Source organism: Salmonella sp. 2020_1395, assembly GCF_043848115.1.
Taxonomy (GTDB): domain Bacteria; phylum Pseudomonadota; class Gammaproteobacteria; order Enterobacterales; family Enterobacteriaceae; genus Salmonella; species Salmonella enterica.
In genome coordinates this window covers 455,685-503,610 of the sequence record NZ_JBCMFH010000001.1, presented here as the reverse complement: position 1 = coordinate 503,610, position 47,926 = coordinate 455,685, and the positions used below count along the sequence as shown (strand labels likewise).

The window sequence follows — 47,926 nt, the reverse complement described above, 5'->3', positions numbered from 1 at the left end:
TCTGAGGCAGCACCTGGCACGGCTGGGACGGAAGTCGCTGTCGTTCTCAAAATCGGTGGAGCTGCATGACAAAGTCATCGGGCATTATCTGAACATAAAACACTATCAGTAAGTTGGAGTCATTACCGGCTGTTAACTTATTTACCTTCCCATAGTAACCTATAACAGGCCTCCCTGAGGCATTGGCTAGCATCTGTGCATTGGAAAAACAGGCTCCATTTGCACTATAGCAACTTATAAATTTTATTTCCTCATGAGAGTTGCTAATATGGCGGATTGATTTTGAAAGTGATGATGACTGACTTGCACCGGAACCGTACCGATTTTCATGTTGAACAACAAAAGGAGCACCATGTTTACAAATCGAAATAGGCATGGATTATTACCTGAGATTGATTTCAAATTAACAATAATGATGACGCTTTTGGGTATTAAAAATCTTTCAAATAACGCTCATTTGATTTTTTGTCCACATTGACTAAGCCTGGAAAGACACAGGGTTGAGATATTTTCGCTACCCGTCGGCGGTGTATCGCAGTTGTGATGTTACGTTCTTACAAGACTGACATCTTCATATCATAACCTTTATTCATTACCACCTGGTGAGTAAATAAAAACTATTAAGCAAATATTTACTTCTGGGTAATGGGACTGGATTTACCGGCATTACCTCTGTGCCCCAGTCGGGCAGAACATTGCAGCTTAGAAAGAAAGCTTTGGTGTTTATTGTCTGTGGCCTGAAAAAGTTCCCATGAGCTGAATATGCTGAATGTGAACTGATTCTTGATGGTCTATGCCGGAAATCTATAAGCTATTGATTTTTATATTGTGTGTAATTTTACAATTACATAAACATAAAATTCTGATAGTATACCCCCCTATAGTATATGGAGGTCGAATGCCGCATTCACCTGAAGATAAAAAACGTATCCTTACCCGTGTTCGTCGCATACGCGGGCAGGTAGAAGCGCTGGAGCGGGCGCTTGAGTCTGGCGAACCTTGTCTGGCGATTCTGCAACAGATTGCCGCCGTGCGCGGCGCGTCTAATGGCCTGATGAGTGAAATGGTTGAAATCCATCTGAAAGATGAGCTGGTCAGCGGGGAGACTACGCCAGATCAGCGCGCGGTTCGGATGGCGGAAATCGGCCATCTTCTTCGCGCTTATCTAAAATAACAATTTCCCTCACCGTAACAGGAAGAGATATATGAAATCACGTGCAGCAGTTGCTTTTGGTCCCGGTCAGCCGTTAAAAATTGTCGAGATTGACGTTGCGCCGCCGAAAAAAGGCGAAGTTCTGGTCAAAATCACTCATACCGGCGTTTGCCACACCGATGCTTTTACCCTTTCCGGCGATGATCCGGAAGGCGTATTCCCGGCAGTCCTGGGTCACGAAGGCGGCGGCGTGGTAGTCGAGGTCGGCGAGGGGGTCACCAGCCTGAAACCCGGCGATCATGTTATTCCACTGTATACGGCGGAATGCGGCGAGTGTAAGTTCTGTAAGTCCGGTAAAACTAACCTTTGTCAGGCCGTACGCGCCACTCAGGGAAAAGGGCTGATGCCGGATGGCACTACCCGCTTTTCTTATAACGGCGAACCCGTTTATCACTATATGGGAACCAGCACGTTCAGCGAATATACCGTTTGCGCGGAAATTTCTCTGGCGAAAGTGAACCCGCAGGCGCCGCTGGATAAAGTGTGTCTGTTGGGCTGCGGCGTGACGACGGGTATTGGCGCCGTCCATAACACCGCTAAAGTGAAAGCGGGCGACACCGTTGCCGTTTTTGGTTTAGGCGGTATTGGGCTGGCGGTTATTCAGGGCGCGGTTCAGGCTAAAGCCGGGCGTATTTTAGCTGTCGACACGAATCCGGAAAAATTTACGCTGGCGGGCGAAATGGGGGCCACGGACTTTATTAATCCGAATGATTACGACAAACCGATCCAGGACGTTATTGTTGAGCTTACTGATGGCGGCGTAGATTTCAGTTTTGAATGTATCGGCAACGTTAACGTGATGCGAGCAGCGCTGGAATGTTGTCATAAAGGCTGGGGCGAAAGCATTATTATTGGCGTAGCGGGGGCAGGGCAGGAAATCAAAACCCGTCCCTTCCAGCTAGTGACCGGTCGCGTCTGGCGTGGCTCCGCTTTTGGCGGCGTGAAAGGGCGCACGCAGCTGCCAGGGATGGTAGAAGATGCGATGAACGGTAAAATCCGTTTAGATCCTTTTATTACTCACCGCCTGCCGCTGGAGCAGATTAACGATGCCTTTGAACTGATGCATCAGGGTAAATCCATCCGTACTGTTATCCATTTTGGCGATAACTGATTCATCCGCCAGCGGATTTTCCGCTGGCGCTTTTCTGAATTTTCTGGAATGAATGTTGTGAAAATGTGACGAAGGCGATGCTTTTCGCGGTAAGCAAACGTCACGAAGTGCCGATGACTATCTAACGGGCGTGTTTTACGCATAAAACTTACAAGAGAGTCGACGGTCATGGGCAACACATTCTCGATGCAAGCCTCGCATAAACTGGGCTTCCTGCATCATATTCGGCTGGTTCCGCTGTTTTCCTCCATTCTCGGTGGCATCCTTCTTCTTTTTGCTTTGAGCGCCGGGCTGGCAGGCTATTTTCTATTACAGGCCGATCGCGATCAGCGTGATGTCACGGACGAGATTCAGGTACGGATGGGATTATCCAACAGCGCTAACCACTTACGTACCGCACGTATCAATATGATCCACGCTGGCGCGGCGAGCCGGATTGCTGAAATGGATGAAATGAAAGCCAATATTGCCGCTGCGGAAACGCGGATCAAGCAGTCTCAGGACGGCTTTAACGCTTATATGTCCAGAGCGGTGAAAACACCCGCCGATGACGCATTGGATAACGAGTTAAACGCCCGCTACACCGCCTATATCAACGGCCTGCAACCGATGCTGAAATTTGCCAAAAATGGCATGTTCGAAGCGATCATTAATCATGAAAACGAGCAGGCAAAACAACTGGATGCCGCATATAACCATGTCCTGTTGAAAGCGATTGAACTGCGCACCGAGCGGGCGAGACTACTTAGCGAGCAGGCTTACCAACGTACCCGGCTCGGTATGATGTTTATGATTGGCGCATTTACGTTGGCACTGGTATTGACGTTAATGACCTTCATGGTGCTGCGTCGCACGGTGATACAACCCTTGCAGCAGTCTGCGTCACGTATCGAACGCATTGCGGCGGGCGATCTGACCATGGCTGACGAGCCCACAGGACGCAGTGAAATAGGTCGCCTGAGTCATCATCTTCAGCAGATGCAGCATGCGTTGCAACAAACGGTAGGGGCGGTTCGTCAGGGGGCGGAGGAAATTTATCGAGGCACCAGCGAAATTACCGCCGGTAATACGGATTTATCTTCTCGTACTGAACAGCAGGCTGCCGCCATTGAACAGACCGCAGCCAGTATGGAACAGTTGACGGCAACCGTTAAACAGAATGCGGATAATGCACATCACGCCAGCAAACTAGCGGAAGATGCTTCCGGTAAAGCCAGTCGCGGAGGCCAGATGGTTTCCGGGGTCGTACAAACGATGGGGAATATTTCCACCAGCTCGAAAAAAATCTCGGAAATTACCGCCGTCATTAACAGTATCGCTTTCCAGACCAACATCCTGGCGCTAAACGCGGCGGTCGAGGCGGCACGCGCCGGGGAACAAGGACGCGGTTTTGCGGTGGTCGCCAGTGAGGTTCGTACCCTCGCCAGTCGCAGCGCGCAGGCGGCAAAAGAGATTGAAGGCTTGATCGGCGCATCGGTCAGCCTGATTGAACAAGGATCTGAAGAGGTTATCGCTGCGGGGAGCACCATGAATGAGATTGTGGATGCCGTCAAACGCGTCACCGATATTATGCTCGATATCGCGGCAGCCTCTGATGAGCAAAGTCGCGGTATTGTTCAGGTCAGTCAGGCGATTTCTGAGATGGACAAGGTTACGCAACAAAACGCGTCGCTGGTCGAAGAGGCGTCCGCGGCGGCGGCTTCGCTTGAAGAACAGGCCGCCCGCTTGACGCAAGCCGTTGATGCGTTTCATTTACAGGATACTGGCGCGACGATGCGATCATCCTTCCTTTAGTAAGCGTCGCGCCAGCGGGCTATTTTAGCCGCGGGCGCGGTTAATGTCCGACAGCCGCTATCACAGCGGCATCGATTTACGGATCGCCGCAATCAGCATTTGTGCCCCGGTTGAGAGCGGGATATCAACTCGCGTAAGAATACCTATCGGTTCGCCTGCGCTCTGGGTCGGCACGGGTAATGAGACCAGCGTCGCCTGGCGAAGATCTTCTTTAACCGCGCCAGAGGGGACGAACCAGACGTAATCGTAATCTACGGTCAGTTGTCGTGATAACGATGCGGATAGCGTTTCGATACATCCGGCAGGCATTTTACACCCCTGGCTTTGCAACAGGGCTTCCGCATTCTGGCGTGGTACCGTGCCTTTTGGCGAAACGACTACCGGCCACTCCATAACCCGACTGAGCGTGATCGTCTCCTGTAACAGGGGATGACCGGGGCGTACCACTAATTTAAGCGATTCTAAAAACAGCAGTTCGTAATTTAAACCGCCCATTAATTCCGGGTCTGACATGCGGCCAATACCCAGATCGATCTCGCCTGATTTCAGACCCGCAAGCAACATCGTATTGTTCATGGTCGCGACCTGTAACGAGGTCGATTTTTGCTGTTGATGGAACCGCCCAATAGCCGCCGGGAGTATACCCAGCGCAGCGGTGGGGAGCGCGCCAACACGCACCACATCGGCGCTGGCGTCCTCTTTGCGATTCAGCGCCTGCCCGGCGGTATTCAATGCATCTAATACTTTTACCGCATGAGTCAAAAATTGTTCGCCAGGAACCGTTAATTGCGCGCCCAGTCGCCCGCGTTCAAACAGCCGGGTTCCGGTGAGTTGTTCCAGTTCGTTCAGCGTTTTAGAAAGCGCTGGCTGGCTCAGGTTAAGGGTTTCAGCCGCGCGCCCCAGAGTTCCCTGTTGCGCAACGGCGACAAATGTATGAAGGTGGCGCAACCGAATGCGCTGACTAAACAGACCATTTTTTTCCATAAGCGATGTTAAAAACAGAGCCGTGCGGGTGACAAGTAAAGTTGTTTGTTTTTGATAACCTGATAGCAAAATATTATTAACATTTTACCATTTCAAGTTACAACTGTTTTATTTTACTGATGATTCAACTGCCGTTAAGCGTGTTAAGCCGCGATCTGGTCGGGGATATGCCAGCTCATGTCAATCCGTTCTGCATAATGAATTCAGACCGGATCACACTTTATAAATTCTTCTCCCCGGAATGGATGAGGTTTTCTACACTCCAGGTAACATTCACTGGAGGCATGACATTATGGCGAACACCATCACGGCAGATGAGATTCGGGAACACTTTTCGCAGGCAATGTCGGCAATGTACCAGCAGGAAGTTCCGCAGTACGGTACGTTACTGGAACTTGTGGCTGACGTGAATCTGGCGGTGCTGGAAAATAATCCCAAACTGCATGAGCAGTTGGCTAATGCCGATGAACTGGCGCGATTGAACGTGGAACGGCATGGCGCCATTCGTGTTGGCACCGCAGAAGAACTTTCTACCTTGCGTCGGATATTCGCCATCATGGGGATGTACCCAGTAAGTTATTACGATCTCTCTCAGGCGGGCGTGCCTGTGCACTCCACGGCATTTCGTCCCATTGACGAGGCTTCGCTCTCGCGTAATCCCTTTCGCATGTTCACTTCGTTATTACGCCTGGAGCTCATTGAAAACGCGGCATTACGCCAGCGGGCGGCGGAAATCTTATCGCAGCGGGATATTTTTACATCGCGCTGCCGACAATTGCTGGATGAGTACGACGAGCAGGGCGGTTTTAGTGCTGCTCAGGCCGAAGAGTTCGTCCGTGAAACGCTGGAGACTTTTCGCTGGCATCGTCAGGCTACCGTTGATGAAGAAACGTACCGCAGCCTGCATCGTGAGCATCGTTTAATTGCCGACGTGGTCTGTTTCCCGGGATGTCACATTAACCATCTGACGCCGCGTACTCTGGATATCGACCGGGTACAGGCCATGATGCCGGAGTGCGGCATTACGCCTAAAACTCTTATCGAAGGTCCGCCTCGCCGCGAAGTGCCTATTCTGTTGCGGCAAACCAGTTTCAAAGCCCTGGAAGAGCAGGTGCTCTTCGTTGATGAAAAGCAGGGTACGCACACGGCGCGCTTCGGCGAAATTGAGCAACGTGGCGTCGCGCTGACGCCAAAAGGTCGTCGATTATATGACGAACTGTTGCACAAGGCGGGAACGGGTAAGGATAACTTCACGCATCAACTCCATTTGCGGGAGGTCTTTAACGCCTTTCCGGATAGCGAATTTCTGCTTCGCCAGCAGGGGCTTGCCTGGTTCCGCTATCGCTTAACGCCATCCGGCGAGGCGCATCGTCAGGCGATCCATCCTGGCGACGATCCGCAGCCGCTTATTGAGCGCGGTTGGGTGATCGCGCAGCCGATTACCTATGAAGATTTTCTTCCGGTCAGCGCAGCCGGCATTTTTCAGTCGAATTTGGGAAATGAAATGCTGGCCAGAAGCCACGGCAATGCCAGCCGCGACGCCTTTGAACAGGCGCTGGGATGTGCTGTACGGGATGAATTTTCGTTATATCAGGAAGCGGAAGAACGCAGTAAACGCCGTTGCGGTCTGCTTTAAAAGCGGTAAGCTTCACAGGCTGTGAGGATACTGTAAAAGGAAGGCGTTATGTTGAATCCCTCCATCCCGCTGGTGGCGACGCGTCACGGTAAAATCGTGGGCGTCGTACAGGAAGAAATCCATATCTGGCGCGGTATACCTTATGCCGCGCCGCCAACAGGGGAGCTACGCTGGCGTGCGCCGCAGCCTGTTACGCCCTGGCAGGATGTGCGCCAGGCGGATTGTTTCTCCTGCGCCAGTTGGCAGGATATTACCTGGTGTCGCGAACTCGGCGGCGGCGATCCGGGAAATTTTTCCGAAGACTGTCTCTATCTGAACGTCTGGGCTCCCGCCGTACGTCATGAACCGTTGCCGGTCATGGTCTGGCTACACGGCGGCGGTTACACCATTGGCGCGGGGAGTTTGCCGCCCTATGACGGTCATGCGCTGGCGAAACGCGGCGCGATCGTGGTGACGGTCAATTATCGGCTTGGCCATCTGGGCTTTTTCGCGCATCCGGCGCTGGAAGGCGAAGAGGCGGAGTGTATTCATAATTTCGCTTTACTCGATCAAATCGCTGCGCTGCGTTGGGTGCAGGACAATATTGCCGCGTTTGGCGGCGATACGCAGAATGTGACGTTATTTGGCGAATCCGCCGGCGCCCGCAGCGTGCTGTCGTTGATGGCTTCGCCGTTGGCGAAGGGGCTTTTTCATAAAGCGATTATTCAGAGTGGTTATACGCTGCCGGATACGCCCCGCGAGGTGGCGCTAAAAAAAGGCGTTGCGCTGGCAGAACATCTTGGCTTAGCCCATGCCACTGCCGAACAGCTACGCGCTTTACCGGCAGAGACGTTTTGGCCGTTGGACGCGCCTTTTAAAATTGCGCCGACGCCGATTTCCGGCGACGTCGTGCTGCCGCATCCGATGCTGGAAACCTTCTTTGCGGCGAAACAGCATCCCATACCGGTGATGATTGGCTCGAATAGCGATGAAGCCAGCGTATTGGCAGTTTTTGGCGTCGATATTGCCGGTCAAATTCAAAAAATGCGCCGTGAGCGGCGTGTTGGCCTGGGGTTAATCCGACTGCTTTATCCTCGAGTGAAAGGCGACGAAGCGCTAGGGCGGCAGGTCTGTCGGGATATGGTATTTACCACGTTGGGTTATGTCGTCATGCAAGCGCAGCAGCGGATCGGCGAACCGTGCTGGCGTTACTGGTTTGATTATGTCGCCGAAGCGGAGCATAACACTTACGCGAATGGTGCCTGTCATGGCAATGAAATACCGTATGTATTCGATACGTTAACGCGGGCTGAGCCCACATGCCATTATGTGAATGAGAATGACCTGGCCTTTGCCTCGCAGGTGGCGGATTACTGGGTGAATTTCGCTCGTCATGCCAGCCGCACGCGCGACGTGCTGCACGGCCCGGTTCGCTGGCCCGCCAGCATTCGGGGGCGAGATCGTCTGTTGCGGATTGGGCTGAACAAACTTGCCGGTTTTAAAGTGGAAAACCGCTTTATGCGTGCGCGTCTGGCGCTGTTTAAACGAGTCATGAAACATCACGTTAGTCTGGAATAAACTTTTCATAACCTGAAGAATGCTGCGTGAGGTTTACATCCGATTAGGTCGGTTCTTATCGACATAAAATATTTACGCTTTTGCACAGTTTCCAGGCGACCAACAATTGGATTATTAATGAATTTTGTCTAGAGTGAGCGGTCAGAAACGGGCACATTCTTGCTGCTGAAAAAACCAGCGCGGGACCATTCACAAGACCAGAAGGACTCATTTTCAGGTATGAATCGTAGACGATTTATTAAAGGTTCAATGGCAATGGCCGCCGTGTGCGGTTCCAGCGGTATTGCTTCCCTCTTTTCTCAGGCGGCGTTTGCCGCGGAATCCGATATTGCGGATGGTAAAATTGTCCGTTTTGATTTTGCTGGTCTGCAATCAATGGCCCAGGCGTTAGCGAAAAAGCCCTGGGGCGGCGCGCCGGGACCCTTGCCGGATACGCTCGCCAATCTGACGCCGCAGGCCTATAACAGCATTCAGTATGACGCGGCGCATTCACTCTGGAACGGTGTTGCCAACCGGCAGCTCGATATTCAGTTTTTCCACGTAGGGATGGGCTTTCGTCGTCGCGTACGCATGTTTTCCGTTGATACGACGACGCATCTTGCTCGCGAGATCCATTTTCGCCCGGAACTGTTTAAATACAACGATGCCGGCGTCGACACGACGCAACTGGAAGGGCAGAGCGATCTCGGTTTCGCCGGTTTCCGTGTCTTTAAAGCGCCGGAACTGGCGCGGCGCGATGTTGTCTCCTTCCTGGGCGCCAGTTATTTCCGGGCGGTAGATGATACTTATCAGTATGGCCTGTCGGCTCGCGGGCTGGCGATAGATACCTATACTGACGGTCAGGAAGAGTTCCCTGACTTCACCGCCTTCTGGTTTGACACCGCGAAGCCGGGCGATACTACGTTTACCGTTTACGCTCTGCTGGACAGCGCTAGCGTGACGGGTGCGTATAAGTTTGTGATCCATTGCGAAAAAACGCAGGTGATCATGGATGTAGAAAACCATCTCTACGCCCGTAAAGATATAAAGCAACTTGGCATTGCGCCGATGACCAGTATGTTTAGCTGTGGGAATAATGAACGTCGGGTATGCGACACCATTCATCCGCAAATTCACGATTCCGATCGGCTGGCGATGTGGCGGGGTAACGGCGAGTGGATTTGCCGCCCGCTGAATAATCCGCAGAAATTGCAGTTCAATGCATATATGGACGATAACCCAAAAGGGTTCGGCCTGCTGCAACTCGATCGCGATTTCTCGCATTATCAGGATGTGATGGGCTGGTACAACAAACGTCCGAGCCTGTGGGTGGAGCCGCGCAGTAAGTGGGGGAAAGGTGCAGTTAGCCTGATGGAGATCCCAACCACTGGCGAAACTCTGGATAATGTGGTCTGTTTCTGGCAGCCGGAAAAAGCGATCAAAGCCGGGGATACGCTGGCGTTTAATTATCGTTTGTACTGGAGCGCGCAGCCGCCGGTACAATCTCCGCTTGCGCGGGTCATGGCGACCCGTACAGGGATGGGCGGCTTTCCCGAAGGTTGGGCGCCGGGCGAACATTACCCGGATAAATGGGCGCGCCGTTTTGCTATTGATTTTGTCGGCGGCGATCTGAAAGCGGCCGCGCCAAAAGGCATTGAGCCGGTGATTACGCTTTCCAGTGGCGAGGCGAAGCAGATTGAGATCCTCTACGTTGAGCCTTTCGACGGTTATCGTATCCAGTTTGACTGGTATCCGACCTCGGATTCTACGGCACCGGTGGATATGCGTATGTTCCTGCGCTGCCAGGGGGAAGCTATCAGCGAAACCTGGCTGTATCAGTATTTCCCGCCCGCGCCGGATAAGCGCCGTTATGTCGACGATCGTATCATGCGTTAGTCAGTTTGCCTTCTGTACCGCCACAAAGGCGGTACAGGTTCCGGAAATAGCCCTGACATAAACTCATTCGTGAGCCGCTGTTTTTGTGACACGGCCTTTCCATCGTTCTATTTTTGCAACAGTCCTTCCTGTTTATCCCTCTCGATCCTGCGGACAGGGAACATTAAGATAACTTCACCTTATTTAAGATATAAAGTGAATATAATGAAAAAGAGTTTTCTTGGTGCTGTCCTGTCTCTGGGTTTATTAAGTGCTGCTCATGCAGATGTATATAAATTTGATAATACGCATACCAATGCGGTATTTAATATCGATCATTTCCAGACCTCAACCAATCATGGCGGGTTTTATGCTATTAGCGGCGAACTGGAATATCAGCCGGAAAAGCAAGTCGCAGAGATGCGTGTGACGATTCCCGTAAGCGCCTTAAATACCGGGGTAGATGCGTTTGATAACCATATCCGCAGTAGCGATATTCTGGATGCGGAAAAATATCCAGAAATGGTATTTAAATCAACAAAATGGCATTTTGAAGATAATAAACCGGTTTCTATTGACGGTTTGCTAACAATGAAGGGAGTAACGAAGCCCGTCACCTTAACCACCACCAAGTTTGGCTGTTATATGAGCCCGATATTCAAGGCGCAGGTTTGCGGTGGTGATTTTGTCACGCAAATAGATCGCACCCAGTGGGGTGTAGATTATCTGGTCGATATGGGGATGACGAAAGTTGTCGATATAAAAATCCAGGCAGAAGCGGTTAAGCAATAAAGGGAATAATGATGAAAATTATTGTATGTTAAGGGTACTTGGCTATTTGAAGCTTCGCTGATTTCAGGCCGCACTGCCACGATTTTAAAGTGGGACTATGTCACTAAATAGTTGATGGCAACTATTTCGGATTCAGATATGTTAAATTGTCCTACTACTTGAGCTTGTAACCAACGGTTATTTTGTCCCTGATGTCTCTGTAGATTTGATTTTTTCGATCGCAATAATATTGCCTGACATCGCTTCATTGAGCACTTCGACGGCCGTGCTGGCATCGCGATTCTTTATCGACATGTAGACCTTGATATGGGCTTCCACACTTTCAAGGGTAATACCCAGCGCACGGTTAAGCTCTTCAAGATAGTAGTAATAGATGTCTTTAATCGAGCTCATCACGTTGTAGAACACGCTGTTGTGCGATGCCCTGACAATCGCCAGATGGAACTCGTAGTCCGCTTCCGAGTATTTTTTATAATCACCTTTGTGGATCAGCATGTTGTTCAATGCTTCCTCGAGCTGGCGAATGTCATCATCGGTGGCGTGTGTGACGGCGAGCTCCACGCATTTGAACTCCACGGTCTGACGAAAAATCATCATATCGTGAAACTCTTCGCGGCTAAGGTGCATGATTGGGCGGGGATCGTTACTCAACATCTGCGGGGTGAAGTTTTCGCTCACGTAGCTGCCGCTGCCCTGACGCGTCACCACAATCCCCAGGTCACGAAAACGCTGTACTGCGCTGCGAACGCTGACCCGGCTGACGTTAAATGAGGCGGTCAGTTCCGCTTCTGAGGGCAAACGGCTACCCGGCGCCCAACTGCCGTCCAGCAGTTTGCTACTTATCTGATCATAAATTTCATTTACAACATTCTGTTTTTGAATGGATTTTATGCTCAAGATGGGTATCCGTTAAGATGTCGCTGAAGTGCTTTATTATATAACAATTCTCTTTTAAGAACAAAGCGCCCGGCCGGGCGCTTTTCACCGTTAATCGAAACGAATGAGTACCTTAGCAGAGACATTTTTGTCTGTGGCGGTAATCAGCGCGTCTTCAATTTGCTGGGGCGGGAACTCGGCGCTGATAAGCGGGCGAGGATCGATGCGCCCATCTTCCAGCCAGCGTACCGCGGTGATGAACTCACCGATAAAACGGAATGAGCCGACCCAGTTGAGTTCTTTAACCAGCATCGTTGACACCGGCCAGCTTACCGGGCTGGCGCCCATCCCCACCTGAACGATAGTGCCGGCAGGGCGGGTGAAGTCGACGCTGGATGCCACGGCAATCGGCGCGCCGGAGGCCTCAAACACGACATCAAAGTAGCCTTTATGCTGCTGATAATGGGCAACCTGTTCTTCATCGCGCGGATCCATCACTGCTGTGGCCCCCATTTGGCGTGCCAGTTCCAGACAGCGTGGGCTGAGATCTGATGCTACCAGTTCAGATGCTCCGGCACTGCGCGCCGCCGCGAGGATCAGACAACCAATGGGGCCTGCGCCAATCACCAGTACGCGTTTGCCGGTCAACTGGCCTGCCTTTTTTACTGCATGAATGGCGACCGCTAGCGGTTCCGAAAAGGCCATTACGTTTGCGGGCACGCGCCTGTCATAAGGAATGCATTGCTCCGGTTTTACCACCACGTATTCAGAAAAACCGCCATTCACATGCGGATTGAACTGCGCGCTGCCCATAAAGCGCATGGAGCCGCACAGATTTTGATGGCCGGAAAGGCACATCTCGCACTGATTGCAGGGGCTGGACGGGTTCACCGCAACCGTCTGGCCCACTTTCAGGTCGCTGCCTGCTGGCACTTTGCTGATCACGCCAACAAACTCATGGCCAATCACCATCGGATGCTTGAGGACAGACATCCCCGCGCGGCCATGCTGATAGTAGTGAATATCAGAGCCACAGATGCCGCCGCAGGCGACCTTCACGACGACGTCATGTTCACTGTGCTCGATTTCACGTGATTCAAAGCGTACGTCTTTTTCCGCATGGGCCAGACAAGCGTTACAGGTTATTTTTTCCATTTTGATAATGACCTCATTATTTGTTGGCAGTTGCCGGGTTAATGGCATTCTTATCCACAGTGTCGGCATTCTTTTTTTCAGGCAGGATCACTTCAATTTTGCCCACCAGGAATATGTAGGCTAATAAGCCCAGTCCGGCGACGCCTGCGATATACCACATGGCATACTGGAAGTTTTGCGTGCGCTGGAGAATAACCCCAATAACAATTGGGCTAACGATCCCCGAAAGGTTGCCGCAAATATTTAAAAAGCCACCCATAGTCCCGAGAAAATTACGGGGAATTACATCGCTCCAGACCACCCAGCCCAGGTTTGAAAAGGCGTTGGCAAAGAACGCAACAGACAGAATGACAATCGCAATAACCGGCTGGTTTTCAAAGAAATTGACCAGGCCAATAATCATGGTGACGCACAGGCCAGCCATAACGGGTAATTTTCGTGCCAGCGTTCGGGATTTTCCTTTTTTCAGCAGCATGTCGCTTAGCGTACCGCCACAGAGCACCCCAAGCATCGCCATAATATAGGGCAGCATGGCGCCTATCCCGGCTTTGGAAATAGAGAGATGCAGTCCTTTTTCCAGGTAAACAATAAACCAGGTCAGGAAAAAATAGAGCGTAGACGAGCAGGCAAACTGGGTGATGAACAAACCCCAAATCGTTTTTTTGCTGAGGAAGAATTTAATATTTTGCCAGCTGATTTTTGCACTCACGGAGGATTGGTTCTCCGAGCCATAGCCGCCGCCTGCTTTGATATAATCCAGTTCGGCCTGGTTCACAGCAGTGCTGTGCTGTGGATCGCGGTAATACATAAGCCAGTAGATGCCAAACAGAATACCGGCGCCACCGGACAGATAAAACGACATTTCCCAACCGTAGTTAGCCACAATAAAGGCGAGGGCAGGCGTCAGCAGCGCGAGACCGATATATTGTGCACTGGAATAAATCGCGGTCGCACGGGCACGTTCATGGTCCGGGAACCAGGTGGCGATTATTTTTGTGTTAGACGGGAAGGATGGCGCTTCGGCAACACCAATTAATGCGCGGCAGGCCAGAAGCATTGCAAATGAAGCGGTTGCCGTCGCGAATAAATGGTGTGAGGCGAACCCCATCATAAAGGTAAAAATACTCCACAGAATAATCGCACCACCATAAAGAATACGTGAGCCAATGCGATCAAGAACATAGCCGACAGGAATTTGACTGGCAGCGTAGGCCCAGGTAAACATGGAGAAAAGCAAACCCAGTTGTGTTGGCGTCAGACTGAAATCATTCTGGATATTCGAACCAGCAACGGCAAGATTGGCGCGATCCATATAATTAATTGCAGTCACAATAAACAGCAATGTGAGAATAAAGAGTCGTTGTCTTGAAGCCTTCATAATAATACCTGTGTTATATCGGCATGCATCGGGGTAAACACATGCCATCAATTTTAAAGGCGAGTAGGTAGAGTGCGGGCGACTTATAAAACTGCGAGCCAGCCACCATCGACGTAAATAATCTGCCCGTTGATATAATCTGATGCTCTGGATGATAAGAAGATGGCGGTGCCGATGAGCTCTTCCGGACGACCCCAACGTTGAGAAGGGGTGCTGCTTTTCACCCAGCTATCGAACTGCTTGTCTTCAATAAGCGCGGTGTTCATGTCGGTCAGAATGTAGCCAGGTCCAATGGCGTTGGTCTGGATATTAAACTGCGCCCATTCAGCAGCCATCGAGCAGGTGAGCATTTTGATGCCGCCTTTTGCTGCCGTGTACGGGGCAACAGTCGGGCGGGCCGCCTGGCTGGTGAGCGAGCCGATATTAATAATTTTGCCGCCGCTGTTGCGGGCGATCATCCGTTTTGCCGCCGAGCGGGAGACTAAAAATGCGCTGGTCAGGTTAGTGTCGATCACCTTCTGCCAGTTTTCCAGCTCCAGCTCGACCATTGGTTTGCGGTACTGAATACCGGCGTTATTGATCAGGATATCAATATGGATCCCTTCTGCATCAAGTTTGCTAAAAGCTGCCTCAATCGCCAGTTCATCGGTGACGTCAAAAGCCACGCCATGCGCGTCGTAGCCTTTTCTGGTCAGCGTATCCACTGATTCGGCCAACAGCGTGGCGCGAATATCATTCAGCATAACCCGTGCACCCGCAGCGGCAAGACCCTCTGCGTAGGCAAAGCCCAGTCCTCGTGCAGAACCCGTTACCAGCGCCGTTTTCCCAGTTAAATCAAATAAAGCGGTCATGTTGTTTCCTCACTTGTTTAATTTGTATGACGACTATCCTTTTTTAGGTTGAATTTTCGCCCTGATAAAATCAACAGTTCACCCATGAATTTGCAACAAGGATCACAAACAGCTCCACATAGCGACCGCGTAATTAATATTAATTAATTGAATTATATGTATATATTTGATTTGAATTTAACGCAGTTTGATCGCTGTCACAGAATGGCACTCGCAGCGATCCGCTGTAAAAGAAGCGTGATATAACAGCGTAAAGTTGTAGGACAACTTACGTATATCTGTTGTATCATCCACAACGGTATGACATGCGGTAAATTCGCTGAGTTAAGGAGTGAAAGTGAGTAACCTGAAAATTACCAACGTGAAAACGATTCTGACGGCGCCGGGCGGCATTGATTTGGCAGTCGTTAAGATAGAAACCAACGAGCCAGGGCTGTATGGGCTAGGATGCGCGACATTTACCCAGCGTATCTTCGCGGTAAAAAGCGCGATCGATGAGTACATGGCGCCTTTTCTGGTTGGCAAAGATCCGACCCGTATTGAGGACATCTGGCAGTCAGGCGTGGTGAGCGGCTACTGGCGCAATGGCCCGATCATGAACAATGCATTGTCCGGCGTGGACATGGCACTGTGGGATATCAAAGGTAAGCTAGCGGGGATGCCGGTTTATGATCTGCTGGGCGGCAAATGTCGTGATGGGATCCCACTGTACTGCCACACCGATGGTGGTGATGAAGTTGAAGTGGAAGATAACATCCGAGCCAGAATGGAAGAGGGTTACCAGTACGTTCGCTGCCAGATGGGAATGTATGGCGGTGCGGGGACCGATGACCTTAAACTGATCGCCACGCAGCTAGCTCGTGCGAAGAACATTCAGCCGAAACGTTCACCGCGCAGCAAAACGCCCGGCATCTACTTTGACCCGGATGCCTACGCCAAAAGCGTTCCGCGTCTGTTCGACCACCTGCGTAATAAGCTCGGTTTTGGCATCGAATTTATTCATGATGTACATGAGCGCGTGACCCCGGTGGCTGCCATTAATCTGGCCAAAACGCTTGAACAGTATCAACTATTTTATCTTGAGGATCCGGTGGCACCGGAAAACATCGACTGGCTGAAAATGCTGCGCCAGCAGTCTTCCACTCCGATATCCATGGGTGAGCTGTTTGTGAATGTGAATGAGTGGAAGCCGCTCATCGACAACAGGCTCATCGACTACATTCGCTGCCACGTGAGTACCATCGGCGGCATTACGCCGGCAAAGAAACTTGCTGTCTACAGCGAACTGAACGGTGTGCGCACCGCATGGCACGGGCCGGGCGACATTTCTCCAGTCGGGGTTTGCGCCAATATGCATTTGGATTTGAGTTCACCGAACTTTGGCATTCAGGAATACACGCCAATGAACGACGCGCTGCGTGATGTCTTCCCGGGCTGCCCTGAGATTGACCACGGTTATGCCTATCTGAACGATAAGCCGGGTCTGGGTATTGACATTGATGAAGCCAAAGCGGCGAAATATCCGTGCGAGGGAGGAATCCCATCCTGGACAATGGCGCGCACACCAGACGGTACGGCCTCAAGACCGTAAGCAATGAAGGCCCGGCTTGCATCTGCCGGGTCTTATTCCCGACGTCCTGATGGACTCCGTTTTAGAAACAGGAATTATTGTATATTGAGGCTGCTTTTTAATCAGTGACCACTTCTCTATAAGGAGCCTGAATATTTCCCTCAACAACGCTTCCGGTAGAAAATGACGCGCTCTGTTTCCTCAAATCCTAACGCCTGGTGAACTTTCTGGGAAATTGTATTTTCCGGCGAGGTATCGGAAGCCATTTCCCGACACCCTTTATTCGTTCCCCATCGTTGCACTGCTGCAATCAATTGTTTCGCTACGCCGCGTTGACGGAACGAGGGGAGAACAAAAATACCTTCAAGGAAAGCCACGGGCGAACTGTCACAGCCATTGACATAATCGTGGCGGATTGAGGCATCCGCAAAGCCAATCGCCACCCCGTCTGCCATCGCAATAAATGATGCCAGATGATCGGCTTGCAGAATTTCTTCGCCGTCCGCCAGATGGGCGTCATCCGGGTGACCGGGCCAGAGCTGTTTTCGCAATCCGCGCCAGTGCTCCAGATGGGTTTTGTTCATTTGCCTGATGTCCATTAACGCGCTCCTGATGATGGGGCTGGCATGATGAGACGGCAGCCCGCCTGCTGATAACGTCGGGCGATAGCAGACGGGAGCGCACTGTCGCTAAGAATGGTAGTAATACAGGACAACGTCGCCACCGCATGGGGTTCTACAGTATCAAACTTTGAGTGATCGGCCATCAATATGACTTCGCGTGAGCGCTGAATAATGCGCGTTTTGACGCCTACTTCAAACATGGTAGCGTTGGTGATGCCCGTTTCAATCGACAGCGCATCGCAGGAGATAAAGGCGCGTTCAACGGCAAAGGCGTTAATCATCTCCAGCGCCAGACTCTCGCCCACCGAAAAGTAACCGGGGCGGATCAGTCCGCCGATAATGTAACTCTCTACGTGTGGGAAGCCACCCAGTTCATTAGCGATTTTGATGTCATTGCAAATGACTTTTACTTTGGCGTCGACCAGACATTTTGCCAGTTCCAGACAGGTGGAACCGGAGTCTAGAAAAAAGCAGTCTCCATCCTTGATGAACGTGCGGGCGAGGGCGGCGATTTCGCGTTTCGCCTCACTTTGTAACGTTCGCTTAACGTCGAAAACATATTCTTTATCTTCCGTACTGTCGTCGAAGTCAATACAACCATGGCCGCGAACCATACCGGGATAACGGCTGGCAATATAGTGAAAATCCCGGCGCACGGTTGCCTCTGCATAGCCAAAAAGCTCAATAGCTTGTTGTGTTGAGAGGTGCCTGTGTTGCCAAAGGTAATGCAACATCTGTTTGATACGGTCAGGGCGCTGTTGGCTCATCAGCATATGACTCCTTTATAGCGCGGTGAATTGTGACAACGTCACATCATAGTTCGCCGTCGTGAATAACGCCCGGCCAATCACCAGATGCTGTGCGCCTGCGGCGGCAAGCAGCCGTGCGGCGCGAAGTGTAATACCGCCGTCCGCCCAGCATTCCGCAGCAGGGAAATGCTCTCTGCTTTGGCTCACTTTTTCACACATCGCGGCGATAAATTGCTGCCCGCGCCCGTCGGGTTCGCTGGTCATGATCATCAGCGCATCCAGTTGCAATGCCAGATAACGATAAGGCAATAGCGGCGTTGCCGGGTTAAGCGCCAGTCCTGCTTTCGCCCCGATAGCGCGAATATCCGCCAGAATCTCCGGGGGGTTTTGCACGCTTTCGGCATGAATGAAAATCCAGCCGGGGCGGATAGCTGCAAGCCAGGGTAACCAGCGTTGCGGTGATGAGACCATCAGGTGAAATGAGAGCGGATGGCGAGTGTGTTGTGCGACTGCCTGAATGGTTTTCATACCGAAGGTAATATTGTTGATGAAACTGGTATCTTCGATATCCAGATGCAGCGAGCCGAGAGGCGCATCGTGTAAAGCGGTCAACGCCTCGGCATAGCGCAGCGGATCGGCGGAGGCCAGTGAAGGGTGCAGGATCATCGGAACCTCCATCAGCGCAATGCGGTTAATTGCGCGAAAAGCGCGGCGTCATTTGGCGCATCTTGCAGCATCGCGACGCTTTCCGGCGAGTCGAGCCACTGGCTGATGCGTTGAATGGTGCGAATATGTGCTTCGGCATCCGTGGCGCTGGCGCAAAGCAACAGCCAGATGGGATCGCAATCCGCATTGCCGAAAGCGACCGGCGTTGCTAACGTAGTGACGCTGATTTGATTATGGTTAGCGCCTTGCTCCGGTCTGGCATGGGGCAGCGCAATCCCCGGCGCGATAAGATAATATGGCCCCCATTTAAGGGTGTTCTCAATAATACCGTCCAGGTAGCAGGGGGCCGCCGCGCCGAAGGTAATCAGCGGACGAACGGCGATATCCAGCGCGTGTCGCCAGTCGCTGGCATGGCGTTGCGCCTGAACCCACTTAACATCATTAATCATCGATCGTTGACTCCTTGCCGGTTCGGGTTACTCTGAAACCGATCCCCGGCGTGTCTTTTGGCGAAGGCGACGGAGATCGGCAGAAGAGTTATCGCTCTCTGCAGGGGATAAGCGTTTTGCTTATCCCCATTTTATTGTCGGATATGGCGTACTTTCTCCATAAACTTCGCCACGCGCGCCTGGTCGACAAAGTTGGCGAAGACGCCGTCTTTTTTAAACGTGGTTGCCGTTACGCATCCGTCGGCAATGCAGAGCTGCTCCTCGACGTTTTCCAGACACACCCCGGTATTCGCCAGCACGACCGTGTCGGGAACGGTCTCTTTTACCCGCTTCAGTATGGCGCTATCCGTGCGGGCGCCCGCCGTCAGCCCCGAGACGCACAGGGCATCGGGGTTATTGTTAAATACGGTCGATTTCGCAATTGAACAGACATCCCGGTTTCCCAGATACACCGCCGCTTCCGGTACGATGTTAAACAGCGTTTTCACGTGACTTGCGCCGATGCGATGCTGATGGCGAATGGTTTCGCCGACATTCGTATCCCAGACGCCAAAATCGCTGGCGTAAGCGCCGGTGAAAATTTCGCGAATAAATTTTGCGTCGGTCGCCATTGCCAAATCAAACGAGGCCACAGGGTCCCACAACACGTTTACCCCAAACGGTACGCGAATTTCACTCATTAACTGACCGATGATTCTTGCCATCGCGGTGGTCGTTTCCGGTCTGACTTTCGTTAAATAAGGCAGACTAAATTCGTTGGAGAACATCACCGCATCCACGCCGCCATTTTGTAGCGCCATTAAATCGTCATGGGCGCGGTCAATTACCCAGTTCATGCCTTTCCTGGTATCGAACCCGGGATCGCCCGGCAACGCCCGTAAATGGCACATGGCGATAACGGCTTTTTCTGTTCCTATTACCTCTTTTAGCCAACTCATTCTGGGTTGCTCCTTATTCCGGTAGTTCACGTTTACGTAAGACAAGTATGATGCTGGCGACAATGCCGACCACAATAACCACGCCAATCATGCCCAGCGACATCAATTCAGATATTGACCAGCCAAACATATTTCCCACCGACAGCGCGGTAATTTGCGCGTTTTCAGCGGCGAAGCTAAAGCCGCCTTTGAGCGCCATATCGGTAAAGTACGGCGCGAACTGGGTGGCGATCAGCAAAACGGTAATCATGACAATGATGCCGCTGAGCAGAGTACGAATCAGATCGCCGCGATGAATAACTGTGGCCATGCAGATAAAAAATGGCGCGACCGGTAAATCAGCCAGCGGCAGGACTTTATTGCCCGGCAGTATGCTCGCCAGAATTAACATGATGGGAATTAACAGCAGTCCAACCGCGATGGTGGTCGGGTGGCCTAACGTCACTGCGGTATCCAGACCGATAAAGACTTCGCGCCCTTTAAAGTGTTTCTGAAAGAACTTACGCGCGCCGTCGGAAATGGGCATTAATCCCTCAACGATAAGGCGAATCATGCGCGGAAACAGCACCATAATCGCCGCCACGGTAATCATTAAGGTTGCGCACCCTTTAAAGCCTTCGCCTGCGGCAAGTCCGAAGATCAGCCCGAGAACAACGCCAATGATCACCGGGTCGCCGACCATCCCATACCGTTTTTGGATCTCCTGAGCGTCTATATTGCGTCCTTTCATAAACGGTATTTTTTCGTATATCGCATCCAGCAATACGAACAACGGCACGGAACTGGAGCCATACCCTTGCGGAATAGAAATCCCTTCCAGACCCACAATGTTCTGTACCCGTTTCGCCGTCCAGTCGGCCATTTTCAACGACAAGGCGGCGTGGCAAATCGCGCCCAGTACGCCATAAATCAGACTGCCGGTCATCAACTGGACGACCGTTCCGGTAATGGCGTAGTGCCAGTAGTTATAAATATCAACGTTCATGGTTTTGGTCAGACGAGTCACCAGCATACCGACGTTGAGCAGAAAGATAACGGGAATGATCATCGCGCCGATGGCCGTCGCATAGCCGACGCCGGATGCGGGCCCGGCGCCGACGTCAAACACATGCAGCGTCAGGCCAAAACGCTCAATCATCACTTTAATCGGCGGACTGAGACTGTCGATCGCCATGACGATCACCAACCCCATGCCGACAAAACCGATGCCGACCGTCACCCCGGCTTTCACTGCCTGCAGCCAGGGAATACGAAAGATTAAGCCGATGATAATCATAATGATGGGCACAAAAACGGTGCCGCCGAGAGACAGGATGTAATCAAACATAATGCCCCCTTTATTGTGTTAACAGCGCCTTGATTTCTTGTTTTAATGCGTCGTCGTTGATGCCTGTCAGCAGGGCGGCGCCGTTGAGCGTCGGGATGCCATAGTCACTGTGCGTACGCATGGACGTTACGATGAGATCCATACCGTTACAGTTCAACGGGATCTCATTCAGACAACATTGCGCCGTGGTTGCCGCAATGCCTTGCTCCGCAAGAAAGTCCTGCAGTTTTTGTGCAATCATGGTTGATGTCGACATGCCGGTACCACATGCCACAAGGATCTTCTTCATCATGGTCGTGCCTCTTGTGTAGCGCCTGTTTCAGGCTCAATGGGAAACTGCTCTGGCGACATATTGGCCAGCGCAGTCAGTAAACGGATACAATCAGCCAGGTCGCGCAGGCTGGCGACTTCGGCTGGCGAGTGGGTATAGCGGCAGGGAATAGAAAGACTGGCGCAGGGAATACCGTCCAGTTCAACCTGAATGTAGCCGGTTTCGGTGATGACGCCTGGCGCGACTTCTCGCTGTACGGGAATATTATTTTCGTGCGCGGTGGTCTCCAGCATCCGCAGCAAACGCGGCGGCGTAATCAGTCCCGCCAACGTACCGCGTCCGTGATAGTTCAGACAGGTGATGCCGACGCCGTGGTTGACCCGCACATCCGAGTAATCCTGCAGGTCAGGCGTGTCGCAGGAGGGGGTGATATCAATACCAATCGCCAGGTCGGGGCGCACGCGTCGTAAAACGGGAATAATACCGCGAATATTGAACTCTTCCTGTACCGACGCGACCAGGAATACCGCGATATCAAGCGGTGTGGAGGCGATAGCCTCGGCGACGCCCAGTAGCGCCGTACACCCCAGCCTGTCATCCAGCGCCTTACTGCACACCAGGTCGTTGCCCAGACAGTGCGGCGGGTTGTAAAGGGTTACTGGCGTCCCCACCTGAATACCCATTCGTTCGGCATCCGCTTTATCTTTTGCGCCGATATCAATCCAGAGTTTATCGAGAGCGGGTGGCTGGGTGCGCTCGTCACCCTTCGCGAAGTGATATGCTTTAATACCGATACAGCCCATGATATCGCCTGAACGTCCGGCAAGCGTCACAATCGAACCGGGCATAGTAATTTGCGCCGGGCCGCCCACGCGTTCAAAACGTAAAAAACCGGAGGGTTCGATCTTGCGTACCATAAAACCCACTTCATCCATATGCGCAAAAATCATCAGGCGAAGCGCGTCGGGTTTATCGCTGCCATAACGGGCGACGACATTGCCTAAGCGATCCCGCCAGACGTCTTTGGCCTGCTGTTCAAACGCGTGCTGCATAACGTTTGCAATACTGCTTTCATGTCCTGAAATCCCGTTTAGCCGCAGTAAAGAAAAAAGCGTTTCCTGCACAGAAAAGGTCATTGGCGTCTCCGTGGTGATAAAACAATCAGTCGTTGAGCGTTTTATAGGCGGAGAATGGTTGGATAAGTGTGAAATGTGTCACGCGGAAATACGCTAAATATGGCCAATAAAAAATAATGTGATGGCGATACAATAAAAACGCTCATATCACCTGCGGGTTATCGGTAAACCAGGCTATTTATGTGATTACGACCAACAACGAAGAAGGGCAACGCGATGGTGGAAATTATTCCTGTTAGCACGACGCTGGAACTACAAGCGGCAGATGAAAGTCATGTTCCGGCGCTGCACCAACTGGTACTCAAAAACAAAGCGTGGCTACAACAGTCGCTCGACTGGCCGCAATATGTCACGTCGCAGGAGGAAACGCGTAAGCATGTGCAGGGTAATATGCTGTTGCACCAGCGTGGTTACGCCAAAATGTACCTGATTTTCTGCCAGAATGAGATGGCGGGCGTACTCTCATTTAATGCCATCGAACCGGTAAACAAAGCCGCCTATATCGGTTACTGGCTGGATGAGTCCCTCCAGGGACAAGGGATAATGTCGCAATCATTACAGGCGCTGATGACACATTATGCCCGGCGCGGCGATATTCGGCGCTTCGTCATTAAATGCCGCGTTGATAATCAGGCCAGTAACGCAGTCGCACGGCGCAACCATTTTACGCTGGAAGGCTGTATGAAGCAGGCGGAGTATCTTAACGGCGACTATCACGACGTTAATATGTATGCCCGCATTATTGATGCGGATTAAAGGGAACCGACTAAGGGGGTACGCGTAATACGATCCTCGCCATTGATCACTTTTGGGCCGCGCAGGTGAATAGTATTGCCGTCAAAGGCTATCACCGCCGCCCGTCCGCTAATCTCGACCTGGTGCTCAATCAGAATTTCGCCCTGTATACAGGCATGGCCTTCAATCAGCACGCGGTCGTCCAGTAAAATCGGGCCTCCGCGTACCTCAGCATGTCCGCCTACCAGCACATGATGTTTTAACACACAGTTGCCTTCGATTAACGCATGTTCCGCTACCTGCGAGCTGTAGCGAAGGGTAGGGATCGCATCTTCCTCTGTGCCAGCGATAACCCGCGCATGGCCATAGACTTTGGCGCAGTCACAGATCCAGACATTATTGTCTTTGTTGCCTTCGATGAGCGCGAAATCAAAGACCTCCGCCCGGTGCTCAATAAAAGCGTGTGTGATAGTGGCGTCGCCATAAAGCTGTACCTGATGGACAATCCGCGAATGGTTCACGGTGGCGCGATCGTAAATTTGTAAAATCTGCGCATGTTCATGCGTTAGTCCCTGAACGGCGAGAATTTCTGACTGGTTTAACACGCGGGCATCGCCATAAATCGCACACTCTCCGCGCACGGAAGAGGACTGAATGGTGACGTTGTCACTTATCCGCGCGCCATCGCTGATATCAGCGCGATCAATCCAGACGTTATCGCCTATTCGCACGTTATTGTAGAGCGTGCACGGCTGCGTGATACGCGCGTTACCCGTAATTTCCGTGCCCGCAAAGGCCATCGCGTTTTCATCATAAATCCAGCAATCCCCCTGTTGTGACAGCACATTATCGGCATCAACCCAGCCGCCGGAGGTTCCGGCTTTAACATCGTTAAAATCCGTTACGGCAATAACTTGTCGTAATAAGACGCTTTTCTTCTCACCGTCTACCTGATAAGTAAAAGCACGAGGTTCTTCACTCAGTCGATATTTGATCATAGGGAAATTCCGTGTGAACGATTAAGATAACCGTAGCAAAGGTACTGGCGAAACAACCAGAAATTCCATAAAATGCATTTCAAATATACTTTATAAATTAAACAAAATGCGTAATCACAAGCAGAGCGATCGCGTGCTCAATCTGCCTGCGGGCTATTTTGGCATCGTCCTTGGCACTATCGGTATGGGATTCGCCTGGCGTTATGCCAGCCAGATTTGGGCAATAAGCCACTGGCCCGGCGACATCATGGTGATCCTGGCGATGATTATTTGGGCACTCTTGACCCTGGCGTTCCTTAGCCGTCTGGTGCGCTTTCCCCATAGCGTGATGGCTGAAGTGCGACATCCGGTAATGAGCAGTTTTGTCAGCCTGTTTCCCGCCACCACGATGCTGGTCGCGATCGGTTTCGTTCCCTGGTATCGCCCGTTGGCCGTTGCGCTATTCAGCGTGGGGGTCGTCATACAACTGGCGTATGCCGCCTGGCAGACGGCGGGACTTTGGCGCGGAGCGCATCCGGAAGAAGCGACAACCCCAGGACTTTATCTGCCCACGGTAGCGAATAATTTTATCAGCGCTATGGCCTGTGGAGCGCTCGGTTACAATGATGCCGGACTGGTGTTTTTAGGCGCAGGCGTCTTTTCGTGGTTAAGTCTGGAGCCGGTTATTTTGCAGCGACTGCGTAGCTGCGGCGAATTACCGGCGGTGCTGCGTACGTCGCTGGGTATCCAACTGGCGCCTGCGCTGGTCGCCTGTAGCGCCTGGCTGAGCGTCAATGGCGGGGAGGGCGACACGCTGGCGAAAATGCTATTCGGCTACGGTCTGTTACAACTTTTATTTATGCTGCGATTAATGTCCTGGTATTTATCACAACCGTTTAATGCTTCCTTCTGGAGTTTTTCGTTCGGCGTTTCCGCGCTGGCGACCACGGGGTTACATCTTGGTCACGGTAGTGAATCAGGGCTTTTCCATATTCTGGCCGTCCCGCTGTTTATTTTCACTAACGCTATTATCGCCTTATTGCTGGTTCGTACATTTCTATTACTGGTGCAGGGGACGTTGCTTATTCGCACTGAGCGCGCTGCACTGTTGAAAACGGAGGAAAAAAATGACCGTTCGTGACGAAAATTATTTTACTGAGAAATACGGATTAACCCGCACGCATTCGGATGTGCTGGCGGCGGCAAAGGTTGTCGCGCCGGGCCGAACGCTGGATTTGGGATGTGGCAATGGCCGCAATAGTCTGTATCTGGCCGCGAACGGTTATGACGTTACCGCGTGGGATAAAAATCCGGCCAGTATGGCTAACCTTGAGCGTATTAAAGCGGCAGAGGGGCTGGATAATCTGCAAACCGACATTGTCGATCTGAATACACTGACCTTTGACGGCGAGTACGATTTTATTCTCTCGACGGTGGTTATGATGTTTCTTGAGGCGCAAACCATTCCCGGTTTAATTGCCAATATGCAACGCTGCACAAAAACCGGCGGGTATAATTTGATTGTTGCGGCAATGGATACGCCGGACTTTCCCTGTACGGTGGGATTCCCGTTCGCTTTTAAAGAAGGCGAATTACGCCGCTATTACGAAGGATGGGACATGCTGAAATACAACGAAGATGTCGGCGAGCTTCACCGCACGGACGAAAACGGCAACCGTATCAAACTGCGCTTTGCTACGATGCTGGCGAGAAAAACGGCCTGAGCGATGCAAGTTCTGTAAGTCTCGCAGCGTTCGGCATTTTTTTGTCGGGCGCCGCGTTCAAATTGTGCTGTCGTTACCATTTTTAGTGCATCCAGAATGATTTCGTTTTGCTATTATTTCCTTTGCATCATTGCGAAGACTAAAGGGATCGTTTCATGCGTACTCATACTTTATTTAAAGTTGCAGTGCTTACTGGCTTGCTGGCGTTATCCGGCTGTGCGTCTAAAGTCACACAGCCGGATAAGTATTCTGGATTCTTAAAAAATTATTCGGACCTGCAGGAAACTACCTCCGCCACGGGGAAACCGGTGTTGCGCTGGGTAGATCCACATTTCAATGACTCTAACTATGACAGTATTGTTTACAATCCGATAACATACTATCCCGTCCCCAAACCAACGACCCAGGTCGGGCAGCAAGTTCTTGATAAACTGCTGGCTTATACGAACACTAAAGTAAAATCAGCAATTGAACAGCGCAAACCGCTGGTCACGACGCCAGGGCCGCGCAGTTTGATTTTCCGCGGGGCGATTACGGGCGTGGATACCAGCAAAGAAGGGCTGCAATTCTATGAGGTGATCCCTGTAGCGCTGATTGTGGCGGGCACGCAAATGGCGACAGGCCACCGGACCATGGATACCCACCTCTATTTTGAGGGTGAGCTGATAGATGCCGCGACCAACAAGCCGGTCGTCAAGGTAGTACGTCAGGGTGAAGGTAAAGACCTGAGTAACTCCAGTACGCCAATGGCGTTCGAGACGTTGAAACAGGTCGTGGATGATATGGCGACGGATACCTCTATGTTTGACGTTAACAAAAAATAATTCTGCGGCGCCATCGCAAGATGGCGCAAACCCCGGCAGATTAGCGGTCACCATCAGCCAGACAACGATGGGCGGCGCGTTCTCGTTAATACTGTGTAGCCTATTCCGCCAGCGATCAACCCCCAGAATGCCGATCCGATGCCCATCAGCGTTAGCCCGCTGGCGGTGACGAGAAATGCGATAACTGCCGCGTCACGTTCGCTTTCGTGAGTAAGCGCCTGATACAGGCTACCGCTAATCGTACTTAACAGTGCCAGACCAGCCAGCATTTGCACCCAGCTAACCGGCAGGGCGACCATCAGCGCGGTTATCGAACCGCCAAACCACCCGGCAAGTAAATAAAAAACGCCTGCGGCGGCGGCCGCTAACCAGCGACGCGTTGGATCGGGGTGCGCATCCGGGCTTTGACAAATGGCGGCTGTAATGGCGGCAATGCAGATAGAATAAACGCCAAATGGCGAAAGTAGCAGCGCTAGCAATCCGGTAAAAATCATTAACGGAGAGACAGGAAGCTGATAGCCAGACGCCTTCATTGTGGCGACGCCGGGGGCGTTTTGCGATGCCATCGTCACCAGGAAGAGCGGTACCGCGACGCTCAGGCTTTGAGCGAATGAAAAGTGGGGGGGAACGAAGGTGGGCCACACCGGCGCGAAATGAATACCGCTCATCGCCACCTTACCCTGGATGAGCGCCACCGTTATTCCCATCACCATGGCAGCAATAACGGCATAGCGGGGCGCGAATACTTTAAAGAGTAGCCACGCCAATAGCATAGCGCCGCACATGACAAACTCTCCGTTGAGCGTCCCGAACGCCTGCAGGCCGAAGCGTAGCAGTATTCCCGCCAGCATTGCAGCGGCAAGAGAATGGGGGATTATCCGCATCAAACGCGCAAACAATCCCGTGACGCCGCACAGCACAATCAGGGCATTGGCGACAATGAATATGCCCACGGCATCTGGCAACGATAATCCCTGAAGCCCTGTCACCAACAGGGCGGCGCCAGGCGTTGACCAGGCGGTTAAAACCGGCGCACGATACCACAAGGTTAACGTTAGTGTGCTTATGCCCATGGCTATACCGAGGGCGGTCATCCAGCCGGCGATCTCTGCGGGTGTTGCGCCAGCAGCAAGCGCCGCCTGCCAGATAATGGCGGCGGAACTCGCATAGCCGACCAGAACGGCGACCAGACCAGATAATACAGTAGGTAACGGCAGTGATAACAGACGCATGATCGCCTCTTGTGCGTTATAACGGTCAGTCAATGTAGCATTGTGCGTTATAGCGTACAAGTGATACGCTATGGTCTTACAGGGGGGGAAAATGGATAACCTGACACACTATCTGGCGACCACGTTAAGAACGTTACGCCATCAGCGAGGCTGGAGTTTATCGCGTCTGGCGGAGATCTCCGGCGTCTCAAAAGCCATGTTGGGGCAGATAGAGCGTAATGAATCCAGTCCGACAGTCGCAACGCTGTGGAAAATTGCGACGGGCCTGAACGTTCCATTCTCAATGTTTATTTCGCCTCCGCAGGCCGAATTTCCGCCAACCTTCGATCCCCAGCAGCAAGCGATGGTAATTACACCGCTGTTTCCGTGGGACCCAGAACTCTGTTTTGACTATTTTTCCCTATTGCTGGCGCCTGGCGCGTGCAGCGAATCAGCGCCGCATAAAGCCGGCGTTATCGAACATGTGGTGGTGATTCAGGGTCGGCTGGACATGTGTACTGGTGGGGTATGGCAAACCATAGACGCCGGTAAAGGTTTGCGTTTTGCCGGCGATACGGCGCATACCTATCGCAACAGCAGTGACCAGACGGTTCATTTTCACTCGCTGATCCATTACCCGCGTGATTAAGCGGGAAAACTATTTCGTTAGTTTGCGCTTCTGACTACAATAGCCGCCATTTCGCTGCTATTGGATAAGAAAGACTGTATGCGCCAGCAACCTCACTATCTCGAATTGTTAAGTCCGGCCCGTGACGCCGCAATTGCTCGCGAAGCGATTTTGCATGGCGCAGATGCCGTCTACATCGGCGGACCCGGTTTTGGCGCACGTCATAACGCCAGTAACAGTCTGCGCGATATCGCCGATCTGGTCCCGTTTGCTCACCGTTACGGCGCCAGGATTTTTGTCACGCTGAATACTATCCTGCATGATGATGAGCTGGAGCCCGCGCAGCGGTTAATCACCGATTTGTACAACACCGGGGTGGATGCGCTGATTGTGCAGGATATGGGCATTCTGGAACTGGATATCCCGCCGATTGAGCTTCACGCCAGTACACAGTGTGATATTCGCAGCGTGGAAAAAGCGAAGTTTCTTGCCGATGTCGGTTTTTCACAGATTGTACTGGCGCGCGAGCTTAATTTGAGTCAGATAGCGGCTATTCATCAGGCTACTGACGCCACGATTGAGTTCTTCATTCATGGCGCGCTGTGTGTCGCTTATTCTGGGCAGTGTTATATCTCTCATGCGCAAACCGGGCGCAGCGCCAATCGGGGCGACTGTTCGCAGGCCTGTCGTTTACCGTATACGTTAAAAGACGATCAGGGGCGGGTGGTCTCTTACGAAAAACATTTGCTATCGATGAAAGATAACGACCAAACGGCTAACCTCGGCGCGTTGATCGATGCAGGCGTACGTTCCTTCAAGATTGAAGGGCGCTACAAAGACATGAGCTATGTCAAAAACATCACCGCGCATTATCGTCAGATGCTGGACGCGATTATCGAGCAACGTGGCGATCTGGCGCGTGCATCGGTTGGTCGGACCGAGCATTTTTTTGTTCCCTCCACGGAGAAAACCTTCCATCGCGGCAGCACCGACTATTTTGTTAACGCGCGTAAAGGTGATATTGGCGCATTTGATTCACCAAAATTTATTGGCTTGCCGGTAGGCGAGGTGCTGAATGTGGCGAAGGATTATCTCGACGTAGAAGCTACGGAGCCGTTGGCGAATGGCGATGGTCTGAACGTGTTGATTAAGCGTGAAGTGGTGGGTTTTCGCGCCAATACGGTGGAGAAAACCGGTCATAACCGCTACCGCGTTTGGCCAAATGATATGCCTGCCGACCTGCATAAAGTCCGTCCGCATCATCCGTTGAATCGTAATCTGGATCATAACTGGCAGCAAGCGCTGACAAAAACCTCCAGTGAGCGCCGTGTGGCGGTTGATATCATGCTGGGCGGCTGGCAGGAACAGCTTATTCTGACGCTGACCAGTGAAGACGGTGTCTGCATCACGCATACGCTTGACGGGGTATTTGAGGAAGCCAATAACTCTGAAAAAGCGTTGAATAACCTAAAAGCCGGACTGGCGAAGCTGGGACAGACGCCTTACTACGCGCGTGATATGCAGGTGACATTACCGGCGGCGTTGTTCGTGCCAAATAGCCTGCTCAATCAGTTCCGTCGGGAGGCGATTGATATGCTTGACGCGGCGCGGCTGGCCCATTATCAACGAGGTCGTCGGAAACCCGTGGCGCAGCCTGCGCCGGTCTATCCGCAAACGCATCTCAGCTTTCTCGCTAATGTCTACAACCACAAAGCGCGGGAATTTTATCACCGTTACGGCGTACAATTGATTGATGCGGCCTATGAGGCGCATCAGGAGAAGGGCGAGGTACCGGTCATGATCACCAAACACTGCCTGCGTTTTGCGTTCAACCTTTGTCCTAAGCAGGCGAAAGGAAATATTAAGAGCTGGAAAGCCACGCCGATGCAGTTGGTGCATGGCGATGAGGTACTGACGCTAAAATTCGACTGCCGCCCTTGCGAAATGCATGTCATTGGCAAAATTAAAAACCACCTCTTAAAAATGCCCCAGCCCGGCAGCGTTGTCGCTTCAGTGAGCCCTGAAGCGCTGATGAAAACGCTGCCGAAGCGCAGGGGCGTTTAATTAACGAAAATAGCTCTCTGGTTTGCGCGATTTCTGCCAGTTGTGGTGCTCGCGCAAGCCTTCCGCTGATTCTTCCGCTGCCGCCCGTAATTCATCACTGTCGGCTTCGTGTCTAAGCTGGTGCCCTCCCGTCGCAAACCATACGAATGCGTGGTCTTGCTGTTTCGCCAGTAACTGGCCTGAAAACAGCGCACAGGTCAGTAAAACTACTGATAACGTTTTTGTAAACATCATGCCACCTTCCAGTTACGTCGTGAGGCTATGATGCCAATAATTTCTTTGAGTTATTATTCAACACTTCAAATTAGCGAAAACGGTTTGTCAATAAGTGCGATAAGTTGTATGAGAAAATATACTTATAATCAGTATCTCAATTATAAAAATAACGAGCCAATTCGTTCCATGCGAAATTCATTATTTCCTGGAAGTATATTTTAAAGGTATTGTATTAGATGGTTTTGGTATTGCCAGGGGATTGTAAGCCATAATAATTTATGGTGTGGTCAACTCTGGTGATGAGCCTCATTTTTTGTTGTTTCAACGAGTGAAGATAAATCTTCAGAAAAAAGGCTGTTATGAACTTGTAGCGCTACATATTCAGCAAGATCGTTTAAACATAGCAGGTCATGAGAGGAATTTTCCTCAAGCATATTCATTAATATCTCATTCTTAAACAAACATGAATAAACTAGTTGAGTAACTGAACTTTGTGTATGATTTGGCTCAAATATTGCATTCGTTAAGTTAGTATTCTCAATAACCTTTGCGGCTATTTTATTTTTGATAGCGTCGTCAATAGCTGTTACACCTGCCTGGGCGATGCCCAGATTAATCCTGGAGGAGATAGCGGCTTTTCTTTCCTGTTCCTTCCAGTCACATAAATTACCCTTTTCTGCCATGGCGATAAGCGTCTCTTCTATATTTTTTAGGTCAACGGGAAATGTTATACCGCCGGATAGCGAGAGTAGTAACCGTTCAGGGAACAAGCAACATAGCGGTTCACAAACATAAGTGCTAGCTTTTATATTAATATCAGAATATCTTTTCAGGTGGGCAGACTGAGTATCAACACAGAGAACTGTTCTATTCATTATCTCATAATAGTAGTGATCCTGACGTATCATAATGCATAACGGAATATCTTCGCCATCTTTAATACAGAGATTTGTATATTGACACTCAGCATCTTTATAGTGCTGAAAATGGAAATTTCCTCTGCATGACGGCGATGATAATTCATATAACGCACAAAATAAATCAAATAAACGTTGCGCGTCAGGCGGAGAGGCAACATCACATAATTCCTTTATATATTGATCGGCAGTGGATCTTTGCGTGTCACAAAAAAAATCTTTAATCTTTTCCCATAGTAACGTAAAGAAGGAGCGTTGAGAGATGGCACTTTGGGAAAACATCTCACTTTTTAGAAACCCTCTCCCGATAGTAATTGGCATAATGTAGACCACAAGTGATTATATGAGACTTCATTACTGGAATAGGTGGTATTCAAAATATTATCCCATGTTGTCCATCGGTTTGCCTATCGGTGAAACACCTGATTTTTGCTTTGCCCTGAACGCTCAAATCGACCCGTAGCTTTAGTCATGCCCACGCCTCCTGGCCATGAAGTATGTCAGGTAAAACGAATGAAAGTAAAATGGTTTTCTTAATTCTCACATCATCATGTACCATGAGCAATGATTAATTACGCGCTATATTATTTTTAGAGAAAGTAAATAGTTGCTCAACCGTGTAGAAATTGTCTTATAAGAAGTTAAACTAAAAGTATTATTAGGCTAACAACAATGAGATATTTAGCGGTAGGGCAGAAGGCCAATGCTGGTAGCTCTTATGATATAAACACCTTACTCTTTAGTTTTTGTCTTAATTATATTTGTTGTAACGATTAGCTGACGGCTTTATTTCCTGTTGGGCGATAAAATTATAAAAACCTGCGAGGAGGCTCAAAATGAAGAAATCAGATGGTGAAATTCACGAAAAGACAGCATCCTGGGGCATTTTGCAGTCAGAATGGCTAAAAAAATGTGGACGGCTATTATTGCTGTTACTTTACCGCTTCTTTATCGGATGGGCTTTTTTTCAGTTGCTCGCCATGATTGTGGCAGGGATATTTTTGTTAGGCGTCTTATTATTTCATCCCATAATATTTGTACAGACTATCGCAATCACTGAGAAGTTAAATCATGCTTCGCTTGATTTATGGCATATCCTTAAGTTATGCCTGTGGCATTACGGTATCATCGCAGGGTTTATTTTTATGGCGGAGTGTACGTTAAGTAAAAGTATACGGCAGGTTCAGCGCTTGTCCAAAAAGTTTGGGGCGCAGGATTTTTCTTCACGCCCGTGATCCGCCGCTGCAACCTGCGTTCTTACTGAATAATGGCTATGATCAGCAGACCGAATTATCTCGGTTCGAGGGGGATTCTATGTGTTTGCACAACTGCGGTGAATCGTAATTTCAGATGCATTATCGCCGACAATTGACGCGTTCCTCACTAATTGCCTTCCTGACTATATAGTGGTCTTATCTTTGACAAAACAATGTTATTTAGTTATGGAAGGCGACAACAACTGTACTACTGATTATCAAATAACCTTTCTGGTCAGGTAGACTCGCTTTTGTGTAAACACATCGTTATCTGTGCTCCTGGGACTCACTCCCTTGCCGCCTTTACGCAACTCGAATTATTTTAGGTATAGAACAGGCGGCGTAATGGTCATATAAGCAAAATATAACCTCTCCGTTTGTGATAAGGCACAGATTACAGGGGGAATGATGTTTATTTTAACCATCTGTTTAAGCGCTGTCCGCTAATCTTTACCTGCTCAAATACATAATCACCCCTGTGACTCTCGCGAGGTGTAACATATGGTAAAATGCGTATCTTCTTTCCTCCTGTTCAGCCTGTTGTCCGTTCAGGCAATGTCAGCTGAAAACCATATTGATCTCCACCAGCCAAAAGACTTTGTCGATATTACTACGGTCGCCCCCGACGTACAGGTAGACATGCGATACTTCACTTCCCATAACTTTATTGGTCGCCCCATTAAAGGCTATAACGCGCCTGTTTGCCTGTTAACACAACCAGCCGCGAACGCAGTGAAGCAGGTCGCCGATCGTTTACGCCCCTTCGGACTTACCTTGAAAATATATGATTGCTACCGTCCGCAAAGCGCAGTGAACGACTTTATCGCGTGGGCCAAAGATCCTTCTCAAAACCAAATGAAAAACGAATTTTATCCGCAGGTAGAGAAAAATCGTCTGTTTGAGGAAGGTTATCTTGCCGCCAGATCCGGCCACAGTCGGGGAAGTACGCTTGATCTAACAATTGTTCCACTCGACAGTAAAATACCGATATACGATCCCGGACGACCACTGGTGAATTGTACTGCGTCCGCGGCGCAACGTTCGCCAGATAATAGTCTGGATTTTGGTACCGGCTTTGACTGTTTTAGTCCGTTATCCCATCCCGATAATGCCATGCTTACCGCTCAGCAACGCGCAAATAGGTTGTTATTACAAACATTGATGCGTGATGCGGGCTTTACGCCACTGGATACTGAATGGTGGCACTTCTCCCTTACTCATGAACCATACCCGAACACCTGGTTTGACTTTCCCGTTAAGCAGAGACCCTGAAACGGCGTTTTGTTGCGAAATCTAATCATTACGCCTGTTGGAAAGCACCATAACAGTTAGCAAATCATTGTTAATTTTAACAACTGATATACACTGCGGTTGCCACCTGCAAGCAGCGCTCAATGAGAACGAATAATGAAAAAATATCAACGTCTGGCGGAGCAAATTAGAGAACAAATCGCCTCTGGCGTTTGGCAGCCCGGCGATCGATTACCCTCGCTGAGGGAGCAGGTCGCCAGTAGCGGCATGAGTTTTATGACTGTCGGTCATGCGTACCAGTTGCTGGAAAGTCAGGGACGGATTATCGCCCGTCCGCAATCCGGTTATTATGTCGCGCCGCATCCGGTTTGTCGGTCAGTCGCGACGGCAGCGCACGTTATTCGGGATGAAGCCGTAGATATCAATACCTATATTTTTGAGATGCTGCAGGCCAGCCGTGATACCTCAGTGGTGCCCTTTGCTTCAGCGTTTCCCGATCCGCGCCTGTTTCCCTTGCCGCAATTGAATCGCTCTCTGGCGCAGGTCAGTAAAACCGCGACGGCAATGAGCGTCATCGAAAACTTGCCGCCAGGTAATGCAGAATTGCGCTATGCGATAGCACGCCGTTACGCGCAGCAGGGGATTACCGTTTCTCCTGACGAGATTGTCATTACCGCTGGCGCGCTGGAAGCGTTGAATCTTAGTTTACAGGCGGTGACGGCGCCGGGAGACTGGGTGGTGGTGGAGAACCCCTGTTTCTACGGTGCGCTACAGGCCCTGGAGCGATTGCGCCTGAAAGCGTTGTCGATACCCACCGATGTCAAAGAAGGTATCGATCTTATGGCGCTGGAACAGGCGTTACAGGAATATCCGGTGAAAGCGTGCTGGTTAATGACCAACAGCCAGAATCCGTTAGGGTTCACGCTGAGTGCTGAGAAAAAAGCGCGGCTGGTCGCGTTACTCACGCACCATAACGTGACGCTAATTGAAGACGATGTTTATAGCGAACTCTACTTTGGCCGCGAGAAACCACTGCCCGCCAAAGCATGGGACCGCGACGATACCGTGTTGCATTGTTCGTCTTTTTCCAAATGTCTGGTTCCCGGTTTTCGCATTGGCTGGGTTGCGGGAGGAAGCCATGCCAGACAAATTCAGCGTTTGCAGTTAATGAGCACATTATCCACCAGTTCCCCCATGCAATTGGCGTTAGTGGATTATCTCTCGACACGTCGATATGACGCGCATCTGCGCCGATTGCGAAGGCAGCTTGCCGAACGTAAACAGCAAGCCTGGCAAACCCTTTTGCGCCATCTCCCGGCGGAAGTAAAAATTCACCATAACGATAGCGGTTATTTTCTTTGGCTGGAGCTACCTGAGCAGCTTGATGCCGGTGAACTTAGCGCCAAAGCGCTTGAACACCTTATCAGTATCGCACCGGGGAAAATGTTTTCAACGTCCGGCGCCTGGACGCGTTTCTTTCGTTTTAACACCGCATGGCATTGGGGAGAACGGGAAGAACAGGCCGTAAAACAGCTTGGCAGCCTGATTCGCGAGATGCTGAGCGCTAAAAGCCTTGTGTGAGGTGGAATGCGTGTCAGCTCACAACCTGACTAAATTTCCCGAGTGTGCCGGGTGAGCATCTGGCGCGCCGTCTATTTTTAGGAAAGCGGCGGCCCGTTCGCCGGAAATCGATTAATGACGATATGGGAAAATGCTATGCAATATCAATTACTGATTAATGGCGTGCTGGTGGACGGCGAGGGAGAAAGGCAGTCTGTTTATAACCCGGCGACAGGCGAGGTCATACTTGAGATTGCGGAAGCGTCGCCCGCGCAGGTTGACGCCGCAGTGCTGGCCGCCGATAGCGCGTTTGCCGAATGGGGGCAGACCACACCCAAAGCACGGGCGGAATGTCTGTTAAAACTGGCGGACAGCATCGAGCAAAACGCCCTTGAGTTCGCCCGGCTTGAATCGCAAAACTGCGGTAAGCCTTTGCACTGCGTAATCAATGATGAAATTCCGGCAATCGTGGATGTCTTTCGCTTTTTTGCCGGCGCGGCCCGTTGTTTGAGTGGGCTGGCGGCGGGCGAATATCTGGAAGGACATACGTCGATGATCCGCCGGGATCCGATTGGCGTGGTTGCCTCTATCGCGCCGTGGAATTATCCGCTCATGATGGCGGCCTGGAAGCTGGCGCCAGCGCTGGCGGCAGGTAACTGCGTGGTGATTAAGCCTTCTGAAATCACGCCGCTGACGGCGCTTAAACTTGCCGCGCTGGCGAAGGATATCTTTCCGCCGGGGGTGCTCAATGTCCTGTTCGGACGAGGGCAAACTGTTGGCGATGTATTGACCGGCCATGAAAAAGTACGCATGGTCTCTTTAACCGGTTCTATCGCGACCGGGGAGCATATTCTGCGCCATACTGCGCCAGCGATAAAACGTACGCATATGGAACTCGGTGGTAAAGCCCCGGTGATTGTTTTTGATGACGCCGATCTGGATGCGGTGGCGCAGGGCGTCCGGACTTTTGGTTTCTATAATGCCGGACAGGATTGTACTGCGGCGTGCCGTATATACGCGCAGCGCGGTATCTATGATGCGCTGGTCGAAAAGCTAGGGAACGCAGTGAGCAGCCTGAAAATGGGCGCGCCGGAGGATGAGTCGACAGAGCTGGGGCCGTTAAGTTCGCTGGCGCACCTGAAGCGCGTCACAGCAGCAGTAGAGGAGGCGAAGGCCCTCAGCCATATCCGTGTGATTACTGGCGGAAGTCAAACGGAAGGTAAAGGTTACTATTTCGCTCCGACGTTGCTGGCAGACGCAAAACAGGAAGATGCCATCGTGCAACGCGAAGTCTTCGGCCCGGTGGTCAGTATAACCGTCTTTGATGATGAAGATCAGGTTCTGAGGTGGGCCAACGATTCTCGCTATGGTCTGGCATCCTCCGTCTGGACTCAGGACGTCGGGCGGGCGCACCGGCTTAGCGCCAGATTGCAGTATGGCTGTACCTGGATTAATACCCATTTCATGTTGGTTAGCGAGATGCCGCATGGAGGGCAAAAACAGTCGGGATACGGCAAAGATATGTCATTGTATGGTCTGGAAGACTACACCCTTGTCCGCCACATCATGGTTAAGCATTAAGGATCATTTACTGTTCAGAAAAATCGTGAAAAAATAGGCGGGTGTCGGCGGAGAGGGGGACCTCCCCGCCAACATGCGCAGCAAGTACTCAAAGGTTGAACACCTCAAGCAAACCAGCCGAATCTCAACGAGATCAGACCCAAAAGTCCTGCAGCAGCAAAGACATTAATCAGCACGACGGTTTTACTGGAAACATTCATTTTCGCCACCTTTCATCATAACCCCTATGGGTATAGTACGGGTTGGCGAGATCCGCAATAATACGTAAACAGGATATTCTGTGAGCGGAGCCGTGCATTGAGAACGTTTTGCTGTCAAGGCTGATAAACCTTGATGTGTGTCAAATAAAAAGAGCATATTGCGCGCGTTTTTTCCTCTGGTTGGCGCGGATGCCTGATATGACCCTCTTTCAAAAGATATTAATTTTTTACGCCGTCATGGCGGTGATATCATCCCTGATCACCTGGTTTTTGACTCATGACAAAAAACGAATTCGTTTCCTGAGCGCCTTTTTGGTTGGCGCGACATGGCCGATAAGTTTCCCCGTCGCATTGCTGTTTTCGCTTTTCTGACCTCAAGCCCGATACAGGTTACCGGGCATGGTTTTTCCGCCAGGTCAGGCTATCAGGGCAATTAATTGCGCTCTGTCTACGTCGGTAACGTCCTGCGGATGCCGATATCCTGCGTTCTCATTGGCCAGGGTATACAGCGCAACAAGCCAGTCATAGACATAGCGGCTGGCGGCGTGAACGGGCTGTTCGTCAAGCTTTGTTAGACGCAACATTGTCGAACGCGGCGTTGCGGCGAAAATGGCTGCGCCTTTCTGAACGCGGCTGGCCGGGCGTTGGGCCTCCTCGATATTGGCGTAGCCGAGCCAGGCGATGAAGTTACCAATGATGGCATGAAGCTGCGCGCCGCTAACCTCCTCGCGTTGCATGGTTTTCTGTAACTGCTGAGGTAAACCGAGGCGATAGCTGGCGGTAATTAAAATCTCCGCCACGGCGTTAAGCATTTGCGGTTCCAGTCCCAGACGCTGCGCATTATCCCGGCAGTGGGCCCACTGGCGCAGATGATTGATCCACATTTTGTGCGCCTGGTAGCCTGTTTCATGACCTTCTGACGCTGAAGCGCGCGTTGGTTCGTCGGCAAAGAGATCGATCGCGTCATTAAATAAACCGCTGACCTGTTCTTCTCGTGACTGTCGGATGCGCAGCAACGCTTCGAAATTCTGTACCGGCGGTAACAGCCCGGCCAGCAGGTCGCCATGTCTGGCGGCCTGGGCCTGAAGACGCCGGATCACGGTTTCAACCGGTAGCCGCGCGTCATCAAACATCGATAACAGATCGCGCACGCGGCCTCGCAGTTGTTCGCGTAACGCCTGTAAGCGCGCCTGTCGCTGTGGTGCCGATGTCGCCTGCGATAACCACTCCACCAAACGCTGCATACTGTGTTTATCCAGCGCCTGCAACGTTCCCCAGTGCACGCCAGGTTTACCCATCAACTGCTGGACGGCTTCATCCAGATTTTGCTGGGTGGCAAAACGGGCATCCTGTGGAGTAATAGCCCAGACGACGCCGGGTAACGCTGATTCATGCTGCGGCTGCGTGGCGTTAACCCACTCCAGTAAGTGACGAGCGGCGGCGGATGTTTGCGAGCGAGATGCCAGAGCATTGCAAATTACCAGAACATCGGGCTGTACCTGTTGACGGTAATGGGCCAGCATCCAGCCTAATTTCGCCCGCCATAACGGATGAGGATGACTGTCTGGCGCGACCGGAATATCCAGTAAATCAACGTTATCCAGTACGCTGTTTTCAACGGTTAGCACCAGTTCGCGGGTAAGCAGCGCCAGAGAATCAAGCGAAAGGCTGACCGCATTGAGCAGTTGGCCTTCCTTAACCGGATGCACCACCACATCGCTTTGCGTATCGCTGGCGGTTAGCGCCATTTGCGTCAGGAAGTTTTCCGCCGGTAAGCCAAAATGATCGACCAGCAGGCTGAGCGGCGCCGCCAGTTCCCCGGCATGGCTGGTTTGTTGCAACATATGCGCCAGCGCCAGCCATTGCTGGGTGATCTCCGGCTGCTCTCCCCACAGTAATGCCCAGGCGTGCGCCCGTGTCGTGAGATCCAGCGCAGGCAAGAGCGAGGCAAAGTGTTGCCATGTCGCATCATCAATATGTTGTCTGGCGGACGGCAGGCAAGAGCGCCAGAAACTCGCGATGGTCGCTACCTCTTCAGCGGTAACGCCGGGGACGGGCTGCGGTTGGCGAAGCGATTGCCATTTCTCCAGGCGTGATGTGATAATGGATTTTTCGACCTGGCGACAAACGGGGGACGAGCTGGTCCAGGCAATAAAGATCTGCACCAGTTCAGCTTCACTGATCAAGCGCAGGCGCAACGGCCAGCCGCTCTCGTTTGAAAAAATGTCGCGCGTAAAGCGAATAGCCATATTCGCTGGCGCATGACCCGGATTGATGTGGCTGAAATAATCATAGTCACGGTCCGGCGTGATAATTTCCAGCTTGCCATTCTCGTTACCGCATAGCGTCGTTAACAGATGCGCTTTTGCGGATTGCGCATACCCGTACAGACCAACGCAGCCATGTGACGCGCAGGCGGCGTTGAGCGCTGACTCATCCGCCGCGGCAAGCGTAAGTTGCGCCAGCAGAGCGTCGGCTTCGTCATCCAGTCGCGTTGCGTAACGGCGCGTGTTGTTAACCCACTCGATAACAGCCTGGGTGGCGTTTAACGGTTTTGTCATTTCAGGTATACACTCCCGCTATCTATCCAGTAGTGGCTGCCGCTGTGGCGACGGTCAGCCAGCGTATTCAATTTTAATGTCAGCGCATCGGCGGCGACCGGCGTCCCGTCCTGGAGCCAGGCATCACTTAATATGAACGATTCCGGGGCGCTATCTTTGCTACTGCCGCGTAATTTCAGTCGCACATTCAGTACGCCGTCGCCAGCGATGGTTTTCGCCAGTTCGGCGGAATTAATGCTCAGGCAATAGAGTGGGGTTGCCGGCCAGCGACTATTCGCCAGTTGACGAAAGCCCAGCGTCACGTTGCCGCGTAGCGGAAAATGCAGGCGAGCGTCCAGCGTCGCGCCGGGTTTATCCAAATCGATCTCGTGATACCAGATGTTTTCATCGCGAAGGGTATTAACGGTATTATCCAGTACGCCAAGATAACGCACAGTCGAATACGCGCCGATATCAGCCGCTTTAAAATTGAAACGCGGCAGACGTAAGTCCAGCGCCAGGCTGCATAACATCGCGCCCACCGCGGCAGTGGATTTTGGATTGCCGATACGCCCTTGTTGACTGAAGGGATACCATTCATGTACCTGATACTTATCCATCCACACAATGCGATTAACCGGCACCGGTTGTAAGTGCCGGATGAGCGCCTGTACGCCGGGTAAGCAGGTCGGTCTCCCCGTCACCAGCAAGATATCGCAGTGATAGTGGGAGATCGCTTCGCAGACCGCATGAAGCGGCGTTGTCAGCGTAAACTGACCGGCCAGCAGAGCCTCCTGAAGCTGGCTAAACTGAATTTGCAACGGCACATTGAATATATCAAATGTCGGCGAACCAGACGGTAAGGCATGATCTATCGCCTGCTGGATATAGTTCATCACGTTGCTTGTTGGGCGGCGGATCAGCAGATCGCCAAATGTCGCATGTAAACCGGCAAACGGATCGTTAATGTCGCTTTGCTCCCAGGCGGAAAGTACCGCATGGCCCAGCGGCATAAATAATTGCAGCGCCGTTTGCTGGCGCAAAATGGCCTGAGTATCAATTCGTCCCGAATCGCCAAATAAGGTCGCCAGCAGGGCGGCGGCATCCGTAACGCCTGCCCGTTGCAACGCCGTTTGCAGGGAAGGGAGTACGCAACGCTGAATGATATCTAATAGCAGATCGTCCCCGGCGACTTTAAAACCTTCGCGAAACAGGAGATGAGGCGTAATTTTTACATTGGCCCCCACGCCGTCATCTAACTGATAGTGAACGATCGCCATATCCGTCGTGCCGCCGCCGATATCAATCGATGCCACACGCAACGCGCGCCCGGGGACGACGCCGGGTTCAGGCTGGCGATCCGGTCTGGCCAGCGCATTAAAAAAGGATTCGGTACGCCCGGCGTAATGCGAAATGGCTTCGTTATAAAGCCATACCAGTTGGCCGCAACTTGCTTCGTCCCATTCCATCTGTATTTCTGGTACCGGCACCACGCTTTTTTCACGCTGCTTAGGCGTGGTGAAATCCTCATCCTGCGGATGCCAGCCCATGGCTTTCCAGACCAGCGCCAGCGCTTCAAACATTCGCTGGCGGAAAATTTCTCGCTCCTGTTTCGGCATGGCGGAAGGCAGCGTTAAAATCAGGGTGCGTAGCTGGCGCGGCGAGGCGGGAAAGCCGAGCCGCAGCCGGGTGGCGACGCTGTTAATTTGCCCCAGCGCCTGAGCCAGAATTTCGCACAACATATGCGTCATCAAGGTGCTACGGCTGTATTGCGGCGAAAAAACCGGTAGCCTTTCTTCATGCGGCAGGCGGAATAACGGCTGTCCGTCATCGTTCATCAGATTCATCAGCGGAAACGCGGTGGCAAGCGGTTCGCGCTGCGTTTTACCGTGGATCTGGCTAAAACGCCAGTCCTGCAAGGCGGGGGTTTCATCCCACAGGTAGCGGCGCGGGCTGGAGATACCGCTGCTGCCTTCGGTGCCCACACGCTGCATAGCAAGGGCGCGAGCCTCGTCGCCCACACGCACAATGGAAGGCCAGACAAAGGCGTCGTCTCGTCCGCTTTCGACAGAAAAGTGTTGCTTGCCAAAGCGCGCTTCCGAGAATTCTACCCGGCTGGTAAATAAAGGATCGTTCAGATACTGCGGCTCGCTTAAAGAACGCACCTGAAGCTCTGCTGTCTGGCGTAACCCGTCATTCGCATCGCCATGATCCTCGATCAAGACGCCGCAGGTATGCGTATTGCCGACATCCAGAATCAGATCGACCGGGATTGCGGGCGTGCTTAACGTATGTGTCACAAACTTTACTTCCGGCACCGTAAGCTGTTCGCCTAACAGCGTCAGTAAATTCAACCAGTGCGCCTGATACTCAAAGCTACGCAGCGCTTGTTGTATGGCCTGTTCCGGACGGTTTTCCACCTGTGAGGCATACTGAAGAAACGACTCGCGCAGCCAGCCGTCAATCCATGTCTGGTCAAGAAAATCGGCAACTTCTTCATCGCGCCAGGCGAGCGCAAAACGTGTGCCATTGAGCAGATCGTTTTCGCAAGGCGCCAACGCCGCAGGCATATTTTTGGCCAGTTGACTGTCGAAGGCGAGGGTGATCCGGTGTGTGTTTCCGGCGCTATCTGGCTCGCTGAGTTTACGTACCTGAATGCGCGCCCAGTTATCCGGCCCGTCAATAAAGGTACGCGGCGGATTAAAACGCAGGAACGGCAGGGGGAGCCAGATTCCGTCGAGTACATCCAGAGAATAGTGCAGCGTCTGAGTGCTTTCCGGTTTCACGACTTCGGGTTGGCCGCCAGCACGTCCAGGCAACGTGTAGCGCCCGCTGGTCAGATCAAAATCGAGGCGCAGTAGCGGGCCGTTTGCCGTTTTGCGCACAAAACGTCCGTAGTGGGCCGACTCTTGCGGCGTTAAGCCAAAATCAAGAAACTGGACGCCGCTGTTTGCAATGAGCGTGACGCTCTGTTTGTAATCACACAGATTGACCAACATAAAATCAGGCACCTATCTTTTTAAACGTCAACGGAATTGCCGCGTGGTCGCCATAACGGGCGGTACAGGTTGCGACGTCATTGACGCCTGCTTTACAGGTAATTTCCGGCATCGGATAACGTGAGCCGTCGGTGCAGCGCGCATTGCCGCGACTTTTAATCATCAGCTCGCCCGTTTGATGCAGACCAGAGAAAATTTCCGCCCGACAAACCACGTTATCGCCATGTACTACGCGCGCGATACCTTTGTTATTTTGGATCTGATAACGCAGAGAGGGCGGCTTGCCGGTAATCGGATCTTTGACATCCACGCTGACCCGCCAGTTACCGTTTAAAAAGCGCGTGGTTCCAAGCTTCATCTGCGTACTGTCCATCACCAGCGCGTCTTTGGGGATAGCGGCAATGATAACAGGCGCTTCCGGCAGCGGCGCCGCTTTGGGGGCGGGCGTCACCTCAGCGCGATGCAGCGGCAAATGCGCGGTGAGTTCAGGCAATGGGGTAACGTCAGTTTTCGCGGTAGCGACAGGCGCGGCGCGAACAGGAGAGGACCCGTCAACGGATGAAGATGGCCAGAAAAAAGGCGTGGCGACGGCGGCGATAACCACGGCAGCGACAGGTAAGCTCCACAGCGGTAGACGGCGAGCTCTTTTCGCCTCAGCAACCGGGATGGGTGTGGCCGTCTTCGGCTCGCTAACGATAACGGGCGGCGCAACAGGTTCCTCCGGCATTTTCGGCGGCTCAATGACAGACGTTAACAAGGGTTCATCCGCCTGACTAAACGCCGCCTCTACCAGCGGCTTTTCTTCGGGCTCCGGCTCGACCAGAGGAATGTCGGGGATTGCCTCGGTTATCCGCAGGCAGTCCAGCACATCATCGCGTGTATTTTCGTTGAGATTAACGAATCCCCAGAAGGTGATAACCGGTTTGCCGTTAACCAGGAAAACATGATTTTCGCCGGGAAATTGCGTCGCTTTCTCAAGTAGCGACCCAAATAGCTGGAGCGCTGTTTTACCGGATTGCAGACTTTTGCGACTGAGTGCAGCCGCGCTTTCAAAAGTGCTGGCTAAATAACGTAAAGCCCGAGAACGTGTCTCTTCGTCAGCCGCTTTCCACGCTATCGCCTGACCTTCAATCGGCGAATACCAGTCAACCCGATCGCCATTATCGTTAAGTTGCGGAATCGCCAGACAGTCAACCATCGCCTGCTGTTTACGCAGACGAAGCGTTTCGCGAATTTGCAATGCTGATTCAAATACGGCCTGACCGCCGCCGCCCACGGCCTGATAATCATCCAGATTGCCGCTGCGCAAGAGAGATTTTGCCACGTTGTTATCCCTTAGACTTCTTCACGCGTCTACTTTACGGGGTCTATACGCAAGCAAACGGCGGAAGAAAGGCAAAAAGGCGCGAATTCTCGGTCTATTAAGCCCCGTGTTTCCACTTGACGTAAGTTAAATCAGGGTGGCGGCGGCGAATTACCGCATCGGGCGACAATAACGCGTATAATAGGCGAATCATGCTGTTACAGAATAAAGAGTAGGAGAGCTTATGTCGCACCTGGAGGAAGTGAGCGCCCGCGTGGATGCCGCCATCGCGGAGAGCGTAATTGCCCATATGAATGAATTGCTGATTGCCTTGAGCGATGACGCTGAATTACGTCGCGAAGATCGTTATGTGCAGCAGCAGCGCTTACGCACGGCTATCGCGCATCACGGCAGGCAATATCAAGAAGATCGGGACGCGCGCCGCGAGCAGCTCACCAAAGGCGGCACGATCCTGTAACCCATTAAAACTGGCGCTTCGCAATCAGCCATGCGCCAATGACCAGCAACAGCGCGCCAAACGCCGGCCCGACCATTGCGCGTAACGTGACGCCGTGGCTACGCGCGATATCCAGCGCCAGTCCGCCGATTAACTGGCTGGCGACCAGTACCGCGATAGTCGTCGCGGCGCCAACGTTCTGATACCCGCTAATGCTGGCAAATACAAAAAATGACCCCAGCAGACCGGGGATCAATGTCCACCAGCGCACGCTGGCGACCAGCTCGCCGAAGCCCGTAGCGCCTTGCTTAAACCACAATATCGTCACAAATAAAACGATCCCTACCAGCGAGTTCAACAGCATAGCGATCAGAATCGTCGATGATGTCTGCGTAATACGCACCATAATACTGTTTTGTACCACCAGCCCGACGCCGGCGGCGATCAAAAAGATAAGCGTCAGCGACTGGTTCATCAGCAGGCGTCCGGCGCGGCGTGTTCATCAAGCTGGAGCTGCATAAACGTAAGATCTAACCAACGGCCAAATTTTACGCCGACCTGCGGCATTTGCGCGGTGACGGTAAATCCCAGCGAATGATGCAGGCGTATCGAGGCGGCATTCTGTGACTCAATGCCGGCTACCATCACATGCTTGCCGCAGCGTCGGGCTTCATCGATCAGTCTGCTGAGCAGCTTTCGCCCCAGTCCTTTCCCCTGGTGCGCCGGATGAACATAAACCGAGTGCTCGACGGTATAGCGAAAACCGTCGAAACTGCGCCAGTCGCCAAATGATGCATAGCCAGTCACCACGCCATTTTCTTCGCTTACCAGCACCGGATAGCCCAGTAATTGACGGGCCTCATACCAGGCAAGGCGATTATCCGTATCGACCGTCCGATCGTTCCAGATGGCCGCAGTATGTAATACCGCATGGTTATAGATTTCGGTAATCGCGGCGCAGTCTGCTTTATCGGCAAAGCGAATCGTCATAGGGAACCCCAGGGAATGTTTACGATAGTGTTAGAAATACTATTGAAGGCGGCATAAATCAACGAATTAGCGCAAGAATTCATATTTAGCGAGAGGGGAAAGAAAGTCGTTCATAAAAGCGCACAGCCTGATATCTGAGAGTGTTTAACTCCCTCAGAAAGCTAATGTTCGACTATTATTGATGGATTATGCCAGGCATGAGGAGAATAGAATGAAGCAACAGACCAACCGAAATCGTCGTTGGGTTTTGGCCTCGCGTCCCCACGGCGCGCCGCAGATGGATAACTTCCGCCTCGAAGAAGATGACGTCGCGACACCCGGTGAAGGGCAGGTGCTATTGCGAACCGTTTTTTTATCACTCGACCCTTATATGCGTGGCCGCATGAGCGATGAACCCTCTTATGCGCCGCCTGTTGAACCTGGCTGCGTTATGGTTGGCGGTACGGTCAGTCGCGTTGTCGCGTCAAACCATCCTGATTACCGACCAGACGAATGGGTGTTGAGTTACAATGGTTGGCAGGATTATGACATTTCAGATGGCGAAGGGTTGGTAAAGCTGGGTGATAATCCGCAACATCCTTCCTGGTCGTTGGGAGTTTTAGGGATGCCGGGGTTTACCGCCTATATGGGGTTACTGGATATCGGCCAGCCGAAAGAGGGCGAAACGCTGGTTGTCGCCGCCGCCACCGGCCCCGTAGGCGCAACGGTTGGGCAAATTGGTAAGCTGAAGGGCTGCCGGGTCGTGGGTATTGCTGGCGGCGCGGAAAAATGCCGTCATGCGACAGACGTTTTGGGATTTGATCTGTGCCTTGATCATCACGCTGATAATTTCCCACAACAGCTTGCGCAGGCCTGCCCGCAGGGTATCGATATCTATTATGAGAATGTCGGTGGTAAAGTCTTTGACGCCGTCTTACCGCTACTGAATACGTCGGCGCGGATTCCGCTCTGCGGTCTGGTCAGCGGCTACAATGCGACAGCGTTGCCGGACGGTCCAGACAGACTGCCTCTGCTGATGGCGACATTACTTAAAAAGCGTATTCGTCTGCAAGGTTTTATCATCAACCAGGACTATGGTCACCGGATACATGAGTTTCAGCAAGAAATGGGGCGTTGGATCAAAGAAGGGAAAATACATTACCGTGAGCAGATTACTGATGGGCTGGAAAATGCGCCAGAAGCGTTTATGGGGCTGCTGGCGGGGAAGAACTTTGGCAAAGTCGTGATACGTTTAGCGGACGATGCGTAAAGAAAAAATGGCGGCATTATGTCGCCATAAAAATGTGCAAATTTTAAAATTGCGGCTTTACTTATATTCATCATTCAGATCGCGGTGGGGCAGCTTATCTTCCTCAGCGGCCTGAACCGGTCAAAAATCTCGATACATGAAGGAATGACGGAGATAAAACGGTTGCCATAAAGAAACCTGTATTGTTGTAAAAGATGAGAATATCACGCAAGTAAATTATCACTTTTATTTATTTGGCCGTTCAGGCCTGGATTATCTTTTTTACAATTAAGTTTCGAAACTTCTTCGGGACTCGATTGCGATGTTGTTCTGCC

The 47,926-nt window shown here is 51.8% G+C and carries 45 protein-coding genes and 2 pseudogenes; 23 read left to right on the top strand and 24 right to left on the bottom strand.

The window, feature by feature from the left end:
- The coding region (locus ACH0WD_RS02565; RefSeq protein WP_001691633.1) for an IS1 family transposase at positions 1-112 on the top strand (112 nt) is incomplete at its 5' end.
- Here the strand turns inward: ACH0WD_RS02565 and ACH0WD_RS02560 are convergent.
- A pseudogene (locus ACH0WD_RS02560) lies at positions 113-376 on the bottom strand (effector protein); the annotation flags it as partial.
- 522 nt (positions 377-898) lie between these two features.
- Between ACH0WD_RS02560 and ACH0WD_RS02555 the strand changes: the two are divergent.
- From ACH0WD_RS02555 to ACH0WD_RS02545, 3 genes are all read left to right on the top strand, one after another.
- The gene (locus ACH0WD_RS02555) at positions 899-1,174 is read left to right on the top strand and encodes a metal/formaldehyde-sensitive transcriptional repressor (protein ID WP_001120770.1); all 276 of its coding nucleotides are present in this window, start codon (positions 899-901) and stop codon (positions 1,172-1,174) included.
- A gap of 31 nt (positions 1,175-1,205) precedes the next feature.
- Positions 1,206-2,324 carry an S-(hydroxymethyl)glutathione dehydrogenase/class III alcohol dehydrogenase gene (locus tag ACH0WD_RS02550; RefSeq protein ID WP_000842141.1) on the top strand — a complete coding sequence of 373 codons (1,119 nt, stop codon included), beginning with the start codon at positions 1,206-1,208 and terminating at the stop codon, positions 2,322-2,324.
- Positions 2,325-2,492: 168 nt separating this feature from the next.
- A complete protein-coding gene (locus ACH0WD_RS02545) occupies positions 2,493-4,118 on the top strand; it encodes a methyl-accepting chemotaxis protein (RefSeq protein WP_000528480.1) in 1,626 nt (541 codons plus the stop codon).
- Between the two features lie 60 nt (positions 4,119-4,178).
- Here ACH0WD_RS02545 and ACH0WD_RS02540 read toward each other — a convergent pair whose 3' ends face one another.
- Entirely contained in the window at positions 4,179-5,102 is a 924-nt protein-coding gene (locus ACH0WD_RS02540; RefSeq protein ID WP_000414259.1) for a LysR substrate-binding domain-containing protein, read from the bottom strand.
- A gap of 292 nt (positions 5,103-5,394) precedes the next feature.
- Between ACH0WD_RS02540 and ACH0WD_RS02535 the strand changes: the two genes are divergently transcribed.
- The 4 genes from ACH0WD_RS02535 (at position 5,395) to ACH0WD_RS02520 (ending at position 10,941) form a co-directional block, all read left to right on the top strand.
- Complete coding sequence (locus tag ACH0WD_RS02535; protein ID WP_000024098.1) at positions 5,395-6,738, top strand: VOC family protein; 1,344 nt, start codon at positions 5,395-5,397, stop codon at positions 6,736-6,738.
- 48 nt (positions 6,739-6,786) lie between these two features.
- On the top strand, positions 6,787-8,295 hold the full coding sequence (locus tag ACH0WD_RS02530) for a carboxylesterase/lipase family protein (RefSeq protein WP_000933973.1): 1,509 nt from the start codon (positions 6,787-6,789) through the stop codon (positions 8,293-8,295).
- 219 nt (positions 8,296-8,514) lie between these two features.
- Complete coding sequence (locus ACH0WD_RS02525) at positions 8,515-10,170, top strand: glucan biosynthesis protein D (protein ID WP_001081954.1); 1,656 nt, start codon at positions 8,515-8,517, stop codon at positions 10,168-10,170.
- A gap of 195 nt (positions 10,171-10,365) precedes the next feature.
- Positions 10,366-10,941, top strand: coding sequence for a YceI family protein (locus ACH0WD_RS02520; RefSeq protein WP_001024316.1), 576 nt, complete (start codon positions 10,366-10,368; stop codon positions 10,939-10,941).
- A 177-nt stretch (positions 10,942-11,118) separates the two neighbouring features.
- On the opposite strand, the gene ACH0WD_RS02515 is transcribed toward ACH0WD_RS02520, so the two are convergent.
- From ACH0WD_RS02515 to ACH0WD_RS02500, 4 genes are all read right to left on the bottom strand, one after another.
- Complete coding sequence (locus ACH0WD_RS02515) at positions 11,119-11,838, bottom strand: FadR/GntR family transcriptional regulator (RefSeq protein ID WP_000023779.1); 720 nt, start codon at positions 11,836-11,838, stop codon at positions 11,119-11,121.
- A gap of 90 nt (positions 11,839-11,928) precedes the next feature.
- Entirely contained in the window at positions 11,929-13,020 is a 1,092-nt protein-coding gene (gene idnD, locus ACH0WD_RS02510) for an L-idonate 5-dehydrogenase (protein ID WP_001131634.1), read from the bottom strand.
- Positions 12,989-14,350: an MFS transporter gene (locus tag ACH0WD_RS02505; protein WP_000648129.1), complete on the bottom strand. Its 1,362-nt coding sequence runs from the start codon at positions 14,348-14,350 to the stop codon at positions 12,989-12,991. Before ACH0WD_RS02505 ends, idnD begins: the two co-directional genes overlap by 32 nt.
- Before the next feature lie 83 nt (positions 14,351-14,433).
- Complete coding sequence (locus tag ACH0WD_RS02500; protein WP_000125688.1) at positions 14,434-15,201, bottom strand: SDR family oxidoreductase; 768 nt, start codon at positions 15,199-15,201, stop codon at positions 14,434-14,436.
- 337 nt (positions 15,202-15,538) lie between these two features.
- Here ACH0WD_RS02500 and ACH0WD_RS02495 point away from each other — a divergent pair, with 337 nt between their 5' ends.
- The gene (locus tag ACH0WD_RS02495; protein WP_000067284.1) at positions 15,539-16,792 is read left to right on the top strand and encodes a D-galactonate dehydratase; all 1,254 of its coding nucleotides are present in this window, start codon (positions 15,539-15,541) and stop codon (positions 16,790-16,792) included.
- 140 nt (positions 16,793-16,932) lie between these two features.
- Here ACH0WD_RS02495 and aac(6') read toward each other — a convergent pair whose 3' ends face one another.
- The 8 genes from aac(6') to ACH0WD_RS02455 form a co-directional block, all read right to left on the bottom strand.
- Positions 16,933-17,370, bottom strand: coding sequence for a cryptic aminoglycoside N-acetyltransferase AAC(6')-Iy/Iaa (gene aac(6') / locus ACH0WD_RS02490; RefSeq protein ID WP_000354850.1), 438 nt, complete (start codon positions 17,368-17,370; stop codon positions 16,933-16,935).
- Positions 17,370-18,161, bottom strand: a complete 792-nt coding sequence (locus ACH0WD_RS02485; RefSeq protein WP_001747619.1) for a DeoR/GlpR family DNA-binding transcription regulator — start codon at positions 18,159-18,161, stop codon at positions 17,370-17,372. The genes aac(6') and ACH0WD_RS02485 overlap by 1 nt, the downstream gene beginning before the upstream one ends.
- A gap of 15 nt (positions 18,162-18,176) precedes the next feature.
- Positions 18,177-18,809 carry a ribulose-phosphate 3 epimerase family protein gene (locus ACH0WD_RS02480; RefSeq protein WP_000600599.1) on the bottom strand — a complete coding sequence of 211 codons (633 nt, stop codon included), beginning with the start codon at positions 18,807-18,809 and terminating at the stop codon, positions 18,177-18,179.
- An 11-nt stretch (positions 18,810-18,820) separates the two neighbouring features.
- Positions 18,821-19,258 (bottom strand): SgcA family PTS sugar transporter subunit IIA, encoded by a 438-nt coding sequence (gene sgcA / locus ACH0WD_RS02475; RefSeq protein ID WP_000606454.1) that lies wholly within the window; start codon positions 19,256-19,258, stop codon positions 18,821-18,823.
- Positions 19,259-19,389: 131 nt separating this feature from the next.
- A complete protein-coding gene (sgcQ, locus tag ACH0WD_RS02470; RefSeq protein ID WP_000118620.1) occupies positions 19,390-20,196 on the bottom strand; it encodes a BtpA family protein SgcQ in 807 nt (268 codons plus the stop codon).
- 13 nt (positions 20,197-20,209) lie between these two features.
- Positions 20,210-21,523, bottom strand: coding sequence for a PTS sugar transporter subunit IIC SgcC (gene sgcC / locus ACH0WD_RS02465; RefSeq protein WP_000460835.1), 1,314 nt, complete (start codon positions 21,521-21,523; stop codon positions 20,210-20,212).
- A gap of 10 nt (positions 21,524-21,533) precedes the next feature.
- The gene (gene sgcB, locus ACH0WD_RS02460; RefSeq protein WP_000976132.1) at positions 21,534-21,815 is read right to left on the bottom strand and encodes a PTS sugar transporter subunit IIB SgcB; all 282 of its coding nucleotides are present in this window, start codon (positions 21,813-21,815) and stop codon (positions 21,534-21,536) included.
- Positions 21,812-22,930: a M42 family metallopeptidase gene (locus ACH0WD_RS02455; protein WP_000144619.1), complete on the bottom strand. Its 1,119-nt coding sequence runs from the start codon at positions 22,928-22,930 to the stop codon at positions 21,812-21,814. Before ACH0WD_RS02455 ends, sgcB begins: the two co-directional genes overlap by 4 nt.
- 216 nt (positions 22,931-23,146) lie before the next feature.
- Between ACH0WD_RS02455 and rimL the strand changes: the two genes are divergently transcribed.
- Positions 23,147-23,686, top strand: a complete 540-nt coding sequence (rimL, locus tag ACH0WD_RS02450) for a 50S ribosomal protein L7/L12-serine acetyltransferase (RefSeq protein WP_000229297.1) — start codon at positions 23,147-23,149, stop codon at positions 23,684-23,686.
- Here rimL and ydcK read toward each other — a convergent pair.
- Positions 23,683-24,663 (bottom strand): YdcK family protein, encoded by a 981-nt coding sequence (gene ydcK, locus ACH0WD_RS02445; protein WP_000599088.1) that lies wholly within the window; start codon positions 24,661-24,663, stop codon positions 23,683-23,685. The genes rimL and ydcK overlap by 4 nt on opposite strands.
- 106 nt (positions 24,664-24,769) lie before the next feature.
- Here ydcK and tehA point away from each other — a divergent pair, with 106 nt between their 5' ends.
- The 3 genes from tehA to ACH0WD_RS02430 all read left to right on the top strand — a co-directional run bounded on the left by tehA (position 24,770) and on the right by ACH0WD_RS02430 (position 27,190).
- A complete protein-coding gene (gene tehA / locus ACH0WD_RS02440; RefSeq protein ID WP_001243997.1) occupies positions 24,770-25,783 on the top strand; it encodes a dicarboxylate transporter/tellurite-resistance protein TehA in 1,014 nt (337 codons plus the stop codon).
- Entirely contained in the window at positions 25,770-26,366 is a 597-nt protein-coding gene (tehB, locus tag ACH0WD_RS02435) for a tellurite resistance methyltransferase TehB (protein WP_000218277.1), read from the top strand. Before tehA ends, tehB begins: the two co-directional genes overlap by 14 nt.
- Positions 26,367-26,521: 155 nt before the next feature.
- Positions 26,522-27,190, top strand: coding sequence for a DUF3313 domain-containing protein (locus ACH0WD_RS02430; RefSeq protein WP_001259025.1), 669 nt, complete (start codon positions 26,522-26,524; stop codon positions 27,188-27,190).
- 53 nt (positions 27,191-27,243) lie between these two features.
- Here ACH0WD_RS02430 and ACH0WD_RS02425 read toward each other — a convergent pair whose 3' ends face one another.
- Positions 27,244-28,422, bottom strand: a complete 1,179-nt coding sequence (locus tag ACH0WD_RS02425; RefSeq protein ID WP_001238495.1) for a benzoate/H(+) symporter BenE family transporter — start codon at positions 28,420-28,422, stop codon at positions 27,244-27,246.
- Between the two features lie 91 nt (positions 28,423-28,513).
- On the opposite strand from ACH0WD_RS02425, the gene ACH0WD_RS02420 reads away from it, so the two are divergent.
- Together ACH0WD_RS02420 and ACH0WD_RS02415 are read left to right on the top strand one after the other, a co-directional pair.
- Positions 28,514-29,050, top strand: a complete 537-nt coding sequence (locus ACH0WD_RS02420; RefSeq protein ID WP_000369543.1) for a helix-turn-helix domain-containing protein — start codon at positions 28,514-28,516, stop codon at positions 29,048-29,050.
- 78 nt (positions 29,051-29,128) lie between these two features.
- On the top strand, positions 29,129-31,093 hold the full coding sequence (locus tag ACH0WD_RS02415) for a U32 family peptidase (RefSeq protein WP_001249754.1): 1,965 nt from the start codon (positions 29,129-29,131) through the stop codon (positions 31,091-31,093).
- Here the strand turns inward: ACH0WD_RS02415 and ACH0WD_RS02410 are convergent, their stop codons facing one another.
- On the bottom strand, positions 31,094-31,324 hold the full coding sequence (locus tag ACH0WD_RS02410) for a YncJ family protein (protein WP_001537894.1): 231 nt from the start codon (positions 31,322-31,324) through the stop codon (positions 31,094-31,096).
- Between the two features lie 272 nt (positions 31,325-31,596).
- Positions 31,597-32,547, bottom strand: coding sequence for an SPI-2 type III secretion system effector SifB (sifB, locus tag ACH0WD_RS02405; RefSeq protein WP_001122921.1), 951 nt, complete (start codon positions 32,545-32,547; stop codon positions 31,597-31,599).
- A gap of 515 nt (positions 32,548-33,062) precedes the next feature.
- Between sifB and ACH0WD_RS02400 the strand changes: the two genes are divergently transcribed.
- The 5 genes and pseudogenes from ACH0WD_RS02400 to patD all read left to right on the top strand — a co-directional run bounded on the left by ACH0WD_RS02400 (position 33,063) and on the right by patD (position 37,874).
- Positions 33,063-33,461: a hypothetical protein gene (locus ACH0WD_RS02400; protein ID WP_000747894.1), complete on the top strand. Its 399-nt coding sequence runs from the start codon at positions 33,063-33,065 to the stop codon at positions 33,459-33,461.
- A 32-nt stretch (positions 33,462-33,493) separates the two neighbouring features.
- Positions 33,494-33,725: pseudogene (locus ACH0WD_RS02395) on the top strand (hypothetical protein).
- A 258-nt stretch (positions 33,726-33,983) separates the two neighbouring features.
- Entirely contained in the window at positions 33,984-34,754 is a 771-nt protein-coding gene (locus ACH0WD_RS02390) for a M15 family metallopeptidase (RefSeq protein ID WP_000237719.1), read from the top strand.
- A gap of 135 nt (positions 34,755-34,889) precedes the next feature.
- Complete coding sequence (gene ycdR / locus ACH0WD_RS02385; protein WP_000760692.1) at positions 34,890-36,314, top strand: GntR family transcriptional regulator YdcR; 1,425 nt, start codon at positions 34,890-34,892, stop codon at positions 36,312-36,314.
- Between the two features lie 114 nt (positions 36,315-36,428).
- Entirely contained in the window at positions 36,429-37,874 is a 1,446-nt protein-coding gene (gene patD / locus ACH0WD_RS02380; protein ID WP_000158093.1) for an aminobutyraldehyde dehydrogenase, read from the top strand.
- 104 nt (positions 37,875-37,978) lie between these two features.
- Here the strand turns inward: patD and yncL are convergent, their stop codons facing one another.
- The gene (yncL, locus tag ACH0WD_RS02375) at positions 37,979-38,074 is read right to left on the bottom strand and encodes a stress response membrane protein YncL (RefSeq protein ID WP_001103198.1); all 96 of its coding nucleotides are present in this window, start codon (positions 38,072-38,074) and stop codon (positions 37,979-37,981) included.
- A 198-nt stretch (positions 38,075-38,272) separates the two neighbouring features.
- On the opposite strand from yncL, the gene ACH0WD_RS02370 reads away from it, so the two are divergent.
- Positions 38,273-38,446, top strand: coding sequence for a GhoT/OrtT family toxin (locus tag ACH0WD_RS02370; RefSeq protein ID WP_000171943.1), 174 nt, complete (start codon positions 38,273-38,275; stop codon positions 38,444-38,446).
- A 44-nt stretch (positions 38,447-38,490) separates the two neighbouring features.
- Here the strand turns inward: ACH0WD_RS02370 and srfC are convergent, their stop codons facing one another.
- Genes srfC through srfA form a run of 3 tightly spaced genes read right to left on the bottom strand, consistent with a single transcriptional unit; the run spans position 38,491 to position 44,937 of the window.
- The gene (srfC, locus tag ACH0WD_RS02365; protein WP_000165635.1) at positions 38,491-40,635 is read right to left on the bottom strand and encodes a virulence-associated effector SrfC; all 2,145 of its coding nucleotides are present in this window, start codon (positions 40,633-40,635) and stop codon (positions 38,491-38,493) included.
- Positions 40,632-43,613 carry a virulence factor SrfB gene (locus ACH0WD_RS02360; protein ID WP_000960825.1) on the bottom strand — a complete coding sequence of 994 codons (2,982 nt, stop codon included), beginning with the start codon at positions 43,611-43,613 and terminating at the stop codon, positions 40,632-40,634. Before ACH0WD_RS02360 ends, srfC begins: the two co-directional genes overlap by 4 nt.
- Before the next feature lie 4 nt (positions 43,614-43,617).
- On the bottom strand, positions 43,618-44,937 hold the full coding sequence (gene srfA, locus ACH0WD_RS02355; protein WP_001129945.1) for a virulence-associated effector SrfA: 1,320 nt from the start codon (positions 44,935-44,937) through the stop codon (positions 43,618-43,620).
- A gap of 223 nt (positions 44,938-45,160) precedes the next feature.
- Between srfA and ACH0WD_RS02350 the strand changes: the two genes are divergently transcribed.
- Entirely contained in the window at positions 45,161-45,394 is a 234-nt protein-coding gene (locus tag ACH0WD_RS02350; RefSeq protein WP_000018720.1) for a YdcY family protein, read from the top strand.
- A gap of 4 nt (positions 45,395-45,398) precedes the next feature.
- Here the strand turns inward: ACH0WD_RS02350 and ACH0WD_RS02345 are convergent, their stop codons facing one another.
- Both ACH0WD_RS02345 and mddA read right to left on the bottom strand, forming a co-directional pair.
- Positions 45,399-45,848: a DMT family transporter gene (locus ACH0WD_RS02345; RefSeq protein WP_001076571.1), complete on the bottom strand. Its 450-nt coding sequence runs from the start codon at positions 45,846-45,848 to the stop codon at positions 45,399-45,401.
- Complete coding sequence (gene mddA / locus ACH0WD_RS02340) at positions 45,848-46,363, bottom strand: L-methionine sulfoximine/L-methionine sulfone acetyltransferase (RefSeq protein ID WP_000155373.1); 516 nt, start codon at positions 46,361-46,363, stop codon at positions 45,848-45,850. The genes ACH0WD_RS02345 and mddA overlap by 1 nt, the downstream gene beginning before the upstream one ends.
- A gap of 211 nt (positions 46,364-46,574) precedes the next feature.
- Between mddA and ACH0WD_RS02335 the strand changes: the two genes are divergently transcribed.
- Positions 46,575-47,612, top strand: a complete 1,038-nt coding sequence (locus ACH0WD_RS02335) for an NADP-dependent oxidoreductase (protein WP_001522633.1) — start codon at positions 46,575-46,577, stop codon at positions 47,610-47,612.
- Positions 47,613-47,926 lie beyond the last annotated feature (314 nt).

Bases quoted from the DNA above. Each gene is read 5' to 3' on its own strand.
- ACH0WD_RS02550 (WP_000842141.1), top strand. From the start codon at position 1,206: ATGAAATCACGTGCAGCAGTTGCTTTTGGTCCCGGTCAGCCGTTAAAA.
- ACH0WD_RS02430 (WP_001259025.1), top strand. From the start codon at position 26,522: ATGCGTACTCATACTTTATTTAAAGTTGCAGTGCTTACTGGCTTGCTG.
- ACH0WD_RS02425 (WP_001238495.1), bottom strand. From the start codon at position 28,422: ATGCGTCTGTTATCACTGCCGTTACCTACTGTATTATCTGGTCTGGTC.
- sgcB (WP_000976132.1), bottom strand. From the start codon at position 21,815: ATGATGAAGAAGATCCTTGTGGCATGTGGTACCGGCATGTCGACATCA.
- tehB (WP_000218277.1), top strand. From the start codon at position 25,770: ATGACCGTTCGTGACGAAAATTATTTTACTGAGAAATACGGATTAACC.
- ACH0WD_RS02400 (WP_000747894.1), top strand. From the start codon at position 33,063: ATGAAGAAATCAGATGGTGAAATTCACGAAAAGACAGCATCCTGGGGC.
- ACH0WD_RS02540 (WP_000414259.1), bottom strand. From the start codon at position 5,102: ATGGAAAAAAATGGTCTGTTTAGTCAGCGCATTCGGTTGCGCCACCTT.
- patD (WP_000158093.1), top strand. From the start codon at position 36,429: ATGACGATATGGGAAAATGCTATGCAATATCAATTACTGATTAATGGC.
- ACH0WD_RS02505 (WP_000648129.1), bottom strand. From the start codon at position 14,350: ATGAAGGCTTCAAGACAACGACTCTTTATTCTCACATTGCTGTTTATT.
- ACH0WD_RS02535 (WP_000024098.1), top strand. From the start codon at position 5,395: ATGGCGAACACCATCACGGCAGATGAGATTCGGGAACACTTTTCGCAG.
- sifB (WP_001122921.1), bottom strand. From the start codon at position 32,547: ATGCCAATTACTATCGGGAGAGGGTTTCTAAAAAGTGAGATGTTTTCC.
- ACH0WD_RS02415 (WP_001249754.1), top strand. From the start codon at position 29,129: ATGCGCCAGCAACCTCACTATCTCGAATTGTTAAGTCCGGCCCGTGAC.
- ACH0WD_RS02485 (WP_001747619.1), bottom strand. From the start codon at position 18,161: ATGAGCCAACAGCGCCCTGACCGTATCAAACAGATGTTGCATTACCTT.
- ycdR (WP_000760692.1), top strand. From the start codon at position 34,890: ATGAAAAAATATCAACGTCTGGCGGAGCAAATTAGAGAACAAATCGCC.
- srfC (WP_000165635.1), bottom strand. From the start codon at position 40,635: ATGACAAAACCGTTAAACGCCACCCAGGCTGTTATCGAGTGGGTTAAC.
- sgcC (WP_000460835.1), bottom strand. From the start codon at position 21,523: ATGTTTGATTACATCCTGTCTCTCGGCGGCACCGTTTTTGTGCCCATC.
- ACH0WD_RS02555 (WP_001120770.1), top strand. From the start codon at position 899: ATGCCGCATTCACCTGAAGATAAAAAACGTATCCTTACCCGTGTTCGT.
- idnD (WP_001131634.1), bottom strand. From the start codon at position 13,020: ATGCCATTAACCCGGCAACTGCCAACAAATAATGAGGTCATTATCAAA.
- ACH0WD_RS02420 (WP_000369543.1), top strand. From the start codon at position 28,514: ATGGATAACCTGACACACTATCTGGCGACCACGTTAAGAACGTTACGC.
- yncL (WP_001103198.1), bottom strand. From the start codon at position 38,074: ATGAATGTTTCCAGTAAAACCGTCGTGCTGATTAATGTCTTTGCTGCT.
- sgcA (WP_000606454.1), bottom strand. From the start codon at position 19,258: ATGATTAATGATGTTAAGTGGGTTCAGGCGCAACGCCATGCCAGCGAC.
- tehA (WP_001243997.1), top strand. From the start codon at position 24,770: ATGCGTAATCACAAGCAGAGCGATCGCGTGCTCAATCTGCCTGCGGGC.
- ACH0WD_RS02360 (WP_000960825.1), bottom strand. From the start codon at position 43,613: ATGTTGGTCAATCTGTGTGATTACAAACAGAGCGTCACGCTCATTGCA.
- ACH0WD_RS02335 (WP_001522633.1), top strand. From the start codon at position 46,575: ATGAAGCAACAGACCAACCGAAATCGTCGTTGGGTTTTGGCCTCGCGT.
- ACH0WD_RS02350 (WP_000018720.1), top strand. From the start codon at position 45,161: ATGTCGCACCTGGAGGAAGTGAGCGCCCGCGTGGATGCCGCCATCGCG.
- ACH0WD_RS02455 (WP_000144619.1), bottom strand. From the start codon at position 22,930: ATGACCTTTTCTGTGCAGGAAACGCTTTTTTCTTTACTGCGGCTAAAC.
- ACH0WD_RS02345 (WP_001076571.1), bottom strand. From the start codon at position 45,848: ATGAACCAGTCGCTGACGCTTATCTTTTTGATCGCCGCCGGCGTCGGG.
- ACH0WD_RS02500 (WP_000125688.1), bottom strand. From the start codon at position 15,201: ATGACCGCTTTATTTGATTTAACTGGGAAAACGGCGCTGGTAACGGGT.
- ACH0WD_RS02525 (WP_001081954.1), top strand. From the start codon at position 8,515: ATGAATCGTAGACGATTTATTAAAGGTTCAATGGCAATGGCCGCCGTG.
- ACH0WD_RS02410 (WP_001537894.1), bottom strand. From the start codon at position 31,324: ATGTTTACAAAAACGTTATCAGTAGTTTTACTGACCTGTGCGCTGTTT.
- sgcQ (WP_000118620.1), bottom strand. From the start codon at position 20,196: ATGAGTTGGCTAAAAGAGGTAATAGGAACAGAAAAAGCCGTTATCGCC.
- rimL (WP_000229297.1), top strand. From the start codon at position 23,147: ATGGTGGAAATTATTCCTGTTAGCACGACGCTGGAACTACAAGCGGCA.
- ydcK (WP_000599088.1), bottom strand. From the start codon at position 24,663: ATGATCAAATATCGACTGAGTGAAGAACCTCGTGCTTTTACTTATCAG.
- ACH0WD_RS02545 (WP_000528480.1), top strand. From the start codon at position 2,493: ATGGGCAACACATTCTCGATGCAAGCCTCGCATAAACTGGGCTTCCTG.
- mddA (WP_000155373.1), bottom strand. From the start codon at position 46,363: ATGACGATTCGCTTTGCCGATAAAGCAGACTGCGCCGCGATTACCGAA.
- ACH0WD_RS02480 (WP_000600599.1), bottom strand. From the start codon at position 18,809: ATGATCCTGCACCCTTCACTGGCCTCCGCCGATCCGCTGCGCTATGCC.
- ACH0WD_RS02370 (WP_000171943.1), top strand. From the start codon at position 38,273: ATGACCCTCTTTCAAAAGATATTAATTTTTTACGCCGTCATGGCGGTG.
- ACH0WD_RS02530 (WP_000933973.1), top strand. From the start codon at position 6,787: ATGTTGAATCCCTCCATCCCGCTGGTGGCGACGCGTCACGGTAAAATC.
- ACH0WD_RS02390 (WP_000237719.1), top strand. From the start codon at position 33,984: ATGGTAAAATGCGTATCTTCTTTCCTCCTGTTCAGCCTGTTGTCCGTT.